Source organism: Phosphitispora fastidiosa, assembly GCF_019008365.1.
GTDB classification, from domain to species: Bacteria; Bacillota; Thermincolia; order Thermincolales; family UBA2595; genus Phosphitispora; species Phosphitispora fastidiosa.
This window is the reverse complement of record NZ_JAHHUL010000011.1, coordinates 57,672-115,342: the sequence shown is the minus strand read 5'-3', so window position 1 is coordinate 115,342 and position 57,671 is coordinate 57,672. Positions and strand designations below refer to the sequence as shown.

Annotated in this window: 58 protein-coding genes and 1 other annotated feature (2 of these 59 cut by a window edge); of the genes, 4 read left to right on the top strand and 54 right to left on the bottom strand. The window is 47.3% G+C overall.

What is annotated here, in order from left to right:
- From spoIID to Ga0451573_RS11165, 43 genes are all read right to left on the bottom strand, one after another.
- A protein-coding gene (gene spoIID / locus Ga0451573_RS11375) for a stage II sporulation protein D (RefSeq protein ID WP_231684243.1) crosses the window boundary here: on the bottom strand, window positions 1–120 show its 5' end (the start). It extends 864 nt beyond the left edge of the window; the window shows 120 of its 984 coding nt (coding positions 1–120); the start codon lies at window positions 118–120; its stop codon lies off the left edge, out of view.
- Window positions 121–297: 177 nt separating this feature from the next.
- Entirely contained in the window at window positions 298–753 is a 456-nt protein-coding gene (locus tag Ga0451573_RS11370) for a hypothetical protein (RefSeq protein ID WP_231684242.1), read from the bottom strand.
- Window positions 754–1,188: 435 nt separating this feature from the next.
- Window positions 1,189–2,451: a UDP-N-acetylglucosamine 1-carboxyvinyltransferase gene (murA, locus tag Ga0451573_RS11365; RefSeq protein ID WP_231684241.1), complete on the bottom strand. Its 1,263-nt coding sequence runs from the start codon at window positions 2,449–2,451 to the stop codon at window positions 1,189–1,191.
- A 46-nt stretch (window positions 2,452–2,497) separates the two neighbouring features.
- The gene (locus tag Ga0451573_RS11360; protein ID WP_231684240.1) at window positions 2,498–3,283 is read right to left on the bottom strand and encodes a YwmB family TATA-box binding protein; all 786 of its coding nucleotides are present in this window, start codon (window positions 3,281–3,283) and stop codon (window positions 2,498–2,500) included.
- Window positions 3,284–3,395: 112 nt separating this feature from the next.
- On the bottom strand, window positions 3,396–3,830 hold the full coding sequence (locus Ga0451573_RS11355; RefSeq protein WP_231684239.1) for a hypothetical protein: 435 nt from the start codon (window positions 3,828–3,830) through the stop codon (window positions 3,396–3,398).
- 472 nt (window positions 3,831–4,302) lie between these two features.
- On the bottom strand, window positions 4,303–4,710 hold the full coding sequence (locus Ga0451573_RS11350) for a F0F1 ATP synthase subunit epsilon (RefSeq protein ID WP_231684238.1): 408 nt from the start codon (window positions 4,708–4,710) through the stop codon (window positions 4,303–4,305).
- Window positions 4,711–4,712: 2 nt separating this feature from the next.
- The gene (gene atpD, locus Ga0451573_RS11345; RefSeq protein ID WP_231684237.1) at window positions 4,713–6,137 is read right to left on the bottom strand and encodes a F0F1 ATP synthase subunit beta; all 1,425 of its coding nucleotides are present in this window, start codon (window positions 6,135–6,137) and stop codon (window positions 4,713–4,715) included.
- A 24-nt stretch (window positions 6,138–6,161) separates the two neighbouring features.
- Window positions 6,162–7,019: an ATP synthase F1 subunit gamma gene (gene atpG / locus Ga0451573_RS11340; RefSeq protein WP_231684236.1), complete on the bottom strand. Its 858-nt coding sequence runs from the start codon at window positions 7,017–7,019 to the stop codon at window positions 6,162–6,164.
- Between the two features lie 51 nt (window positions 7,020–7,070).
- Window positions 7,071–8,576, bottom strand: a complete 1,506-nt coding sequence (gene atpA / locus Ga0451573_RS11335; RefSeq protein WP_231684235.1) for a F0F1 ATP synthase subunit alpha — start codon at window positions 8,574–8,576, stop codon at window positions 7,071–7,073.
- On the bottom strand, window positions 8,577–9,143 hold the full coding sequence (locus Ga0451573_RS11330) for a F0F1 ATP synthase subunit delta (protein WP_231684234.1): 567 nt from the start codon (window positions 9,141–9,143) through the stop codon (window positions 8,577–8,579).
- On the bottom strand, window positions 9,137–9,646 hold the full coding sequence (gene atpF / locus Ga0451573_RS11325) for a F0F1 ATP synthase subunit B (RefSeq protein WP_231684233.1): 510 nt from the start codon (window positions 9,644–9,646) through the stop codon (window positions 9,137–9,139). The genes Ga0451573_RS11330 and atpF overlap by 7 nt, the downstream gene beginning before the upstream one ends.
- A gap of 121 nt (window positions 9,647–9,767) precedes the next feature.
- Window positions 9,768–10,004 (bottom strand): ATP synthase F0 subunit C, encoded by a 237-nt coding sequence (gene atpE, locus Ga0451573_RS11320; RefSeq protein WP_231684232.1) that lies wholly within the window; start codon window positions 10,002–10,004, stop codon window positions 9,768–9,770.
- Window positions 10,005–10,041: 37 nt separating this feature from the next.
- Window positions 10,042–10,767, bottom strand: a complete 726-nt coding sequence (gene atpB, locus Ga0451573_RS11315) for a F0F1 ATP synthase subunit A (protein WP_231684231.1) — start codon at window positions 10,765–10,767, stop codon at window positions 10,042–10,044.
- A 118-nt stretch (window positions 10,768–10,885) separates the two neighbouring features.
- Window positions 10,886–11,416, bottom strand: a complete 531-nt coding sequence (locus Ga0451573_RS11310; protein ID WP_231684230.1) for a hypothetical protein — start codon at window positions 11,414–11,416, stop codon at window positions 10,886–10,888.
- Window positions 11,417–11,419: 3 nt separating this feature from the next.
- The gene (locus tag Ga0451573_RS11305) at window positions 11,420–11,644 is read right to left on the bottom strand and encodes an AtpZ/AtpI family protein (RefSeq protein WP_231684229.1); all 225 of its coding nucleotides are present in this window, start codon (window positions 11,642–11,644) and stop codon (window positions 11,420–11,422) included.
- 299 nt (window positions 11,645–11,943) lie between these two features.
- Window positions 11,944–13,110, bottom strand: a complete 1,167-nt coding sequence (gene wecB, locus Ga0451573_RS11300; RefSeq protein ID WP_231684262.1) for a non-hydrolyzing UDP-N-acetylglucosamine 2-epimerase — start codon at window positions 13,108–13,110, stop codon at window positions 11,944–11,946.
- 24 nt (window positions 13,111–13,134) lie between these two features.
- Window positions 13,135–14,382 carry a serine hydroxymethyltransferase gene (glyA, locus tag Ga0451573_RS11295; RefSeq protein ID WP_331459413.1) on the bottom strand — a complete coding sequence of 416 codons (1,248 nt, stop codon included), beginning with the start codon at window positions 14,380–14,382 and terminating at the stop codon, window positions 13,135–13,137.
- A 24-nt stretch (window positions 14,383–14,406) separates the two neighbouring features.
- The gene (gene rpiB, locus Ga0451573_RS11290) at window positions 14,407–14,877 is read right to left on the bottom strand and encodes a ribose 5-phosphate isomerase B (RefSeq protein WP_231684228.1); all 471 of its coding nucleotides are present in this window, start codon (window positions 14,875–14,877) and stop codon (window positions 14,407–14,409) included.
- Window positions 14,878–14,945: 68 nt separating this feature from the next.
- Window positions 14,946–15,416, bottom strand: coding sequence for a low molecular weight protein arginine phosphatase (locus Ga0451573_RS11285; protein WP_269438237.1), 471 nt, complete (start codon window positions 15,414–15,416; stop codon window positions 14,946–14,948).
- Window positions 15,417–15,431: 15 nt separating this feature from the next.
- Window positions 15,432–15,977 carry a manganese efflux pump MntP gene (locus tag Ga0451573_RS11280; RefSeq protein WP_231684226.1) on the bottom strand — a complete coding sequence of 182 codons (546 nt, stop codon included), beginning with the start codon at window positions 15,975–15,977 and terminating at the stop codon, window positions 15,432–15,434.
- Between the two features lie 12 nt (window positions 15,978–15,989).
- On the bottom strand, window positions 15,990–17,045 hold the full coding sequence (locus Ga0451573_RS11275; RefSeq protein ID WP_231684260.1) for an L-threonylcarbamoyladenylate synthase: 1,056 nt from the start codon (window positions 17,043–17,045) through the stop codon (window positions 15,990–15,992).
- Between the two features lie 92 nt (window positions 17,046–17,137).
- A complete protein-coding gene (locus tag Ga0451573_RS11270; RefSeq protein ID WP_231684225.1) occupies window positions 17,138–18,415 on the bottom strand; it encodes an ArsB/NhaD family transporter in 1,278 nt (425 codons plus the stop codon).
- A 109-nt stretch (window positions 18,416–18,524) separates the two neighbouring features.
- Entirely contained in the window at window positions 18,525–19,808 is a 1,284-nt protein-coding gene (locus Ga0451573_RS11265; RefSeq protein ID WP_231684224.1) for an ArsB/NhaD family transporter, read from the bottom strand.
- 16 nt (window positions 19,809–19,824) lie between these two features.
- The gene (prmC, locus tag Ga0451573_RS11260; protein ID WP_231684223.1) at window positions 19,825–20,682 is read right to left on the bottom strand and encodes a peptide chain release factor N(5)-glutamine methyltransferase; all 858 of its coding nucleotides are present in this window, start codon (window positions 20,680–20,682) and stop codon (window positions 19,825–19,827) included.
- A 3-nt stretch (window positions 20,683–20,685) separates the two neighbouring features.
- Window positions 20,686–21,753 carry a peptide chain release factor 1 gene (prfA, locus tag Ga0451573_RS11255; RefSeq protein ID WP_231684222.1) on the bottom strand — a complete coding sequence of 356 codons (1,068 nt, stop codon included), beginning with the start codon at window positions 21,751–21,753 and terminating at the stop codon, window positions 20,686–20,688.
- Between the two features lie 61 nt (window positions 21,754–21,814).
- Complete coding sequence (locus Ga0451573_RS11250) at window positions 21,815–22,729, bottom strand: DUF1385 domain-containing protein (RefSeq protein WP_331459412.1); 915 nt, start codon at window positions 22,727–22,729, stop codon at window positions 21,815–21,817.
- An 83-nt stretch (window positions 22,730–22,812) separates the two neighbouring features.
- Entirely contained in the window at window positions 22,813–23,010 is a 198-nt protein-coding gene (rpmE, locus tag Ga0451573_RS11245) for a 50S ribosomal protein L31 (protein WP_231684221.1), read from the bottom strand.
- An 89-nt stretch (window positions 23,011–23,099) separates the two neighbouring features.
- On the bottom strand, window positions 23,100–24,362 hold the full coding sequence (locus Ga0451573_RS11240) for a radical SAM family protein (protein WP_231684220.1): 1,263 nt from the start codon (window positions 24,360–24,362) through the stop codon (window positions 23,100–23,102).
- Between the two features lie 312 nt (window positions 24,363–24,674).
- Complete coding sequence (locus tag Ga0451573_RS11235; protein ID WP_231684219.1) at window positions 24,675–25,526, bottom strand: peptidoglycan DD-metalloendopeptidase family protein; 852 nt, start codon at window positions 25,524–25,526, stop codon at window positions 24,675–24,677.
- 659 nt (window positions 25,527–26,185) lie between these two features.
- Window positions 26,186–27,445, bottom strand: coding sequence for a transcription termination factor Rho (gene rho / locus Ga0451573_RS11230; RefSeq protein ID WP_231684218.1), 1,260 nt, complete (start codon window positions 27,443–27,445; stop codon window positions 26,186–26,188).
- A gap of 93 nt (window positions 27,446–27,538) precedes the next feature.
- Window positions 27,539–28,015, bottom strand: coding sequence for a DUF2062 domain-containing protein (locus Ga0451573_RS11225; RefSeq protein WP_231684217.1), 477 nt, complete (start codon window positions 28,013–28,015; stop codon window positions 27,539–27,541).
- Between the two features lie 89 nt (window positions 28,016–28,104).
- Window positions 28,105–29,070 carry a class II fructose-bisphosphatase gene (gene glpX / locus Ga0451573_RS11220; RefSeq protein WP_231684216.1) on the bottom strand — a complete coding sequence of 322 codons (966 nt, stop codon included), beginning with the start codon at window positions 29,068–29,070 and terminating at the stop codon, window positions 28,105–28,107.
- 268 nt (window positions 29,071–29,338) lie between these two features.
- Window positions 29,339–29,986, bottom strand: coding sequence for a fructose-6-phosphate aldolase (fsa, locus tag Ga0451573_RS11215; protein WP_231684215.1), 648 nt, complete (start codon window positions 29,984–29,986; stop codon window positions 29,339–29,341).
- 44 nt (window positions 29,987–30,030) lie between these two features.
- The gene (locus Ga0451573_RS11210) at window positions 30,031–30,885 is read right to left on the bottom strand and encodes a class II fructose-1,6-bisphosphate aldolase (RefSeq protein ID WP_231684214.1); all 855 of its coding nucleotides are present in this window, start codon (window positions 30,883–30,885) and stop codon (window positions 30,031–30,033) included.
- 138 nt (window positions 30,886–31,023) lie between these two features.
- Complete coding sequence (locus tag Ga0451573_RS11205) at window positions 31,024–31,707, bottom strand: hypothetical protein (RefSeq protein WP_231684213.1); 684 nt, start codon at window positions 31,705–31,707, stop codon at window positions 31,024–31,026.
- A 117-nt stretch (window positions 31,708–31,824) separates the two neighbouring features.
- Window positions 31,825–32,223: a response regulator gene (locus tag Ga0451573_RS11200; protein ID WP_331459411.1), complete on the bottom strand. Its 399-nt coding sequence runs from the start codon at window positions 32,221–32,223 to the stop codon at window positions 31,825–31,827.
- A 178-nt stretch (window positions 32,224–32,401) separates the two neighbouring features.
- Window positions 32,402–33,091: a Yip1 family protein gene (locus Ga0451573_RS11195; protein ID WP_231684212.1), complete on the bottom strand. Its 690-nt coding sequence runs from the start codon at window positions 33,089–33,091 to the stop codon at window positions 32,402–32,404.
- Window positions 33,092–33,132: 41 nt separating this feature from the next.
- Window positions 33,133–34,083 (bottom strand): signal peptide peptidase SppA, encoded by a 951-nt coding sequence (gene sppA / locus Ga0451573_RS11190; protein ID WP_231684211.1) that lies wholly within the window; start codon window positions 34,081–34,083, stop codon window positions 33,133–33,135.
- Window positions 34,084–34,328: 245 nt separating this feature from the next.
- Window positions 34,329–34,805, bottom strand: coding sequence for an IS200/IS605 family transposase (tnpA, locus tag Ga0451573_RS11185; protein ID WP_231684210.1), 477 nt, complete (start codon window positions 34,803–34,805; stop codon window positions 34,329–34,331).
- Between the two features lie 175 nt (window positions 34,806–34,980).
- The gene (pyrG, locus tag Ga0451573_RS11180; protein ID WP_231684209.1) at window positions 34,981–36,600 is read right to left on the bottom strand and encodes a CTP synthase; all 1,620 of its coding nucleotides are present in this window, start codon (window positions 36,598–36,600) and stop codon (window positions 34,981–34,983) included.
- Between the two features lie 133 nt (window positions 36,601–36,733).
- A complete protein-coding gene (gene rpoE / locus Ga0451573_RS11175) occupies window positions 36,734–37,027 on the bottom strand; it encodes a DNA-directed RNA polymerase subunit delta (RefSeq protein ID WP_231684208.1) in 294 nt (97 codons plus the stop codon).
- 145 nt (window positions 37,028–37,172) lie between these two features.
- A complete protein-coding gene (gene argS, locus Ga0451573_RS11170; RefSeq protein ID WP_231684207.1) occupies window positions 37,173–38,858 on the bottom strand; it encodes an arginine--tRNA ligase in 1,686 nt (561 codons plus the stop codon).
- Window position 38,859: 1 nt separating this feature from the next.
- Window positions 38,860–39,282 carry a YwiB family protein gene (locus Ga0451573_RS11165; RefSeq protein WP_231684206.1) on the bottom strand — a complete coding sequence of 141 codons (423 nt, stop codon included), beginning with the start codon at window positions 39,280–39,282 and terminating at the stop codon, window positions 38,860–38,862.
- Between the two features lie 578 nt (window positions 39,283–39,860).
- Between Ga0451573_RS11165 and Ga0451573_RS11160 the strand changes: the two genes are divergently transcribed.
- From Ga0451573_RS11160 to Ga0451573_RS11150, 3 genes are all read left to right on the top strand, one after another.
- On the top strand, window positions 39,861–41,129 hold the full coding sequence (locus Ga0451573_RS11160) for an L-lactate MFS transporter (RefSeq protein WP_231684205.1): 1,269 nt from the start codon (window positions 39,861–39,863) through the stop codon (window positions 41,127–41,129).
- 277 nt (window positions 41,130–41,406) lie between these two features.
- Window positions 41,407–41,655, top strand: coding sequence for a hypothetical protein (locus Ga0451573_RS11155; RefSeq protein WP_231684204.1), 249 nt, complete (start codon window positions 41,407–41,409; stop codon window positions 41,653–41,655).
- 6 nt (window positions 41,656–41,661) lie between these two features.
- Window positions 41,662–42,642 carry a hypothetical protein gene (locus Ga0451573_RS11150; protein ID WP_231684203.1) on the top strand — a complete coding sequence of 327 codons (981 nt, stop codon included), beginning with the start codon at window positions 41,662–41,664 and terminating at the stop codon, window positions 42,640–42,642.
- A 570-nt stretch (window positions 42,643–43,212) separates the two neighbouring features.
- Here the strand turns inward: Ga0451573_RS11150 and Ga0451573_RS11145 are convergent.
- The 9 genes from Ga0451573_RS11145 to Ga0451573_RS11105 all read right to left on the bottom strand — a co-directional run bounded on the left by Ga0451573_RS11145 (window position 43,213) and on the right by Ga0451573_RS11105 (window position 54,393).
- A complete protein-coding gene (locus tag Ga0451573_RS11145; RefSeq protein WP_231684202.1) occupies window positions 43,213–43,800 on the bottom strand; it encodes an indolepyruvate oxidoreductase subunit beta in 588 nt (195 codons plus the stop codon).
- Window positions 43,793–45,565 (bottom strand): indolepyruvate ferredoxin oxidoreductase subunit alpha, encoded by a 1,773-nt coding sequence (gene iorA, locus Ga0451573_RS11140; RefSeq protein WP_231684257.1) that lies wholly within the window; start codon window positions 45,563–45,565, stop codon window positions 43,793–43,795. Before iorA ends, Ga0451573_RS11145 begins: the two co-directional genes overlap by 8 nt.
- An 80-nt stretch (window positions 45,566–45,645) precedes the next feature.
- A complete protein-coding gene (locus tag Ga0451573_RS11135) occupies window positions 45,646–46,950 on the bottom strand; it encodes a phenylacetate--CoA ligase family protein (protein WP_231684201.1) in 1,305 nt (434 codons plus the stop codon).
- Between the two features lie 98 nt (window positions 46,951–47,048).
- Complete coding sequence (locus Ga0451573_RS11130) at window positions 47,049–48,620, bottom strand: L-lactate permease (protein WP_231684256.1); 1,572 nt, start codon at window positions 48,618–48,620, stop codon at window positions 47,049–47,051.
- A 240-nt stretch (window positions 48,621–48,860) separates the two neighbouring features.
- Window positions 48,861–50,060 carry an aminotransferase class I/II-fold pyridoxal phosphate-dependent enzyme gene (locus Ga0451573_RS11125; protein ID WP_231684200.1) on the bottom strand — a complete coding sequence of 400 codons (1,200 nt, stop codon included), beginning with the start codon at window positions 50,058–50,060 and terminating at the stop codon, window positions 48,861–48,863.
- Window positions 50,057–50,590, bottom strand: coding sequence for an Lrp/AsnC family transcriptional regulator (locus tag Ga0451573_RS11120; RefSeq protein WP_231684199.1), 534 nt, complete (start codon window positions 50,588–50,590; stop codon window positions 50,057–50,059). The genes Ga0451573_RS11125 and Ga0451573_RS11120 overlap by 4 nt, the downstream gene beginning before the upstream one ends.
- Window positions 50,591–50,593: 3 nt before the next feature.
- Window positions 50,594–50,809: a binding site (T-box leader), on the bottom strand.
- Window positions 50,810–50,921: 112 nt separating this feature from the next.
- Complete coding sequence (locus Ga0451573_RS11115; RefSeq protein ID WP_231684198.1) at window positions 50,922–52,529, bottom strand: ABC1 kinase family protein; 1,608 nt, start codon at window positions 52,527–52,529, stop codon at window positions 50,922–50,924.
- A gap of 17 nt (window positions 52,530–52,546) precedes the next feature.
- Window positions 52,547–52,753, bottom strand: a complete 207-nt coding sequence (locus Ga0451573_RS11110) for a heavy-metal-associated domain-containing protein (protein ID WP_231684192.1) — start codon at window positions 52,751–52,753, stop codon at window positions 52,547–52,549.
- A 122-nt stretch (window positions 52,754–52,875) separates the two neighbouring features.
- Window positions 52,876–54,393, bottom strand: coding sequence for a two-component system sensor histidine kinase NtrB (locus Ga0451573_RS11105; RefSeq protein WP_231684190.1), 1,518 nt, complete (start codon window positions 54,391–54,393; stop codon window positions 52,876–52,878).
- A 295-nt stretch (window positions 54,394–54,688) separates the two neighbouring features.
- Here Ga0451573_RS11105 and Ga0451573_RS11100 point away from each other — a divergent pair, with 295 nt between their 5' ends.
- Window positions 54,689–56,626: a penicillin-binding protein 1A gene (locus tag Ga0451573_RS11100; protein ID WP_231684188.1), complete on the top strand. Its 1,938-nt coding sequence runs from the start codon at window positions 54,689–54,691 to the stop codon at window positions 56,624–56,626.
- A gap of 25 nt (window positions 56,627–56,651) precedes the next feature.
- Here Ga0451573_RS11100 and Ga0451573_RS11095 read toward each other — a convergent pair whose 3' ends face one another.
- Complete coding sequence (locus tag Ga0451573_RS11095) at window positions 56,652–57,374, bottom strand: amino acid ABC transporter ATP-binding protein (RefSeq protein ID WP_231684255.1); 723 nt, start codon at window positions 57,372–57,374, stop codon at window positions 56,652–56,654.
- Between the two features lie 87 nt (window positions 57,375–57,461).
- Window positions 57,462–57,671, bottom strand: the final stretch of a protein-coding gene (locus Ga0451573_RS11090; RefSeq protein ID WP_231684187.1) for an amino acid ABC transporter permease. 450 nt of this gene lie beyond the right edge of the window; 210 of the gene's 660 nt are visible here — the last part of the coding sequence; its start codon lies off the right edge, out of view; its stop codon occupies window positions 57,462–57,464.

Here is a 57,671-nt window from a genome sequence, read left to right as displayed (position 1 = left end):
CTGGCTGCTGCCATCACCGGCCAATTCTTCATTATCCACAGACCTGACGACTACCCAGACGGGCACGCCCATTATAAGCAATACAACTGCAGCCATGAGCAGAATAAGCAGTTTTTTCATCAAACCCCTCCGATTTTCGGGCAAAAACCATTGGCCTTTACAACTATTAATATTTAAAAACAGCAAATCTAGACCATTTTTTTACTTTTTTCACCAGTAGATAACTAGAAATGATACCGTTTTTGTAAAAAAACAACCTCCCTTCCGGAAAAGAAGGGAGGATCGGTTAGGTCAGTCTTATTCAGCTTTTTTAAGTAAGTCCAGGCTGTCGTCAAATCCCTTGAGGACACCTGTAACTTTGGTAACATCCATTTTAAGGTTGTCCATCTCTGCTTTTTGTATTTCTTTGTTTTCAAGAATAGCTCGAAGCATTTGACCGTGTTCTTCTTTGATTCCCCCAACACCCGTTTCTAATATCTGTAATTTTTGCCCGTGTTTTCCCTTGATTACTCGCACATCTGCCTCTAGCATATTTAAGTTTTGCCCATGTTCTTCCTTGATGCCTCGCACATCTGCCTCTAGCATATTTAAGTTTTGACCATGTTCTTCCCTAATTCCCCGGACATCTGCTTCTAACACATTTAATTTTTGCCCGTGTTTTTCTTTAATTTCTCTAACATCAACTTCCAAATTGTTAATATGTGATTTCACTGTCTTTAATTCATTGAGAATTTCTTTCAGAACAATCTCCAAAGGGCTCACTCCTTGGCTGGATTTATTGTGATACCAAGTAAAGAATGTTATTCTACTTATAGATTCAAAAAACCTGCTAAATGGCAATAAATATTCGTATCTCCGTCGGCACACGGAACCTTGCTATTCGTGGATAACCGGCCCTCTTATTGAAGAATTTTTGGTGTGCGTCATCCAGTCTCCGGAAAACATCCTGCAGCACTTGAAAAACTAAGCCAGTTGCATAGTGTGCCCAACTTTGACAATCCTTTACTTTATTATATCATCGAACATGTGTTTGGTCAACCCATGCTCCATTTAAAGAAGAAGAGGACTTCTTGACTTTATTTAAAAGACGGGATGAGGGTATTCCCAAGGACGCTTCTATATCCGCCCGGGGAATACTCTAATCCCGTCAAAAAAAGAGCTTTATTAATTGTATATGTCAAACAGTATTTACCCTTCACTCACCCTTCTGATATCAGCGCCAAGCCGGCAAAACTTGTCCTCAAGCTTTTCATAACCCCTGTCAATATGGTGAATGAAATTTATTTCTGTTTCCCCCTTCGCCGCCAATCCGGCAAGTATCAGGGCTGCACCTCCCCTAAGGTCAGTTGCATGAACCCTGGCACCATTCAACTCCGATACACCCTTAACAACGGCAACACGACCATCCACCCTGATATCTGCCCCCATCCGGCTAAGTTCCTCTATATGCATAAAACGGTTCTCAAAAACCGTTTCAGTTATCATACTGGTTCCCTTTGCTCTGGTCAACAGCGCTGTAATTTGAGGCTGCATATCTGTAGGGAAACCCGGATAAGGCAGTGTTTGAATATTAACCGGGGCTATGTTTTCCGCACCGGAAACCTTGACCCCGGAACCGCCGTTCTGAACTTTTGCCCCAGTCTCTTCAAGCTTGGCAATCACAGGCTTGAGGTGTTCTGTAATGACATTCTCTATATATATTTCGCCACCTGTCAAGGCTGCAGCCACCATATAAGTCCCGGCTTCAACCCTGTCAGGGATAACCTGGTGCGCAGCCCCTTTAAGAGATGTCTGTCCCTCTATGACAACAACATTCGTACCCGCCCCGGTAACTCTGGCTCCCATCGCATTCAGAAAGTTTGCCAGATCAACAATTTCAGGCTCTTCAGCGGCATTTTGAATCTGAGTTATTCCATCAGCAAGAGCAGCAGCCATCATAATATTTTCCGTGGCGCCTACGCTGGGAAAATCAAGGTAAATCTTGCCTCCCTTTAACCTGTCTTTAACCTTGGCCACCACAAACCCGTTTTCTCTGTAAATCTCAGCGCCCAGGCCTACAAACCCTTTCAAATGAAGGTCAATTGGCCTTGTCCCTATTTTACAGCCTCCGGGGAGAAAGGTCTTAGCATGGCCGTACCTGGCGAGTAAAGGTCCCATAACAAGAAAAGAGGCCCTCATTTGGCTGACATAATCATAAGGGGCCTCCGTGTTAGTCAGTGTTTTAGCATTCACTGTCAGGTTTTCCTCTTCCAGGGCTGCTTCGGCGCCCATGAATCTCAGCAAGTCAATGAGAGTCTCTACATCAGCCAGGCAAGGGACACCGCTGATATGGCAGATTCCCTTTTCAGCAAGAAGCGCTGATGCGATAATAGGCAGAACCGCATTTTTAGCTCCGCTTACACGTACTTTTCCGGATAAAGGTTTTCCTCCCCTAACAACAAGTTTTTCCAAACTTTCTTCCCCCTGTTAATAAATTATAATCTTTGTAGGATTTCACTTAATATTCACTGGTTATTATCGGGGATCCAACGTACCAAATTGTCTTTTTTTCGACAGAATTATATCTGGCTGCCATATTAATATTAACTGACTCCCCGCCTGTTGTCAACCGTTCCGGCAGCTTTGAAGTATGTGCGGAAACACTTACCATTGAGCCGTTTTCCATGACATTAACTGTATGGGCCTGAGCCTCATTAATCATGTCCCGAATAACTTTCCTCCTCTGGTCATTACTTACTTTACCCGAAATCTCCCCTCTGATGACGGTGCTCCGGTGATAGCTGTTACCTTCCATAATATTGTCAAGGATAGTGTAGAGTAAGTCATAAGAACAATGTGGGTTAGTGGTACTTAAGGCCACGGTAAACAAAGCTTGCTCTCTCGGCTGCTTTTCCGGCTGACCGGCTGCGTTTATCGTAGCCAGCACGGTAATCCCCTGCTCTGTTTTGCCCAGAGCCTGGGTTATAAAACCTCCGTTATGGCCGACTGTCTTTATTTCCGGCAGGTTCTCTTCCTGAGAAAACAACCTTTGCAGCCGCCTGCTTAGATACAGTTCTGCATCTGCCTGAAGAGGTTTAATCTCACACTTCTCCCATCCATTGACGTCAAGCTGTGCAAACCGGGCTCCTGATGCCCTGAAGACCTGTACAACAGTTGCCCCTTCAGGCTCGTTATTAACAGAAAATGGCCTCCAAACTACATACCATAAACCAATTAACGTAATAATTATTCCTATTAATAATACGTAAAGCGCTCTTTTTTTTGTACCCATACTTGTAAACATTTTTTTACCACCAGCCAATTTTTTTGTGCCCAACTAAAAAGGGGCTATACTTAAAGTATTACCCCGACATTACCGTCTTAGACCGGTATTATGCTATAATTGCCTCTATGTACTACGAATTGATCCTATGCCTGGAATAATTGGCTATTGTATAGGATGCAATTAATCCAAATACCGTATAAGAAATCATATGCCCAATCAACGTCAGCGGATCAGTTCTCATTTGAGGCACTGCACGAATTAACGGAATTACAAATCCCATGCCAACTAAATATCCTAACCCCGTGACACCTAACCCTTTAAGCAAATAATAATCCTTTCCAAAATATTTAAACACCAGGGAAATTATAATTCCAACTACCGCGCCAATAAAAAGATGATTGACCCAGCCAATTATGCTTCCATACATTGTATTAACCTGTGACCAATTTAAAAACAGAGCTGCAGTAACCTGCAGGGATGTAATTTTCACTATTCCGAAAAACTGCAGCGCCATATTCGTAATATGCATCCCTACTGTACCCAACAAACCGCCGATAACCCCCAAAGTGATTGTATCCCGCATAGCTATCCTCTCCTCCCCAGATTTTTTGATAGGTTATGCAAACTGGTATGAATTTATACATCCTCCTGCTTTATTTAGCTCATCCGGTTTTTTGCCCAAAAGGAGGGCAAATGGTTCCATTGCGCTATTCCGCTGGGAGGGTGGGTTGTTCCTAAGCGAAGGCGTCGGGACGTCCTCCGGTCGGCCTGCCGCGCTGCGGCAGCCACTCCCCTCATTCCTGGTCAGCCCGTGAAAGAATCCCCCGAACTTCGGCATATCCGGGATTTTTTTTACCCTAGTTAAGGTGTGTGGTTGTTCCTAAGCGAAGGCGTCGGGACGTCCTCCGGTCGGCCTGCCGCGCTGCGGCAGCCGCTCCCGGAGGAGTTCCTGCCTGAGCGTGGAACAACCACACACCTTATTGAGGCATAAAAAAATTCCCGGATCTGTCACCAGACCCGGGGGATTCTTTCACAGCCTATTCTTTTCCCGAAGCCTTCAGCCTCGCAACAGACCTTCTCAAGGCCATTTCAGCCCTGGCAATATCAATGTCATAAGATTTGTTTGCCAGTCGTTGCTCAGCGCGTTCCCGCGCTGCCTTGGCCCTGTTTACATCAATTTCATCAGCACGTTCTGCTGTGTCGGCAAGGATAACAGCTCTGTTATCATTAACTTCCATGAACCCGCCGCTGATAGCAACCTTGGTTTCTTTACCCTCTTTAATTACCTTTAACACACCGATATTTAAACCGGACACAATCGGAGCGTGCATGGGCAGAATACCAAGGTAGCCCTCAATTCCGGGAATAACCAGAAAATCTGCCGGTTCGCTGTACACAATGCGTTCAGGTGTCACTATATCAACAACGACGTTCCTGTCAGCCATAATTACTCACTTCCCTCCAGCTCTTTGGCCCTGGCTACAACCTCATCGATTGTACCCTGCATGTAGAAGGCCTGCTCGGGGATTTCATCATGTTTTCCATCAACAATCTCTTTGAAGCCGCGGATGCTTTCCTTAAGGGATACATATTTTCCGGGGGTTCCGGTAAATGCCTCAGCCACAAAGAACGGCTGTGAGAGGAACCTCTGGATTTTCCGTGCTCTGGCAACAATTAGTTTGTCATCATCTGACAATTCATCCATACCGAGAATTGCGATAATGTCCTGGAGTTCTTTATACCTCTGGAGAACACCCTGTACTTCCCGGGCCACCTTATAGTGCTCTTCACCGACAACCCTTGGGTCAAGAACCCGGGATGAGGAGTCAAGCGGGTCAACAGCAGGGTAAATTCCCAACTCAACTATCTGACGGGAAAGCACCGTTGTTGCATCAAGGTGGGCAAACGCCGTTGCCGGCGCCGGGTCTGTCAGGTCGTCAGCAGGCACGTAAATAGCCTGAACTGATGTAATGGAACCCTTCTTGGTAGAAGTAATCCGCTCCTGAAGCTGACCCATCTCAGTTGCCAGGGTCGGCTGGTAACCAACCGCTGAAGGCATCCGGCCAAGCAGCGCGGAAACCTCAGAACCGGCCTGAGTGAAACGGAATATATTATCAACAAAGAGAAGCACGTCCTGACCTTCCTCATCACGGAAGTACTCAGCAACGGTAAGTCCTGACAGCCCCACCCGGAGACGGGCTCCCGGCGGCTCGTTCATTTGACCGAATACCATGGCTGTTTTATCAATAACCCCTGAGTCAATCATCTCATGATAGAGGTCATTACCTTCACGGGTCCGCTCACCAACACCGGCAAACACTGAAAACCCACCGTGCTCATAAGCGATGTTCCTGATAAGCTCCATGATAAGAACTGTTTTCCCAACACCGGCACCACCGAAGAGACCGATTTTACCACCCTTGGCATATGGGGCCAGCAGGTCAACAACCTTGATTCCGGTTTCAAGTACCTCAGTAGCGGTTTCCTGATCCTCAAAAGCGGGGGCAGGACGGTGAATCGGATAAAAGGTATCTGTTTCTACCGGACCCTTGTGGTCAATAGTTTCGCCGATAACGTTCAGAAGCCTGCCCAGAGTCTGGCGGCCAACCGGAATCGAAATAGGCGCTCCGGTATCTATAGCCTTCATACCCCTGACCATACCGTCTGTTGAACTCATGGCTACTGCGCGGACAAGGTTATTGCCGAGGTGCTGGGCCACTTCCAGGGTTACATTGAGTTCAACACTTGATTTTACAGTATCCTGATCTTCACTCTTTATTTTGATAGCATTGTATATTTCGGGCAATTGTCCCGGCTCAAACTCAATATCGATGGCCGGTCCAACTACCGAAACGACTTTACCTACGTTCATTTAAGCGTTTTCCCTCCTATCGCATTAATCTAACGCGTTTGCACCACCAACAATTTCCGAAATCTCCTTGGTAATTGCCGCCTGCCGCGCTCTGTTCAGGGAAAGGGTGAGTTTGTCAATCATTTCTGTAGCATTCTCTGTTGCCGAACTCATTGCAGTCATCCTAGCCCCATATTCACTGGCCTTGGACTCCAAAAGCGCTCTGTATACAGTTGTTTCAATATACTTAGGCAGCAGTTCGGCCAGGAGCTCTTCGGGCTCCGGTTCATAAATATAGTCAATTGTTCTTGTACCCTTATCTCCCTCTTTTTGGGCCGGCGGTTCAACAGGCAGCAGCTTCATGGTTGTCGGTATCTGTGTCATCGCAGACTTGAATTCGGTATACACAAGGTAAACCTCATCAAATACGCCTTTTACATAATAATTTACCAGAGTTTGCCCTATCTCCTTGGCAATACCGAATGGCATCTCATCACCAAGGCCCACAAACTCGGATTTTATATCATAACCCCTGCGGCGAAAGAAGTCACGCCCTTTACGACCGATAGCAACCATGGCTCCGGGTTTATCATACAGCAGCATGGCATTCCTCCGGATAATGTTGGAATTATAGCCGCCACATAAACCCCGGTCACCCGTTATCAGCACATAACAGACGTTGTTAGGCTCACGTACCTCCAGCAGTGGGTGGCTGACACCCGAATTAGCAGAGGTCAGGCGGGATAAAACATCTTTTATCTTCCCGGCAAAGGGGCGTGCTGCTATAACTCGCTCCTGTGACTTGCGTAAATTTGCCGCAGCCACCATTTTCATGGCTTTGGTAATCTGCTGAGTACTTTTGATACTCTTAATCCTGCGTCTCAGGTCGCGTGCACTTGCCATTTCGATTTCTCACCACCTTTATTTCTGTATCTGGAATAACAGACCAGTCAGTTAAGCGAACATCTTTTTAAATTCTAAAATGGCGCCCTTCAGTTTTTCAATAAGATCATCACTCATAACGCCTTTTTCTACGATTTCCTTGCCAATCTCCGGCTTACTGGAACGCATAAACTTAAGGAAATCTTCTTCGAATTTAGCCAGCCTGTCAACCGGCAGGTCGTCAAGATATCCGTTAACGGCGGTAAACAAAACCATAACCTGTTCCTGAACAGCCATTGGCCTATACTGGCCCTGTTTCAGAATTTCCATCATTCTCTCACCACGGGCCAATCGGGCCTGGGTGGCTTTGTCGAGGTCAGAACCGAATTGGGCAAATGCCTGCAGTTCCCGGTACTGGGCCAGGTCCAGACGAAGCCGCCCGGCAACCTGCCTGATAGCCTTAACCTGAGCCGAACCACCAACCCGGGATACTGACAGACCAACTGAGATAGCAGGCCTGAAACCGGAGTAGAACAGGTCTGACTCCAGGAATATCTGTCCATCGGTGATAGAAATAACGTTTGTCGGAATATAGGCAGAAACGTCTCCTGCCTGGGTCTCAATAACGGGCAGTGCGGTAATTGAGCCACCGCCCAGATCGTCATTCAGCTTGGATGCCCGCTCAAGAAGGCGGGAATGCAGATAGAAAACGTCTCCGGGATAAGCCTCACGGCCTGGCGGCCTGCGGAGCAGGAGGGAGAGTTCCCTGTAAGCTGCAGCCTGTTTGGTCAGGTCATCATAAATTATCAGCACATGTTTGCCCTGATACATAAATTCTTCAGCCATGGCACAGCCCCCATAAGGAGCGATAAACAGCATCGGAGCCGGCTCAGAAGCAGTCGCTGCAACTACAATAGTATAATCCATAGCGCCGTGCTCTTCCAGAGTCTTAACCACACCGGCAACAGTTGAAGCCTTTTGGCCGATAGCTACATATATACAAATGACATCTGTGTTTTTTTGGTTAATAATGGTATCAACAGCAATAGCAGTTTTTCCGGTCTGGCGGTCACCGATAATTAACTCCCGCTGTCCCCGGCCGATGGGAACCATGGAGTCAATAGCCTTCAAACCGGTCTGCATTGGCTGGTTAACTGACTTCCGTTCAATTACACCTTCAGCCCTCTTTTCAACAGGACGGAACTTATCGGTATTAATCGGTCCCTTTCCGTCAATAGGCTGGCCCAGTGCGTTAACAACCCGGCCCAGCATGGCATCTCCAACAGGAACCTCAACGATTCTGCCTGTCCTCTTGACTGTGTCACCTTCCCGGATATTGGCGAAGGGCCCCATGATAACACATCCGATGTTATCTTCTTCGAGGTTGAGGGCCATACCGTAAATGCCACCGGGGAATTCGAGCAATTCACCGGACATTGCCTCTTCCAGGCCGTAGATCCGAGCGATACCGTCCCCTACTTGGATAACTGTACCGACATCAGTAACTTCTATTTCGGTTCGATATTGCTCAATCTGTTGCTTAATTATCGAACTTATTTCTTCCGGCCGTAATTTCATTTAGTTCCTCACCCCTATCTCCTTGACTTCAATTTGCAGAAGATTCTCCTTAAGTTTCTCCAATCTGCCCACCAGACTGCTGTCAATAACCTTGTCCCCGATGCGCACCACAACCCCACCTATCAGGCTGGTGTCTACCTCTGAAGAGAGCCTTACTGTTTTTCCCGTTGCTTCGGACAATTTGGCCTTGATCAGAGCCATATCGGCTTCGGTCAGTTCTGCGGCAGACTTAAGCTGGGCATCAGCCATATTGCGTGCTTCATTGGCATACGAAACAAATTCCTCGTAAATAGCAGGGATATAAGAAGCACGATATTTCTCAATAACCACCTTCAAAAAGTTAATGGTTATTTCTGAAATCTCCTCGACAAAGACCTTTTCCATAATGGCCTTTTTTTCCTCCGGAGACACCAGTTGGTGTTCCATAACTTTTCTCAGATCCTCGTTACCGTAAATGGTATCAACAACATCCTTCAGTTCTGTTTCAAGCTGGTCCGTCAAGCCTTTTTCCTGCGCAATAGCAAAAAAAGCATTTGAATACCTGCGGGCAACGGCATTCTCTAGCATTTAAGATCCCCTACCTCTGAGACAAATTCTTTGACCAGTTTTTCATGATCTTCAACACTGATAGCCTTGCCAAGGACTTGCCCGGCAGCCATTACTGCCAGAACAGCAACCTCGTCTCGCAGAGCAGCAATAGCCTGGTCTTTTTCCCTGTTAATTTCCTCCTGGGCCTTTTGAATTGCTTTTGTTGCCTCGCTTTGCGCATTATCTACAATCTCACGTTTCATTTCTTCACCCAGCTTAGTGGCTTTAGCCATTATCTCCTGGGCATCCTGCTTGGCTTCAGCCAGACGGGTCTCATATTCCTTGCGCATTTTTTCAGCTTCATTTTTGGCAGTTTCAGCATTATTTATGGCATCCTCAATGGACTTTTTGCGTTCATCGAGCATATCGAGAATCGGTTTATACGCAAATTTCTTCAAAAGGAACAATAGAATAAGGAAGTTGACTACCTGCCACAGGAACTTGGGAAATTCAAAGCCCAAGCTCTCAAGAATTGCTCCCATCTATCCGAAAACCCCCTCTCTGCAATCATTCAAAACCCTGTTTTAGGCGAAAAGAGACCAAGGTTCTACCTTCCCTGATCTCTATCGCCTTAGTTGATATACACAACTGATCGAATAACACTTAACCAATCTTACCAACCAAAATAAATGCGATCAACAAACCGTAGATAGTTAAGGTTTCCATAAATGCTAAGGCAATGAAAAGAAGTGTTCTGATGGTACCACTAACCTCTGGTTGACGGGCTATACTTTCGAACGCTTTACCGGAAGCAATACCCTGACCAACACCAGCACCAACAGCAGCAATACCTACTGCAAAAGCAGCACCCAGTGCGATTAAACCGCTAACCAGTTCCATTTTTTTCCCCCCCTTCTCAAGACTAGCAAATATAATTTTAATGATGTTCTTCAGTAGCTCCAGCTATATAAGTTGAAGCTAATAGTGTAAACACGAGAGCCTGAATGGCCCCCGTCAGAAGACCCAAAACCATCATGGGCAAAGGCACAAGAAACGGTACCATTGCACCCAATTGGGCGATTATTGTTTCTTCACCATATACGTTCCCGTATAGACGAAGGGAGAGTGATATCGGTCTAACCAATTCCTCGATTACGTTCAAAATGAACAGGAACGCCATCGGTTGGAAGAAGTGCTTGAAAAAGCCGATTCCCTTTGCCTGGATGCCAAAATAAAATACAGAAAGAAATACCAAAACTGCTAAACCTGCGGTAATACTAACATTGTTTGTCGGCGGCACAAAACCTTTAATCATAGCTGCACCGGGGATTACCCCTGAGTAGTTGCTTAACAGTATATAAAGGAAACAAGTACTCAAAAACGCTCCATACTTCCTGGCTCTTTCTTCCCCCATAATGCCGCCAAAGAAACTGTATAATCCATCTACAGCATATTCCCACACGTTCTGAATGCCCTTTGGCATTCGATGCATATTTTTTGTGGCTAACCAGGCAGTAAATACTAATATGAACATAATAACCCAGGAGGTTATTACAAAATTATATATTGGCAGATGAAAATCCGTCCCTGGTATAGCAACGTTAAATAATGGGTCTACAGGCCCGTGATGTGCTGCGCCGCCTCCCTCTGCTGCTGCTGACAATGTTCCCACCTCCTTTGCTAAAACCTCTTAAAATCATATATATCATGTAATATATATCTTATAAAATGTCCCCTCAATAATCCCCTTAAAGGTTCTGACTGCTGTCCCCCTAAAGGTTCTAACTACTGTCCGGATCATTGAACCTGGGATCAGCCTGATATCTCTCGTCAAAGTCAAGACCTGGGAAACGGATTCCCTCCGGCAGGTCTTTGGGTTTCTCCACTTCTACCTCCGCGGAATCAGCCTGCGGAGCCTCAGCCTCATTATTCCACCACTCTTCTTCAGTATAACGCACCACATAAACTCCCATTATCATCTTGGGCAGCAGGAGACCCATAAAGGTTCCCAATGCAAAGAGGTAATGGGTCCTCGGTATAACTATGTATAGTATAATTACAATCAGCCAAAACCTTACATGATAGCTGGCAAAGCTTATAACCCTGGCCAAATCGGGTGAGGCCAGCTTAAAGGCAACATCAAGTATGACGCTAACAACCCTGTAGTTAATTATACACAGCCCGACTCCAAACACCAAACCGAAGGCTAACTGTTTTAGTCCGAAGAAATATGAAATTCCGCCTATCAGTATGGTTGCCAGCAAAGACCATTTTGCTATGCCTCGCTGAACCCGTGGAGTATCGACTGCCATGCTCTAGTCCCTCCCCTTTTTGGGAAAGGCCAAGTCGTACAAAGACTTAAGGCCTGCCGCTGTCCCCAGTATAAACATAATCAGTGTCAACCAGGGTTTTGTCCCAAAATACTTATCCAGCCAGCTCCCGGCAAAATAGCCGATTGTAACAGATACAGCCATAGTCATGCCAGCAGACATAATAATGCCAACAGCCTTATAGCTCTGGTTTTTCTCATCTTCTTTCATTTTCACACCCTCTTTTGGGGGGGCTTATGGGAAAGAGCTGTTTTCCGTAATACCGGTGCCGGCACTAACGTTGTTAATTATATTAAGTCAGACAAGAGAATATTTCTTAATTCTCAAAATTTTTTGATTTTGATGCGCTTATAAAAAGACATAAACATAATACCTTTTACCTCGGCAGAAGGTCTACATTGTATGTCTGGATAACCGCTGCAGAATTTATAACGTACTCTATATTCTCTCTTTCTTTACAAATTCCTTTTTTTTGACGGTAATTTTTAATATTTTTTTTCACAAGGTTTTTATACTGTAAATTCATCCGGTTTGACGTGGTTCAGGCCAAAAAAGTATTTTAGCCCTGAGACAATCCTCCCACACGCCTGACCGTCTCCGTAGGGGTTTACCGCACCTGCCATCCTGGCATACTCTGCACGGTTTTCCAGCAGCAATTTACACTGGCTGTAGATTGCCGCCGCATCTGTACCCACCATCCTGACCGTTCCAACGTCAACCGCTTCCGGCCTTTCGGTGGTATCTCTAAGCACCAGCACCGGTTTGCCCAGAGAAGGGGCTTCCTCCTGCAGTCCCCCGGAATCAGTCAGCACCAAATATGACTTGTTCATCAGATTAACAAAGGGAGCATAATCCAGCGGGTCAACCAAATGGACCCTCCGGACCCCCCCGAGTACCTCATTGACCATTTCCCTAACCCTGGGGTTTTTATGAACCGGGAAAACGATTTCTACGTCAGGGTAGTTTTCCACCACATCCCGTAATGCCCGGTAAACGTTTCTCAGAGGATCACCCAGGTTTTCCCGGCGGTGGGTTGTCACCACAAATACCTTGCGCCCGGTATAATCAATACTGTCCAGGGCGCTGTCTCCAAAGACAAACTCATCCTTTACCGTTGCCAACAGGGCATCGATAACAGTATTACCGGTTATCAGGATATCCTCTGCGCTAACACCCTCCCTGAGCAGATTTGCCTTTGCCGTACCGGTAGGCGCAAAGTGGTATTGGGCAATGGAACCCGTAAGCTTCCGGTTCATTTCTTCCGGGTATGGAGAGTACCTGTTCCCGGTACGCAGTCCTGCTTCAACATGTCCAACCTTGATCTGCCGGTAAAAGGCAGCAAGACTGGCAGCAAACGTAGTAGTAGTATCTCCATGTACCAGAACAATATCCGGTTTTTCATGTTCCAAAATCTCATTCAGGCCCGTCAGCGCTCTTGTGGTTATCTCATAAAGAGTCTGATTCGGAAGCATTATATTTAAATCATATGCAGGTTTAATGTGGAATAATTCTAAAACTTGGTCCAGCATTTCCCGGTGTTGTGCCGTAACCGCGACACTGCAGCTAATATCAGGGTCCTTTTCCATTTCTTTTACCAAAGGCGCCATTTTAATAGCTTCAGGGCGCGTCCCAAATACCGTGAGCACCTTTAGGGGGTTAACTGAATTCACCAGCATATTTGTTTTCACAAGTTCACCTCGCTAGTTATACAAAGGGTGTTGATTGCACAGGTCATGCACCATATTGCGGGCCTTGGTAAGTTTAGCATCATCTTCCCGTCCGGTAATCGCCATATCAATAATTTCAGCAACAGTTTCCATGGCTTTTTCCTCCATACCTCTGCTGGTAGCGGCTGGGGTGCCAATCCTGATCCCGCTGGTCACCAACGGGCTCTGGGGGTCAAATGGAATAGCGTTCTTGTTAACTGTTACCCCAACCTTATCCAGGACTGCTTCTGCTTCCTTCCCGGTGATATCCTTATTTCTAAGGTCAACAAGCATCAGGTGGTTATCGGTTCCACCCGACACAATTTCAAATCCGCGCTGCTCCAGAAAACCGGCCAGAGTCTTGGCATTTTTAACAACCTGCTCCTGGTACTTCTTGAATTCCGGCGTCAGGGCCTCTTTGAGGGCAACTGCTTTGGCAGCAATCACATGCATCAGGGGCCCGCCCTGAATTCCGGGGAACACTGATTTGTCGATAGCTGCGCCGTATTTCTCCCGGCACAGAATCATGCCGCCTCTGGGACCGCGCAGTGTTTTGTGTGTTGTTGTGGTCACAAAATCAGCATGGGGAACCGGAGATGGGTGCAGGTCTGCAGCCACCAGCCCGGCAATGTGAGCCATATCAACCATCAACATCGCCCCTACCTCTTCAGCTGCTTCCTTTAACTGCACAAAATCAATGATTCTGGGATAGGCGCTGGCCCCGGCCACAATCATTTTGGGCTTATGTTCAAAGGCCAGAGCAAATATTTTTTCATAATTGATTCTTCCGGTCTCCTTTTCAACCCCATAGGGGACGAAATTATAGTATTTCCCGGACATGTTCACCGGACTGCCGTGAGTCAGGTGTCCGCCATGACTTAGGTTCATCCCGAGAACTGTGTCTCCCGGCTTAAGCATAGCGAAATAAACGGCCATATTTGCCTGGGCGCCCGAATGTGACTGAACATTGGCATGTTCTGCCCCAAAAAGCTCTTTAGCCCTTTCTATGGCCAGCCTTTCCACAATGTCAACATACTCACAGCCGCCATAGTAACGTTTACCGGGATACCCTTCAGCATATTTATTGGTCAGGACCGCTCCCTGTGCAGCCATAACCGCCCTGCTCACAAAGTTTTCGGAGGCTATCAGCTCAATATTGTGCTGCTGCCTGTGTTTCTCCTTGGCAATGGCTTCGGCCACCTCAGGGTCTGTCTGTTTCACAAAATAGAGTTCATCATCCACAACAATTTCCTCCCCATGTTATAACTAGCTTTTTTCGAAATCGATAATTTTTTGCACTCGCCTGGCATGGCGGCCGCCCGCAAAATCAGTCTTCAGCCAAACGCCGGCAATATCTCTGGCCAGGCCCGGCCCTATAATGCGTTCACCCATTGTCAGGATATTAGCATCATTATGCTCCCGGGACGCCTTTGCAGAGAAGGTATCATGACACAATGCTGCCCGGATGCCTGCCATTTTATTGGCAGCTATCCCAATACCTATCCCGGTGCCACAGATGAGAATTCCCCTTTGGTACTCACCTGATTTTACCGCTTTAGCGACATCAAGGGCGATATCAGGGTAATCCACCGACTCTTCGGTAAAAGTGCCGAAATCCCTGAAGGCATATCCTTCTTCCTGAAGCAGGCTGATTATTTCTTCTTTGAGTCTGAAGCCGGCATGGTCTGAACCTATGGCCACTGTTACAGCTTCCTTTGTCATATTTGCCTCTGTCATATGTGCCTCCCGTGTCAAATTAACGAAATTCTACATAACTTTACAATTTCCACAGTTTACATTCTACATCAATTCTTGTTTCCCTGCTGCAATATTTTATGTATCACCTTTTCCACAAGTTCCCGGATTTCCAGAGCGCTTTCCCTGTATACCCCGACAGATTGTCCAAACGGGTCAGCCACATCGGCCCCTTGGGCGCCGGCGTATTCGGCAAGGGTAAACAGCTTTGCACCCAGCCAGGGATATTTCCCGGCCAAGGCCCTTTTATGGGCAGCGGTCATGGTAAGGATTAAGTCTGCTTCCCTGGCAAGCGCCTCTGTAAAGGGTCTCGCCATATGTGAAGAAATATCAATTCCCGAGCATGCCATTACTTCACGGGCCTGTTCCGATGCCGGACTGCCCGGGTATGCCATCAGTCCTGCAGAGGTGAGCAGAATGGCCTTCCCGCTTTCTCCTGTTTCGCCAAGAATCTGTCTGGCCAGTGCTTCTGCCATAATGCTGCGGCAAGTATTGCCGGTACACACAAAAGCAATTTTCAAGCAAACCACACTCCATTACACAAACAGCTTTATTCCTATTAGCACCAGGATAGACCCGCCTGCCGCCACAGCGCGCCGGCCCATCCATTCCCCGACCTTTTTGCCAAATTCCAGTCCAAAGAATGACATTATCCCGGAGACAACCCCAATAACTGCTGCTGCCAAGCCCACCGCCACCTGTTGGGTCCCCAGTGTAAAGCCCACACTGAGGGCATCAATACTGACGGTTACTCCCAATACTACAATACCATAAACACTGGTAAGGATGAACCGGGAAAAATTTTCTTCCTGGTTTTCCGAAAACCCTTCCCAAACCATCCTCAACCCAAGCAGAACCAGGACCGCAGCTCCGACATAACCTGCCCACCGGCCCAAAAAGCTGCCCACAAAACCACCGGCAAAGTAACCAGTCAGCGGCATGATTATGTGAAATGCCAGTACGGTCAGGCTGATCAAATAAACCTGCCTTTTGTTAACCCCTGTCATCCCCAGCCCCAGGGAAAAAGAAAACGCGTCAGCGCTCAGTGCCAAAGCCAGGGCAAAAATTGTTCCCAACCCCAAAATCTACTCCTCCTAAACTGTGATGATACTGCCGGCAGCTTTTCTCAGCCTGTTCATTACCGCTGCCCCGATTCCTGTTTCAGAATACCCCTCAGATATAATTATGTCAACACCCTGCATGTCCATGTGGCGCAGTCCGTAAAAAAGATTCCGGGCAATTTCCTCAGAACATCCCCGGCTGCCCAGGTCAAAAACGGCATCAGCCTTGTATTTGGCTGCGGTTTCCGCTGATGCCAGAACTCCGATCCGCTTTCCCCGGCAGCGGTATTTAGCAGTTAATTCACTGACTTTTCGAGTGATCTCATCAGGCTGTTCCCCGGTAACCAGAACCACTTCAGCCTTTGGCGAGTAGTGACGGTATTTCATTCCCGGTGATTTGGGCGCTTCCGCATTACCTGCTGCAAAAGAAGCGGCAGTTTCCACAGGCCCCAGAACCGCTTCCAGTTGTTCCCGGGTTACTCCCCCCGGACGCAAAATAACCGGAGGCTCCAGGGTCATATCAATAACCGTGGATTCCACCCCAACCCGGCACGGTCCGCCATCAACAACGGCATCTATTTTCCCCGATAGATCCTCAGCGACATGCCCTGCTGTTGTCGGACTCGGACTTCCGGAACTATTGGCCGAAGGGGCAGCGACAGGAATTCCGGCCTTGCTGATTAATCCCAGGGCTGCCGGATGGTCAGGCATCCGCACTGCCACTGTGTCAAGGCCGGCAGTAACTACATCCGGAACCCCGCTTTTTCTGGGCAAAACCACTGTCAGGGGACCCGGCCAGAAGACTTCCATAACCCTTCGGGCAGGAACAGTAATATCATCTGACAGGTCATATACCTGGCTGACATCTGAAATATGTACTATCAAAGGGTTATCACAGGGCCGCCCCTTGGCGGCAAAGATTCCAGATACCGCAGCTGGGTCAAGGGCATTGGCGCCAAGGCCGTATACCGTTTCCGTGGGAAAGGCGACCAGGCCGCCCCCCCGAAGCAACTGTGCCGCTTTTTCCAGATTTTCATCTGTTGAACTCAGTATTTCAGTCTTTTTCTGTGTCTCAGTCTTTTTCTGTATTATATCCACTCGGGGCACACCTCTCAACCGGCTGTCTTTCGCCGGTCATTCAAAGTTGAAACAGGGGGAATTCGGATGAATTCCCCCTGCCGCTAAACCAGAACAAAGTAACGCAGATACACATATCCAGTCGAGACAATAATGGACATTATCATCAAGGGAAAAGCAACTTTCATATATCCCAGGAAAGATATGGGGTATTTACGACCCTCAGCCATCCCGGCAACAATAACATTTGCTGAGGCCCCAATCAAGGTGCCATTGCCCCCCAGGCAAGCGCCCAGGGCCAGAGACCACCACAGGGGATCAATGTTCCCTAACCCCCCTAATTCACTCATAGTGTGCAGCAGGGGTATCATTGTAGCCACAAAAGGAATATTGTCCACAAAAGCTGAGGCAATCGCTGACAACCACAGGATAATCATCGATGTGGGCAGCAGCGCTCCCCCGGTAATATCCAGGGCCTTCTCCGCCAAGCCATGAATTATCCCCGTTTCCTCCAGACCGCCAACCAGAATAAACAGACCGATGAAAAAGAATATTACCGGCCATTCAACCTGGTGCAGCACCCGTTCCGGGTCAATCCGGGTCAGCAGCATCAGCAGCACCCCGCCGCCCAAAGCAATTGTTGCCGATTCCATATGAATAAACTGGTGGAGGATAAACCCCAGTATGGTTAAACCCAGTACAAACAAGCATTTTTTCAGTAACACCCAGTCTTTAATTGCAGAGAGTTCATCAAATCCCATAACCTTTTGCTTCAATTCTTCTTTTACATGAAGTCTCTTGCCATAAATAAATTTAAGGGCTATCATCGTCAAGAGATAGACTACTATGGCAACCGGTGCCAGATTGACCAGAAAATCCATAAAACCCAGGTGGGTCTGGCTGCCAATCATGATATTGGGCGGGTCTCCGATAAGTGTCGCTGTTCCCCCGATATTTGAAACCAGAATCTCGGTAACAAGAAACGGCATCGGGTTTATCTCCAGTTCCTCTGTTATAGAGAAGGTTACCGGTACTATCAGCAGCACAGTGGTCACATTGTCCAGTAAAGCCGACCCGACAGCAGTGATCAGGGCCAATGCCGTCATCAGTCTCCAGGGATCCCCTCCAGCCCACTTGGCTGACTTTATCGCCAGGTACTCAAAGACACCCGTCTTTTTGGTAATCCCGACAATTATCATCATTCCCGTCAGCAGTCCCAGAGTGTTGAAGTCAATCATTTCAATGGCCTTTTCCTGCTCCAAAATCCCCAGGAAAATTACCAGCATACCCCCCATGAGGGCAACAACCGTCCGGTTAAGTTTTTCAGAAATAATAAAAGCATAGGTTATCAGGAAGACTGCTCCTGCAATATACGCGTCCATATGCGCCTCCTTTCAGAATGAGAACACTAAATGTATTATTAATTTGGCCATCATTCGCCATAATATCAAATTTTGGATTAACCAGCTTCCGGTAATCCTGCTTATAGTTTTACATTAAATACCGCAAATATACATAGATGCTTGAGATGATTATTGACATGATCATTAGTGGAAAAGCGACTTTCATATATCCTACAAAAGAGATGGGGTATTTGCGGTGTTCGGCCATTCCGGCAACAATAACGTTTGCCGAGGCCCCGATCAGTGTCCCGTTACCACCCAGGCACGCGCCCAGGGCCAGAGACCACCAAAACGGATCTATATTTGACATCCCGCCCAGTTCACCCATTGTCTTCAGCAATGGAATCATGGTGGCCACAAACGGGATGTTATCTACAAAAGCAGATGCTATAGCTGACAGCCACAGAATTATTAGTGAGGTCGAGACCATTTCCCCGCCGGTTATTTCAAGGGATTTTACGGCCATGGCCTCAATAATCCCGGTTTCCTCAAGCCCTCCTACCAGGATGAACAGCCCGATAAAGAAGAAAATTACCGGCCACTCAACCTCGTGCAGCACATGTTCCGGGTTAATCTTTGACAGCAGCATCAAAAGGGTGCCGCCGCCCAGGGCAATTGTTGCTGATTCCATATGTACAAACTGGTGGAGAATAAACCCCAGGATAGTCAACCCCAGCACAAAGAGGCACTTTTTCAGCAGGGGCACATCCTTAATGGCTTCATTCTCGTCAAATTCCATGACCTTCTGTTTCAGTTCCTCGGCCACCTTGAGCCTTCTGCCGTAGATAAACTTAAGGCAGACCATTGTTAGTATGTAGACTACAATAACAGGAGGTGCCAGATTTATCACAAAATCCATAAAACCGAGGTGTGTCTGGCTGCCAATCATGATATTGGGCGGATCCCCGATAAGAGTCGCGGTCCCGCCTACGTTTGAAGCGATGATTTCTGTGATCAGAAAGGGAATGGGATTTATTTTCAGCTCTTCGGTAATGGAAAAGGTTACCGGAACTATCAGCAGAACTGTTGTCACATTGTCCAGAAAAGCAGACCCTACGGCAGTAATAGTGGCCAGTGCAAGCATAAGCCGCCACGGTTCCCCCTTGGCCCACTTGGCAGACTTGATGGCCAGGAACTCAAATAAGCCGGTGCGTTTGGTAATCCCGACAATAATCATCATCCCGGTCAACAGCCCCAGAGTATTGAAGTCAATCATTTCAATAGCCGTATGCTGTTCCAGGATCCCCAGAAAAATAACCAATAAACCACCCAATAAAGCTACAACCGTACGGTGAATCTTTTCCGAAATAATCAGGGCATAGGTTAACAAAAATACAGCAACTGCGATATAGGCCTGTACTTGGCTCTCCATAAACGACCCTCTTTTCTTAAGTTTTCTTACGGATCACTATAAATCGGTCAAGCCCAGCGTAATCCTGTAAAACCTGAATGCCTTCCCCCCATCGTTCTTCAGGCAGCAGTTTCGTCAGCCCTTCAGTCTGACCTGTACCCATCTCCAGGCAAAGCCATCCCCCTGTTGCCAGTACTTCATATGCCCGAATAACGAGCTCTCTGTACAAATATAGGCCATCACCCCCTCCATCCAGTGCAGTATGAGGCTCATACTGAGAAACCTCCGGCTGCAGCCAAGACACCTCTGCAGACGGAATATAAGGCAGGTTGGCAATTATCCAGTCAACTTTGCCATCAAGCCCTGCCGGAATACCATCAAGCAGGCTGCTGTTTAAAAATTGTATTCTTTCCCGTACGCCCAGCCTGGCAGCGTTTTCCCGGGCCACCTCTAAAGCGGCATCAGAAATATCAACCGCCCATATCCGGGCCTTGGGCAGATACGTGGCAAGGCTGACAGCGATTGCCCCGCTGCCTGTCCCTACATCGACTATAACCTGGCTGTCTCCGGCACGTTCGATAACCCATTCAACCAGAACTTCAGTTTCGGGTCTGGGAATAAGTACCTTCCGGTTAACCAGAAACGGCAGTGACATAAATTCCTTTTCCCCTGTTATATATGCGACCGGCTCCCGGCGCGAACGCCTGGCAACAGCCGCTAAAAACTCCCTTAGTTTATTATTCGGAATCACCCTGTCGTTTTTGACGTAAAGGTCGGTCCTTGATACCTTAAGCACAAATGCCAGCAGAACCTCGGCATCAAGTCGGGCCGTATCAATCCCGCTGCTGCGCAGGACCTGGGCCGCCTCGGCCAAAGCCTCCCTTACCGTAGGCATAATTTAATCCACCTGCTTTAATTTTTCCGCATGGTCAGTTGTAATCAAGGCTTCGATAATCTCATCCATATTTCCTTCCAGCACCTGGTCCAGCTTGTGCAGGGTCAGGCCTATCCTATGGTCGGTAACACGCCCCTGAGGATAATTGTAAGTCCTGATCCTCTCACTGCGGTCACCTGTACCCACCTGGCTTTTCCTGGCGCTGGCAAGCTGGGCATCCTGTTCCTCCCGCGCCCTGTCAAGCAGCCTGGCTCTAAGGACCCGCATTGCCTTATCCTTGTTCTTGTGCTGTGATTTCTCGTCCTGGCAGGAAACCACAATCCCGCTGGGAATATGGGTAACCCTTACTGCGGACTGGGTCGTGTTCACAGACTGGCCGCCGGGGCCGCTGGAACAGAACACATCAATCCTTAAGTCATTGGGGTCTATATCTATATCAACTTCTTCCGCTTCCGCAAGAACTGCAACTGTAACAGTTGAGGTATGGATCCGCCCTGATGACTCAGTAGTCGGGACCCGCTGAACCCGGTGGACTCCGCTTTCGAATTTAAGCCTGCTGTATGCGCCTTGGCCTTCTATAAGGAAGGAAACTTCCTTAAATCCCCCGATATCGGTAGCATTAGAGCCAAGGATTTCGGTTTTCCAGCCTCTCTCTTCAGCATACCTGCTGTACATCCGGAACAGCGCCCCGGCAAAAAGGGCAGCCTCCTCACCACCGGCGCCGCCTCTGATTTCCATGATGACGTTTTTGTCGTCATTGGGGTCTTTAGGCAGCAAAAGTATTTTAAGCTTGGTCTCCAGCTCTTCCTTTTTGCCTTTTAGCTCTTCCAGCTCCAGTTCGACCATTTCCCTGAACTCTTCTTCCAGTTTATCCTCAAGCATTTCCCCGGCTTCACTGATTCCCCGGAGGACCTCCTTATATTCCCGGTAAGCTGTCACCACATCTGTCATCGAAGCATGTGCCTTGGCATGCTTCTGCCATTCAGCCTGATTTGCAATGACATCGGGATTACTCAACAGGCCTGCGAGTTCCTCATATTTATCTTCAAGCGCCTGTAATTTATCGAACATTTCCCACACCTCTGAATTGAATTATATTAAGTACTATTACAGTGAACTACCTTAACTAAAATTACTGCAGAGCTTCCTGCAATTCTTCCGGAGACAATTCTTCCGAAGATACCTCTTCCTTTGCCAGTACTGATTTGAGTGAGGCAATGGCTACCTCAAGCTGGCTGTCGTCCGGCTCCCTGGTAGTAAGTTTCTGCAGCCACAGCCCCGGAGTAATGAGAACTTTCATCAATGGGGAGTTACAGTATTTGCCCGACAGCTTAAGAATCTCAAATGAAATACCGGCTACTACAGGTAACAGGGCAATCCTGGAAGCTATCCGCATCACCAGATCCTGTTTACCCAAAAAGCTGAAAACAAATACCATGATAACCATCACAATCAGCAGAAAGCTGGTGCCACACCTCGGGTGCAGCTGGGAATATTTTCGTGCGTTTGCAACGGTCAGCTTTTCATTAGCTTCAAAGGTGCTGATAACTTTGTGTTCCGCGCCATGATACTGAAATACCCGCTGAATATCCTTCATGCGCGATATAGCCAGGACATAAACCAGAAAAATCCCTATCCGCAAAAGCCCTTCAAGGAAATTAATCAGAACAACGCTCTCCAGTGAGTACAGGAGCCTGGCTGCGCTTGTTGGCGTAACTATGAAAAGAAGTATCCCTAAGATTACCGCCACACCTATGGTCAGGGTCATTTCCCAGGGGCTGAGCTGTTCTTCTTCATCCGCGGCTGCCTGGCTGGCGGAAAAGGTCAGGGCCTGGATGCCTATAATCAAGGACTCAAACAGCGATACTGTCCCCCTGAGAAAAGGGAGTTTGAGAAACGGCAGCTTTTTGGTTATAGAATTCACGGGACGCTCTTCCACTATAATTTCATTATCCGGTTTCCTGACCGCTATAGCCACATTGTCACGACCGCGCATCATCACACCCTCGATAACCGCCTGGCCTCCATATGTCACCTTATCACTCAACTAATTCAACTCCCTACGTTTTTAAATGGCGCCATCGTCATCTTTTACCATATTAAAAGAGCAGAGCCGGTGCTCTGCTGTGATTACATCCCGTATTTTTTCTTGAATTTATCCACACGGCCACTGGTATCAACAAATTTTTGCTTTCCTGTAAAGAAAGGATGGCACTTGGAGCAAATCTCTACTCTTAGCTCCTTTTTCGTTGATCCTGACTCAAAAGTTTCACCACAAGCACAGGTTACTACGGCTGAACCGTACTTCGGATGAATGTCCTTTTTCATGGCCCTTCACCTCTTTTCTGGAAATATCACCAATTGTCAACTTTTAATATTATAACATACGGCTTATAGGGATGCAACCGTTTTCATTCTTAAATCTCATTATTTCGTACAGGTCGGGAATAATTGCCAATTTCGAGCCCGGGCAGCTCCCCTTTAAGAAAATCTATAAAATTATTAATACCCATTCCCTCCTCAGCGGCCAATGGCACCCGGGAAGACAAAAAATCAGGATCAATATTGAGGTTGCGTATCTGAACCATATTTATGTCAAGCTGCTCAATCAGAGCGGCTAGCGCCTCAGCTTCTTCCGGGATATCGGTAAGCCCCGGAAAGGTCAGCAGGTTAAGGGATACATAGATACCCTTATCCCTGGCAAAAGCAATGGATTCGCAGACATCCTGCCATTTGTAATTCGCGGGAGCATAATAAGCGGTGTAGGTCTCTTTCCTAGCGCTGATAGTGCTAACACGCAGGGAGTCGATTCCGGCAGAACAGATTTCCCGGATACCCGGGGTATTGCCTGCATTTGTATTCATATTGATGGTCCCTGTCCCCGTTTGACTGCGAATGGTTTTTATCGCCTCAGATATCAGGGATGCCTGCAAAGAAGGTTCTCCTTCACAACCCTGCCCGAAGCTAATGATGGCATCATCTGCCCCAGTAAGATGCCGGACTGCTATATCAGTCACTTCCCACGGCTCGGGAACAAAATCTATTCTGCTCTGAGGCGACGGACAGCACTCCGCAGGCTGCAGTGATATACACCCCAAGCACCTGGCATTACATACCGGTGATACCGGGATACCCCCTTCCCACCTCCTGTAAAAAATGTTCTGAGCGGTAAAGCAGTGGTACTCCAAGGCACACCTTGCCAATTGAGTGATAATCCTGTTCTTTCCCTGCCGGTCAAGCATATCATAAACCAACCCGGGCAGCTCAGGGGTTCCATAATGGATGGGGTTCCATTTCTCCGGGGCATCTGTCTGTACCGCAGCAACGTGGACCCGGCCGTCCTTCCAGCCCACTGCGGCATAACCAAACAGTGGCAGCGGCTGCTGCTCCTTACGCCGGTAAGCCGGAAGCAGGGTCCTGGCAAAACCCTGGGGCAGCAAAGCCCCAACAGCAAAACAGGAGTCCCCTGCAGGTCCTGAGTCTACCTGAGTAAAACTCCCTTCTGCTCCTATGGCCACCGGAACTCCTCCGGGCACCATAACCAGCGAAGCCCCTGCAGGCAGAGGGATCATCTCATCTTCCTCCAGCCCCACAAACAAGCCCCCGGTACGTCCCACAGCCAGCGCCTCCGGGTTTTCATACATCCTGCCTTTACTATCTGCATACAGTAACTGAAACATCGCCATTCTCCTCAGTTTTGGCCTGACATAACTTAAACTACATTATATTACTTTTATACAAAAATGCCAACACATCTTATAGCAACAGTTAACACTTGTGCATCATGCCTCGTGAAATATATTTTAGATGTTGATTTTTTGTGTAATTTGGTTAAAATATAAAAAGACCTACACAAATAATTATTCGTATAGGTCTGGGCGCTGGGGTTTTGACTTTCACATTTTTGAACGTTTCTCAAATAGAAGGACTAGGGTTGCTTCCTAGTCCTTCTTCTTTTTGGGAAAGAACTCCCTGGTCAACGTAACCACATTTTAATCAGGCAGATAACGTTCCGGGTTCTGGGGCGTACCCCGGTACAACAGCTCCAGGTGCAGGTGCGGTCCCGTAGAACGGCCGGTACTGCCAACCCGGGCAATGACATCTCCCTGGCTGACCCGGTCACCGGCACTTACTTCCAGGATGGCGGCATGTCCATACAGACTCCGGAAGCCATTCCCGTGGTCAATAATTACAGCCTTCCCATAGTCTCCCCGGTTTCCCGAAAAGACAACTTTACCGCCGGCCACCGCCTTTATCGGGCTTCCCAATTCTGCAGCAATATCTGTGCCCTCATGCATCCTGCCATTTCTCATCCCAAAAGGTGAGGAAACAACCCCATTAACAGGCCAATCATCCAACAAAGGTATTTTTATCCCTACATTTTCTCCAATAACATCAATTACCGGGCCAACAGCCGGAAGGACCAGCTTCTGTCCAGCCAGCAGAAGTTCAGCAGTCCCGGTCCCGTTTCTATCTGCCAGTTCTGCCATGGATACACCGAATTTGCGGGAAATTCCCCACAATGTATCTCCGGGATTAACCGTATAGGTAATGTCATCACCTTCAGGAATAGTTATCCGGTCACCCTCGTAAAGAAAACTTTCCGGGTCAAGCCCGTTGGCATATGCGAGCAGGCTGACCGGCACACGGTACTCCTGGGCCAGGTCCCAGAGACAGTCGCCCTTTTTAACCGTATAGGATACCGCTTCCAGGCTCCTGTTATCCCGGCCCTTCTTTTCCAGCGTGCTCCCTTCCCCAGCCAGTGAGCCGTATCCGGCTGTGCAGGTCAGTATTGCTGCCAGCAATACCGCCATCACTGCTTTATGTTTCTTTGTAAAATTCACTTTTTCTTCCTCCCCAAAAAACAATTTCCCCTCTATTTTTGCCTTCCTTAATAATTTTTAAACATAAAGCTCTATGAAATGGCTATGTCATTATGGTGAGCCATTGTACCGGTTTTCCGCACTACCACCGGAGAAATCTAACCTTGTTCCTGGCGAAGCCACGGACTAAACCGCCAATTCGGCTCCTGCCTCAGTGGCGGCTCCGCCATCCATGGCTCCGGTCCGTGACTTCGCTTAGCGGAACTTCGGTAAGATTTCTCACGGCGACAGTGCCAGGAAAATCTTGCACAACATCTCACCATAATGACGTTCATTTCAATAACTATAGATAAAAAAAGAACTGACCGTTGTGTCAGTCCTCCATGCTGATGCTTTCAGTAGCGCTTTTTTCAACTATGATGAATGGTGGAGATGTGTTCTGTAAGGCGGAGTCTGTCGTCCGTCGGCCCGTGACCCGCGAAGCGGGAGCGGCTGCCGACGGAGATGTCGGGGGTCCCCCCAATCCGTCGAAACGGCGGCTTTCTGAAAGCCGGGGTTTCGGTAACGGATTGGGGGCCCCGCCGGAAGAATACATCTCCACCATTTACAAAAAGGTAAAAAAAGCGCGCCTACTGACCATACATACCAAAAAGACTGACCCCACGGTCAGTCCTTTTTCTTTACATCGCCCTGCAAAAATCCAGGGTCTTCATCATCAACTCTCTGTTTGATTTTGTCTTTTTCAATAGTTCCATAAGGGATTCTATGGCCTCTGTGGTGGTTGACTGGCTGAAGGTTTTTCGCAGATTCCACATCAGTTCCATTTCTTCCTTGCTTAACAACAAATCTTCTTTACGAGTGCCGGAACGTTTGATGTCGATTGCTGGGAACAGCCTGCGATCAGCGAGTTTCCTGTCGAGAATCAGCTCCATATTTCCAGTACCCTTGAATTCTTCAAAAATAACATCATCCATCCGACTGCCTGTTTCCACAAGGGCGGTCGCCAGAATTGTCAGGCTGCCACCCTCTTCAATATTACGGGCAGCGCCAAAAAACCGTTTCGGCTTATGCAGCGCACTAGGATCGACACCGCCTGACAGTGTCCTGCCACTGGAAGGCTCCACCAGGTTATAAGCCCTGGCCAGCCTGGTGATACTGTCAAGTAGAATCACCACATCTTTTTTGTGTTCTACCAGCCTCTTAGCACGTTCCAATACCATTTCAGCAACTTTGACATGGCTTTCGGCCGGTTCGTCAAAAGTTGAACTGATAACCTCTCCTTTAACCGACCTCTGCATATCGGTAACCTCTTCAGGCCGTTCATCAATCAGCAGCACAATAAGGTTAATTTCGGGATAATTGGTTGTAATACTGTTGGCAATCTGTTTGAGAAGAACTGTTTTGCCGGCTTTAGGCGGGGATACGATAAGGCCCCTCTGGCCTTTTCCAATCGGTGATACCAGATCAATGACCCTGGTAACCGCCATTTCAGGTCCTACTTCAAGGTTAATCCGTTGGTTGGGGTATATGGGTGTTAACCCGTCAAAGTGTATCCTTCTTGCAGCATCATTGATACTTATTTTGTTTATGTACTCTACCCGAAGCAAGGCGAAATACCGTTCATTGTCCCTTGGCGGCCTGACCTGTCCCCCAACAAGATCCCCTGTCCTTAAGTCAAATCTCCTGATCTGGGACGGGGAAACATAGATATCATCCTGGCTGGGAACATAACTGAAAGGTCGCAGGAACCCATAGCCATCCGGAAGAATTTCCAACACCCCTTCAGCAAATAGGGTGGATTGCTCTTTGCTGGTCATTACCTTGACAATTTCAAAAATCAGTTCTTTTTTTCGGAGCTTGTAATAACCCTGAATCTCCAGATTTTTCGCCGTTTCATATAGTTCTACCATTGTTTTTGATTCCAAGTCGGAAGCATTCAATAATAACCCTCCTAAAAAATCATTCATATTGGTATTGTACCCTAATGGTAGAAAGCTTATTCATGCGGTCAGCCGAAAAGTCCCTTAAACCCCTCATTTTCTGGTTCGGAATTTGAGTTTTTCCAGTCTCAGGTTTAATATATAGTGTAGAAACATATATGAAACTGCAAAAACCACCAAACCATTAATAAGCCCCGCCAGTAGATAAGGTACACCCCTGGAAAGGATGCCGTTAATCATATTCCCCAATAAATTCGTGGCCTCAGACCGGGGAAGTACCAGTCTGCCTAAAACGGGAAAAAGGGATACCAAGATAGACTGGACATATACATTTATCAAAACAATTCCGGGGAAAAACGGTTTTATCACAGTTGCTGACATCACAGCAGCGAAGCTGTTTACCTTGAGGATCCGGGCAGCCAGAAAAGCTAAAAAAATACTTACCAGGGGTATGGGTATGGCAAAATCCATAGCCAGTCCCAGTCCCGCACCCCAGGCAACCTTTGCCGGGGTATCCCTGAGTCGGATCATTTTAAAATAGTGGTATCTTAAGTACCTTTTCAGGCGCAAAACCGGTTCCTCCTGTTTCTGTGTGTAAGCCGTCGTCGCTGGACAATGAAGGGCTTAAAAAACACAAAAAATCGTCCCAACCTGCTTAATTATCTTCTGTAGGTAAAGGGTTTTTTGTCCAGCCTGTGAATTGCATCAATAAATCTAACCGTACCGGTAACTGCCCTCATTACAACAGTATGAGTTCTGGCGCCATTTCCAAAGAACCTTACCCCCTGGACCAGATCTCCGTCGGTAATCCCGGTAGCGGCATAAACAACATCATCGGTCTTTACCAGATCATCCATGGTAAGCAAACGGTTAATATTTCCGATCCCCAGTTTCCTCGCTCTTTCAACATCTTCATCATCTTCAGGCCAGAGGCGTCCCTGCATTTCCCCCCCGAGACACTTAAGGGCAGCGGCTGCCAATACCCCCTCAGGAGCGCCGCCTACACCCATCAACATATCCACACCTGTGCCTCCCATGGCAGCAGCCACAGCCGGGGCCACATCACCATCCTGAATCAGTTGTATCCGCGCACCTGCAGAGCGGACCTCTTTAATAAGCTTTTCATGCCTGGGCCTGTAGAGTATCACAACTGTAAGGTCCTCAATAGCTTTATCATTGGCATCGGCAACCGCCCTTAAATTATCAATAACCGGTGCGTCCAGGTGAATCTTCCCCTTAGCCTTGGGTCCGACTGCAATTTTATCCATATACATGTCCGGGGCATGGAGAAAGCCTCCCGTCTCCGCAGCCGCCAAAACAGCGATAGCATTGTTAAGACCCCTGGCAACATTGTTGGTGCCTTCCACCGGATCAACTGCAATATCAACCTTTGGGTCCACCCCGGTACCCACTCTTTCCCCTATGTACAGCATCGGAGCCTCATCCATCTCGCCTTCCCCAATAACAACCGTCCCGTCAATCTGTACTGTACTGAAAACCGACCTCATAGCTACAACTGCCGCGTCATCAGCTTCTTCTTTATCCCCCCGGCCCATCCATCTTGCAGATGCAATAGCGGCCGCTTCTGTTACCCGGGCAAATTCCATTGCCAGTTCCCGAATCACATAAACCCCTCCTGAAATAATAATTAGTATAACATTATAAAATCATTGTGTTATACTATCTTCTACCTTATATGTAGCTGTTCCTGCCCCCAGACCAATAAATTTACTAGAAAAGCGTGCATATTTCAGTTCCCAATGTGCACGCTTTCACCCGCAAGGGGTGGGCCGCATCCCTAAGAAGCAAAGCTTCAAGGGCTGCGCACTCTGTAGTACATGCAAAAGCCACTTTTCAGTGGCTTAGGTTAATAACTGCCCTTAATATCCGGCACTACTTGTTTTTCACAGTTTCCCAGTCTGCCAGGAATTTATCAATACCCAAATCGGTAAGTGCGTGTTTTGTCATCTGCATAATCACTTTTAATGGTATAGTAGCAATATGAGCCCCTGCTTTGGCCGCCTCAGTTACATGTATTGGATGCCTGATGCTGGCTGCGATAATCTGTGTATCATAATCGTAATTCTCATAAATCTGTACGATATCCCGAATCAGGTCCATGCCATCCTGGCCAATGTCATCAAGCCTTCCAACAAAAGGACTGACAAAGGTGGCTCCTGCCAAAGCAGCCAGCAGAGCCTGGTTAGCGGAAAATACCAGGGTGACATTTGTCTTTATTTTTTTCCCGGAAAGGATTTTCACTGCGGTCAGGCCTTCTGCTGTCATCGGAATTTTGATTACTATATTATTATGGATTTTAGCCAGTTCTTCGGCCTCAGATACCATTCCGTCCGCATCAAGGCTGATAACTTCAGCGCTGATGGGTCCATCAACAATGCCGCAGATTTCCTGAACCACTTCCACAAAATTTCTTCCTTCTTTAGCAATAAGTGAAGGGTTTGTAGTCACTCCACTGATTACTCCCAGCCGTTCGGCTTTTCTTATTTCTTCAATGTTAGCAGTATCAATAAAAATTTTCACGATTCTGTTTGCCTCCTTGGATAAAAGCGGCTCACGCCGCTATGTCATGCCTTTCCCGAGCTGCCAAACAACCTGATTTTTTCCCTGATAATTTGAGTTGCCGCTTCTCTGGCCGCTCCTAATACTTTCCTGGGGTCTATTTCCCGGGCATCCTTGTTGAGTACATCTCTACAGGCCTGTACAAAGGCTTCCCGAATGTTTGTATCAATATTTACTTTTCTTACGCCCAGTTTAATTGCCTTGACAATATCCTGATCAGCAACACCGGAACTACCATGCAACACTATAGGAATATTAACCAGGGACTTTATTTTTTCCAACCTGGGAAAATCCAGTTCGGGGATACCCTTATACTGTCCATGAGCAGTACCTATGGCGACTGCAAGAGCATCTACCCCGGTCCGTTCCACAAATTCCCGGGCTTCCTCAGGATTGGTAAACAGAGCATCCCTATCATCAACATGAATATCATCTTCAGTGCCGCCTATTTTACCAAGTTCGGCCTCAACAGATACACCTACAGCCCGAGCCACGGCAAGAACCCTGTTGGTAAGTTCGATGTTTTCTTCAAAACCATGCTTGGAGCCGTCAATCATCACAGAACTAAAGCCCTTCCGGATACACAGCATTACCTGTTCAAAACTCGTCCCGTGGTCAAGATGAAGGGCTACCGGTACAGATGCATTTTCTGCAGCAATCCTCGCCATGGCAGTTATGTAATCAATACCGGCATATTTTATTGCTCCCTGGCTGGCCTGCATAATCACCGGAGAATTTTCCGCCTCGGCAGCAGCAATAATTGCCTGAACTATTTCCATATTGTTGCAGTTAAAAGCTCCCACAGCATAACTGCCTTGTTCTGCCTTGCTTAATAACACACTAATAGGGACTAAAGACATGGTATTATCGTTCCTCCTTATTTTATTTTTTTATATCAATTTCTATTTCAATTGAAATGAGGTTGCTCTATCCAACCTCAACCAGCTCGTTTCCTTTTTAGTTTGTGCCGGATCCCCTGATTTGATTCTGCTAACAGGCTAGTGCTTAGTACGTTTCGAGTTTTTCCGTTTTCCTTTTTTGCCCTTATTAAGATCTTTCACTGACTTTAGCCCGCTGCTTGCCAATTCAATTTTTTTGGTGTCCCTGATTTTGTTTAAGTCTTCATCATTTTCGGCATATATTACACTGTTACTTTTACAGTCCTTACAATTCAATTCAATCCTGTCAGGGAATATGTCAATCTCAATCTGGTAACTGCCGCATTCACAGTAAAGATAACCCTCTTCAGCCACATCGTGAAGACAGTTTAATACTTCAAACATAATCTCGGGGTTATAAAAGTAATCATCATAACCAAGCCCGTCGACAAGAGACTCAAGACTATATTCATATTTCTCAGCCAGTGCGTGAACCTTTTCCTCAGGCCCAAAAAACCCCAGCTCTACATTAGTATCATTACAGTAAAAAAATTCAACCTTATTAGCCCAAAGCTGTTTAGCCTTATAATAGACCAGGTGGTTAGTCTCACAAAGCACACATGGCACCTGCAGCCAGAACTGCCGACGGTTTTTAGTGCCAACAATTAACTTGGGGGCTCCACAGGAACATGTTATTTTAAGATTTTTGGCACCCGCGAAGGCAAAACGGGAAATCGAATGAAAATCCAATTTCCCACATAGCGGGCAACGCATGGCAACCACAAGCTCAGTAGCAACAATCATGGCAACCCCTCCTCTAATATTTTTACTTCGCCGCCAATAATAAAATTCCTCTTTTTCCCGGGAGGCAGTTGCTTTTAAGCTCCAATTATTACATTATTTAGTGTCTTTCGACTTTCTCTAACGTTTCCCTAATGCCGGTGTAAAATCAACCTCTTGTTTTATGACCAGCTTTTTGACAATCTCCCTTAATTCATTTATATCAAAAGGTTTTGTAACATATTCCTTTATCCCAAGTTTCACGGCATCAGCAACAATTTCCAGTTCCCCGTAAGCAGTCATCATAATTACCACAACGGCATCATTGATTTTTTTAATTTCTTGCAGTGTCTGCAAGCCGTTCATCCCCGGCATCTTCATATCCATTAAAATTAGGTCAGGCATTGCAAGTTTGACTTTTTCGAGGGCCTCATGCCCACTGGCAGCCATTTCCACCTCATAACCCTCTATACTGAAAGCTTCATACAGTAATCTCCGGACTCCCATCTGGTCATCCACGACTAAAAGCTTTGCCTTCACTATAATGTCTCCTCTCTCTATAACTAATCTTTATAATTATCTGCTCAGCTTCCCACGTCTGTGCTCAGCTCGTCTTCCACATTTAAGAATATTTCTAGATAAAACAAAATATTCCTTCTTTTGCACAAATAAACATATCGCAATTTCCTGTTATTATTCTACAAAATACCCTTATTTGCTAGAGGCTGTTAATTAGTGGGATGAAAAAGCCGGCTAGAGAAAGCACAATAATCAGGAATGCCAAACCCAGCGCTGCGAGAGGGAGAACAAAAACTGCAGCCGCCCTCCCGGTGGAAAAGCCTTGGACCTCGCGAAGACCTATAACCATAAGAACCAAGAACCAGGTAATTACCAACAGGGAAACAGCCACACTCAGAAAAGTACTCACCATGGAGCCGCTAATAAAGAGGCCCAACACCTGAAACGGTATCGCAAAGGCTTTTGGGATACCCGCCAGGGCAAGCACTGTCAGTACTTGAAGGGCACGCCCCTCACCCCCCAGAAGTTCCGCAAAAACCTGGAGGATCCCGGCCTGAACAAACCAGCCAATAAATGCAAAAACTACGGCTAAAATACCCATGTACGGGCCAGCCTCTGTAAAAGCGCCGGCAAGCTCCGGGGGCAAATCAGAAAAGTTCCTGGCCCCGAGGTAATTTACCACAGAACTGACCAGAGTTATGGTAAGAAAAATAACAAACCCGTTAAATAAGTGGTTTTCCCGTGAAACCTTTGCAAAAGTGGCTGTCGGAGAAAATAACACCCCATATATCAGTTCAACAAAGCCCAGGCGGTCTTTGCTGTCATCAAGCGGCAGATCACTCATATCACTCATATCGTTCATATCGTTCATATCGTTCGTATCGTTCATAAAATACATCCCCCGTCACCGTTTTGAACATGCTAACTTCGCTAAAATAACGGCTGGCTTTTTAGCAATTCCCGTAATGCCTCAATCTCCCCGGCAGACAATCCTAAGAAATCACTCCCCGGACTCTTTGGAATACTAACGCCGCTCAGAAACTTTTCAAAGGGACTCGTGGAGCCAAATTCGTGAATAACCGGTTCTCCTTTTATTCCAGCCAGTTCACCGGTAAGCTTTATGGCATCATAGTAATTCCCCAGCTCATCCACCAAGCCCTGTTCCTTTGCCTGGCGGCCGGTAAATATCCGTCCGTCAGCAAGTTCCAGCACCTTTTCCCGTTTCATTTTCCTTCCCTCTGCCACTACATCCACAAACTGCTGGTAAATATCGTCAACCATTTGCTGCATGATAGCTCGTTCTTCAGGTGTCAGAGGACGGTTGGGGGAACCCATATCCTTGTGAGGGCCGCTCTTTATGGTTTCAGGTGTGATTCCTATTTTATCAAATAGCTCCTGCATATTCTGGGTTTCCATGATTACCCCGATGCTTCCCGTCATAGTCGCCGGGTCAGCAATTATTTTATCAGCCTTGGCAGCAATCCAGTACCCTCCTGATGCCGCAACATCACCCATGGATGCAACAATAATTTTACCCTGCTGGCGCAGTTTATCTATTTCATTGCCGACCTCCTGTGAAGCTGCAGCGCTGCCGCCGGGGCTGTTAATCCTCAGCAGCACGGCTTTGATGCCGTCATCCTCTCCGGCTTCACGCAACTGCTCCATCAGAGAAGGACCCGAAGCCACACCTGCACCGAAAATAGAGCCTTCTCCCCTGGCGCCTGTGATGACCCCCTCAACATAGATAACCCCGATAGCATCTCCCCGGGAAGGCTTTTCCTTTCCTGCCTGCCCGGATAACGCAGCTACAGCCAGGGACAGAACAATTATACCTGCAATCAGCCCCACTACAATTCTCTTATTGATATTAAACACCCCCATTTTTTCTACCACTATAGTTATTTCCAAAGGTTATTTCTAATACCATTATTGTTTCAAATAATACACAGTTATTGTTTCAAATAATACAGTGATTAAGCAGCCGGTTTCCTGTAAAAAAATCATGACCACCCGCTCAGCGGGTGGTTTGCTCTAGCCCTATAAGGGCATGTTACTAGGCTGAGCCTAAAGGCTCACTGAACGGTCCGCCAACCGCGCACCTTTTCATAACCACCCCTAAAGGGGTTCTATTTTTTCTTGCTCTTTTGTACTGGCTCACCCGTAAACGGGTCCATATACTCCTTTAGAGTCATTTGGTCGGCAGCAATATCCTCCTGCAATTGTTTTTTGATATACTGTTCTATCGCCTTCTTATTCCGACCAACTGTATCCACATAATACCCCCGACACCAAAAATGCCTGTTGCCGTATTTGTATTTCAGGTTAGCGTGCCTATCGAATATCATCAACGAACTCTTGCCTTTCAAATATCCCATGAAGCTTGATACACTTAGTTTTGGTGGTATCGATACAAGCATGTGTATGTGGTCTGGGCAAGCGTTCGCCTCAAGTATTTCTACCTTCTTGTAGTTACACAATGTCCTTAATATTTTTCCGATATCGCTCTTGATTTTGTCGTATATCTCCCGTCTTCTATATTTCGGAGCAAATACTATGTGATATTTGCAATTCCATTGGGTGTGTGCTAGACTTTCAGTATCCATTTGGATATCTACCTCCTTTGCTACAGTGCGGTTGGCGAACCTGCACCATTCTATCAAACGGAGGTAGATTTTTCTACTCATAGCTAAAGCTTTTTGGAACCACCTGCAAAGCAGGTGGTTTTCGTTTATACAACAAAGAGGCTGTGGTAATATTTACAACAGCCTTGTGTACATATCAGTCATTCGTTTTCTGTTTTCCGTATCTGTGCGCCATGCCGACAAAATCTCTAAAGAGCGGGTGGGGGCGGTTGGGACGGGACTTAAACTCAGGATGGAACTGTGTCCCTACGAACCATGGATGGTCAGACATTTCTATGATTTCCACCAGCCGGTCATTGGGCGATGTTCCGGAAACCTTCATGCCTCTGGCTGTTAATTGTTCACGGTATTCATTATTAAACTCAAACCGGTGCCGGTGCCGTTCATAGACCAAATCTTCCTTATATGCATCATTCGCCAGGGTCCCTTCAGGCAGTTTGCACGGGTAAAGACCCAGCCTCATGGTGCCTCCCTTATCTTCAATATCCTTTTGCTCCGGGAGCAGGTCAATTACAGGATATGGGGTCTGCGGATCAAACTCAGAACTGTTGGCCTTTTTAAGACCAATATGCCGGGCAAACTCTATAACCGCACACTGCATTCCCAGACAGATGCCCAGATAAGGAATCTTATTTTCCCTGGCATAAGTTGTTGCCTTAATTTTACCCTCGATTCCTCTGTCTCCAAAACCGCCCGGTACCAGGATACCATCTACACCATCCAGGCGTTCCCGGACAATATCGTCACCTTTTTCAAGCTCAACAGCATTTACCCACCTGATTTCAATGGCTGATTCATGAAACAGCCCCGCATGGCGCAAAGACTCCGCCACACTCATGTAGGCATCAGGAAGTTCGACATATTTGCCTACAATAGCAATGGTGGTTTTATATTTAGGGTTTTTAATCTTGTCCACTATCTCAACCCACTCTGTCATATCCACATCCTGGCACTTAAGACCGAGGCGCTCAATTACAATATCATCAAGACCCTCTTCCTTCATCATAAGTGGAACTTCGTATATTGTGGGCGCATCCACTGCCTGGATAACTGCATCCTTGTCAATATCACAAAAAAGGCCAATTTTCTCTTCCATTTCTTTTGAAAGGGGTTTTTCGGAACGGGTGACGATAACATCAGGCTGGATACCGATGCTCCTGAGTTCCTTGACACTGTGCTGTGTAGGCTTGGTTTTCAGTTCTTCAGAAACTTTAAGGTAAGGAACCAGAGTAACATGGATATACATTACATTTTCGCGGCCAATATCGCTTTTCATCTGCCTGATGGCTTCAAGGAAGGGAAGGGACTCAATATCCCCCACAGTACCTCCGATTTCAGTGATTACAACATCCGGTTTGCTCTCTTTGCTCACCCTGAGGATTCTATCCTTGATTTCATTGGTGACATGCGGAATTACCTGAACGGTGCCTCCAAGGAAATCTCCTTTACGTTCCTTTGAGATAATTGACCAGTATATCTTGCCTGTAGTGACATTACTGCTCTTGCTGAGGTTAATATCTATAAACCTTTCATAATGACCCAGGTCCAGGTCAGTCTCAGCGCCGTCATCGGTGACAAAAACTTCTCCATGCTGATAAGGGCTCATAGTTCCGGGGTCTACATTAATATACGGGTCGAATTTTTGAATGGCAACTTTAAGACCCCTGTTTTTCAGGATGCAGCCCAAAGAAGCAGCGGTAATGCCTTTTCCCAGTGATGAGACAACACCTCCGGTCACAAAAATAAACTTGGCCATAATGCTCCTCCTGTCTATAAAATAAATTTGATAACGATTTCGACATAAAAGTACCTACAACATTCTATCCCCTGTCAGGGTATGCTGTCAAGGCTGTAAGGCTACTAAAAAATTGCGTGGTCTGACCACGCAATTAATTGTCCAGTTCCTCATCATGCTCATATTGAAATGCTTTCCTGTCATGCATCCATTCCCTTAAACCCCATACCCCTTTGCCGACATGAATAAATCTCCCGTCAAGGTTTAAATCAGTATGGATGCCGGCCATAATATGTTCCCTGTCCCTGCCGGAAACAGGTTTGATGGCCATCACTTGTTCCAATAAGTCCCTGAAATACAAAGGGGCCCCCGCAGCCTTAAGAATTGCATGAGCCAAATCAGCTTCTGACATATAGGGGCTGTACTGCTCCATGTTGAACCCAGGCATTGACTTCACCTTCCCCAAAGGATATTTGGCAGACAAATACCTAATGTAGCTCAACATGACTATTCGACTTTATGGGATAACTTTCCTGCAATAAACTGAAAAAATTTGTCTTATTTTGTCTAATCTTCTACCCGGCTTGGGCAATCTACATAGATTCCGGAGCGGTCACCCCTATCAAACCCAGAGCTCTTCTGACAACCGTCTGTACTGATTTTACCAATACCAGACGCGCTTTTTGCAGTTCCACGTCTTCTACCATCACCCTGTGGCTGTTGTAAAAACTATGGAACAGACCGGCCAGCTCATGGGCATATCTGGCGATCCGATGAGGTTCAAGGTTTACCGCAGCTTCCGAAATCTCCATGGGGAAATCAGCCAGCTTTCTCATCAGGTCAAGCTCAGCCTGCTCCTGAAGAAGTCTGAAATTACATTCCTCTGCCAGCGGCACAGTCTCACCCCGGTCTTCCAACTGGCGCAGAATACTGCATATTCTGGCATGGGCATATTGGATATAATATACCGGGTTTTCCGTTGACTGGGATTTAGCCAGGTCCATATCAAAATCCAGATGGCTGTCCGAACTTCTCATTACAAAAAAGTACCGCGCAGCATCTATGCCTACATCTGACATCAGGTCATCAAGGGTGATAAATTCTCCGGAACGCTTTGACATCCTGATTATATCCCCACCCTTAAACAGGCGGACCAACTGCATCAGAACAATGTCAAGGCTGTCCGGATTGTATCCCAGGGCTTGCATTGCGCCTTTCAGCCTCTTTACGTGCCCATGATGGTCTGCCCCCCAGATATTTATGACCCACTCAAAACCCCTGTCAAATTTGTTTTTGTGATAAGCGATATCTGCGGCGAAATATGTGGGTATACCATTACTCCTCACCAGAACCTCATCTTTTTCATCACCAAACTCGGTGGTTTTCAGCCAGAGGGCGCCTTCGCTCTCATACAGAAAGCCCTTTTCCCGGAGTTGGTCCAGGATGCCGTCAATAGCGCCGGATTCATGGAGCGACTGTTCACTGAACCAGACATCGTATTCCACCCCAAATTGACTAAGGGTCTTTTTTATGGCCCTGATCTTTTCGTCAAGGGCATATTTGATAAAAAACTCTTTTCTCAGGGTAGACTCCATATCAAGATACCGGTCACCATGTTTTTCAATAATTCCCTTCACCGTATCAATTATATCAGCCCCATGGTAGCCGTCTTTAGGGAAAGGCACATCCCTTTCAAGAAGCTGCAGATACCTTGCCTCAAGGGATTTCCCAAAGTTCTCTATCTGGTTTCCGGCATCATTAATATAGAACTCCCTGGATACCTCAAATCCAGCTGCCTGCATAAGGGCTGCCATCGTATCCCCAAGGGCGGCCCCCCGGGCATTTCCCATATGTAATAAACCGGTGGGATTGGCGCTGACGAATTCTACCTGGACCTTTTTCCCCTGCCCTGTCGCGCTGTCGCCATAAAGCTCCCCTTCTTTTTCAACCTGTGGCAGAACATCATAAACCCAGGTGCTTTCCAGGAAAAAGTTAATAAACCCGGGACCGGCAATTTCAATCCGGGCAATCCGGGCGCTTTCTGTATTTATGCCCTCTGCAATAGTCTCAGCTATCTGCCTCGGCGCCATCCTTGCCTGACGGGTCAGCAGCATGGCTATATTTGTGGCAAAATCCCCGTGCTCCTTCTCCCGCGGGACCTCCAAAACAAAAGCAGGCAGGGCATCGAAACCAAGCTTTCCCTCATCCTTGGCCTTTTGAGCCGCCTGTTCAATTGCTTTAACAATATTATTTTTAACGTTTTCCAGGACAGATTGCATTTTATGCCTCCCTCACAGTCAGTGACAACTTGTTATCACTAATCTTTTGATTTTCAACTTCCAGTTCATATTCCAGATTAATACTGCCTCCGCTATCTGTCAAGATAACATCTACCTTTGAAGGGATAACAGCCATATACATCATTCCATAAGGGGTAATGTAATTGCCCCGGTTGCGCATGCCTGTCTCAAAAACCTGTTTGTGCTGAGATTCTCCCATCCTATTTAAAGTTACCCGCTGGGGTTCGGCCTTAACAGATGTAGTCGTGCCAGGCATTCCCGTAATTTCAGACTCACTGTAAATGATGAAGTAGGTGCCCTTCTTTTCATAATAGACCCCTGTTGTCACCAGTTCCTGAACGTCAACCTCACCGAACTCATTAGTCTGCGTACCGGTTACGGATATTATCACAGATTTGCTCATGGTTCACAGCCTTTCATGGGCTTATTTCAATATTATACCAGAAAAAACCTGATACTACACACCATTTTTGCTTAAGAAAACGCCACCCTCCCATTTATCCGCCATTCGCCCTGTGAAATCCTCCACTAATTTGCAGTTAACCGTTCGTTCCATAAGGATTTTGACCCCCAACACCGCTAAGACACCCCTATTGACCATTGACAATGAAAATGCAGCTATTAACGTTGAAACCAGTGCAAAGTCAGGCAAAATAAACTAAAATGGAATCAAGTCCAGAGGCCTAGAGCCCCGAGACCGGCAGGTACTGCCGGTCTTCTGCTTTTGGCCTTATTTTAGTAAATATAATTAGAAAATATAACGGAAATAACCTTAAGTCCGGAGGCTGTCAGCCCGGAGGCTGTTACAAATGTAACAGCCTCCTTTTATTTTACCGTAAATTCTTTGGGGAACGGAGGGGATTCCAATGATTTGAGTATTGCCGTATGCTTGTTGCATTACTTCATAATTACTTCATAATTACTTCATAATTACTGCATTATCACGGCATTATTATAAAATTTATTTGGAGGTGTTTTTTTGTGAGTAGCCAGAGTTCTCTTAGAGGATGGATTGTCACCTTCGCCGGAACAGGCATTAACCTTGGACTTGGAGTTCTTTATTCGTGGAGTGTCATCGCCAAGGCCCTTACCAAAGACTGGGGCTGGACGGCTTCTAAGGCATCACTCCCTTACGCTGTCGCCTGCGGCGTGTTCGCAATAGTAATGGTATTGGCCGGCAGGGCCCAGGATAAAGTGGGCCCCCGGATAGTAGCCACCCTCGGCGGTATCTGTGCAGGCGCCGGGCTTATCATCTCAAGTTTTGCTTCTGAATTAAGTATTCTCCCGATGGTTATCGGTTTCGGACTGCTGGTAGGCTCAGGGATGGGGCTGGGATATGCATCAGCCACCCCTCCGGCAGTCAAATGGTTCCCGCCTCATAAAAAAGGAATGATCACCGGTTTGGTTGTTGCAGGTTTCGGCCTGGCTTCAGTTTACATCTCACCATTGACTAACCATTTACTGAAATCAATGGGCATTAGCAAGACCTTTATGACACTAGGGATAGCGTTCTTTATCGGCATTGTGCTGCTGTCCCAGTTTCTGAAAAATCCCCCGGCAGGGTATGTTCCCGCTAATATGCCCAAACCGGCGGCATCCGGAAAAAGTGCCTCAGATAAATATGAATACGAATGGCATGAAATGCTTAGAACCCCTCAGTTTTATCTCCTTTGGCTGATGTATGCATTCGCTTCTTTTGCCGGTCTGATGATTATCGGTCACATGGCCAAGATTTCGACAATGCAGCTGCCCGGAGTCGAATTAGGCTTCATTTTGGTCGCAATCTTGGCCATAGGCAATGCCGGCGGTCGGATAATTGCAGGCCTGGTATCAGATAAACTGGGCCGTACCAAGACCATGCTGCTGGTGTTTATTTCACAGGCGATAGTACTGATGCTGTTCTCCCGGTTCTCCACAGCGGCTCTGCTGATTGCCGGTGCAGCCGCAGTAGGATTTAATTATGGCGCCAACTTATCCCTGTTCCCTTCAGCAACAGCCGACTATTTCGGCACCAAAAACATGGGAGTTAACTACGGCCTGGTATTTACCGCCTGGGGAGTCGGCGGAGTCTTCGGCGGCATGGTCGCAGGCAAAATAGTTGACCTTACCGCCAGCTATAGTATGGCTTTTGGAGTGGCCGCCATCCTCTGCCTGTTTGCATCCGGGCTGACCTTTGTCACCAAGGCGCCGAAAACAATAGTTGTCAAACAGGCTATCCCGTCTACAGTAAACCCGTTAAACAAGGAATAAACTCCTTTGATGCCGCGTCATGACCATTCATGGCGCGGCCCTTTTAAACTCAACGCGGTCCAGCATACCGCTTAATCCTGTATATTGCCATTCACCCTCAGTTTTGACTGTTCACCCTCAAAAATCACCCATTTAACAAAAAGTGAGTGCTTTTTATAATTACAACGATAATAATAGAGTTGGGTATATATCAGTTCTACCTATGTAAAGTGTTATTATTTGGGGGTGAAATTACCAGTTTGTATAATATTCCTTAGTTTTCTTGGGGGGAGAAACAATGGAACAAAAACGTGAAATATCTGAACACGCCTTACTGTCACTGGAAAGGCAGACTGCCAGGTTAATTGAGATTATCAAGGTGGCTATTATAATTCTCTTCACCATTTTACTGTCAATACCTGTGATCGGCGCACTGCTCGGAATCGGAAACGGCGGACACTTTACCGGTCTCTCCTGGAGCAGCGCGTGGTTTTATGGCTTATTGGCAGTTTACGGGGTCAATTACTGGTGGAGCAATACGGACTGATAAGCTATGAATAATCGTATCCTAAACACAGCCACCGCCATTCTGGTCTCACTGATACTGGCAGCCGCAAACCTGGCAGGTTTGTATTACCTTGACACTTCAATTGGCCCTGGAAATGTCCAGGTCATCGAAACATTCAAGGACAGTGACGGTATAGACCACACCAAGTGGTCTATGGGTATCATACCCGAACTTAATATTGTTAAGGATTCCGTGGCCCAGCAGGAAAACATGCGCATCTGGGCCAGACCCGGAGATTATTCCGGACATAGGGTCATGGGGATAACGTTTGCCCTGGCAGCGCTGATGTGGTTTATCTGGATTGGTTTGTATCTTGGGTTCCCGGGAAATATGACCTTGGTACGGCAACGCCTGATGGGCCTTGGCATAGCTCTGGTGCTGTCTGTGCTGACAAACCTGGCCTTTGTACGCATGACCGCCCAGTTTTCAAGCACAGACCTTATCCTGGGCTCGGCATTCGGCTACCTTTCCATAGGGCTTAATGCAGGCGGTCTCTGGTACATTACCCTGCTCAGCCGCCTGGGTGTTGGCCGGCATGAATCAAGACCCATTATACCGGCAAGTCATATGAGAGATGAAAAAATATCCGCTCTTTTAATGAGCCTGGTAATTGCCTTTGTCATCGAAACCGTTTTTAGGCGTCTCAACCTCACTCTACCAGGGCTGACCTTCGATTTTGTAATCTGGGCTGTCACCCTGATTGCGTTTTTCAATTACTATGGCTATATACCTGCCAAATGGCTCAGAGGGGAGCGCCCCTTTGGTTTGATGATGGTTGCTTTTGGAACTGTTCTGACTATTCTGGTATGGTTTGGAATTCAGCGCTTCACCAGTGGGGTTTTTGGTTCTGCTCTGATGACCCCGGCGGGCAGCCAGGGACTCTCATTGATGCTCTCGTTCTGGCTGCTGTTCTGGCTAACAGCCTCAAACCTGTCAGGCAAAACGACTCCGATTAAGATAAGGTAAGTTGGTTTAACATTTTAGGCCCCATAATTAAATGGGGCCTTTTTCTTTTAGCCACAAAGCAAGGAAGTGATAGATAGATTCCTCCGGATGGCTACAACTCAGCCGGCTAGCCACTCCCGCTTCGCGGGTCGTGGGCCGGCTGACGTCAGTCTCATCCTTCCGGAACATATCTACCACTTCCTGTTTTACCTCTAAATCAAAGGAAGGCCCCATGTAATGACGGGAGCCAAAAACAAAACCGCACCGGCGGTTTTAGCGTAGAAAGTGATTATTAAATATAGGGGTAGGGGTAGATGTGTTCCGCAAGGCGGTGTCTGTCGTTAACCGATACATATATAGTGACCTTTTTTTACAATAGGCATATGAAGGGGCAGATATGTTCCGGAAGAACGAGTCTCCAAAACGCCATGTGCAGGTCTATGATGTAATTAGCGGAGATAGTGGTAGGGGTGTTCCGGAAGGCGGAGTCTGTCGTCAACCGGTCCAAAGCCGCTTTAGCGGGTTTGGGTAACCGGTTGAGATGTAGCCCGCCGGAGGAACACCTCTACCACTATCATAAGAATAATTACATCATACCTGCACACTCCAGCCTTTTTCAAAGGCATTCTTATTGAGCTCCAGGAACTTGGCCGGAACCTTGGCCTCCAGCGCCCGGATGCACTTCTCTTTGTCAAATCCCATTTTCCGGGCCAGCACCCCCATCAAAACAACATTAGATGCCTTGGCATTACCACATTCCTCAGCAATCTGATGCGCATTAACTGCAATAGTATCAGGCACCTTGCTCTTTATCCGGTCAATAATACCGGCAGGATACTCCTGAACTCCCATAATAACAGGCACAGGGTCTATAGCCTGATCATTAATAATGATTGTGCCGTCTTTCTTCAAGTAGTGTACCCAGCGAAGGGCTTCCAGCCTTTCAAAGGCCAGAATTATATCAGCCTGACCTTCCGATATCAAAGGTGAATACACCTTTTCACCCATTCTTACCTGGGTAACCACACTGCCGCCGCGCTGGGCCATGCCGTGAATCTCAGAAACCTTGACATCATGTCCGTCCTCCAGGGCCAGATAAGATAATATCCGGCTGGCCAGGATAGTACCCTGTCCCCCTACCCCTACAATAAGGATGTTGGTTACTTTACCGTTACTCATTGCCTGCACCCTCTTTCTTCAAAGCTCCTGACGGGCAGAGCTGTGCGCACAATCCGCACCCGGTACACAGGGCTGTATTTACTACAACAGCATCCCCCTGGGCGCTGAGAGCCGGGCACCCCAACTTCATGCACTTTTTACAATTAATGCAGTTTTCATCAATGACATATGGTACAGTCCTCTCCTTGATAAGCAGTGCACAGGGCCGCTTCACTATGATTACAGAGGGCTCATCGGCTGCCGCCTCTTCACTTAATATACTCTTCAGGTTCTTCAGGTCAAAGGCATCAACTACCTGAACCCTTTTAATTCCAAGGGCCTTCACCAGACCTACCAGATCAACCTGGTTTGTTATCTCTTTGCTCAGGGTCCTGCCCGTTGCTGCATGGTCCTGATGTCCTGTCATGGCAGTGGTACTGTTATCCAGGATCAGAGTGGTGGTTGCCCCCCTGTTATAAGCAACATCGAGCAAACCTGTGACTCCGGAATGCAGAAAAGTAGAATCACCGATAACGGCTACCACCTTCCCGTGCATTTCGGGGTGCGCCTTTTCCATACCCAGAGCAGTACCCACACTGGCCCCCATACAGATACACGTATCCATGGCCTCAAGAGGCGGCAGGGAACCAAGGGTGTAACATCCGATGTCTCCGGCAACAGTCATTTTCAACTGGCTGATAGTATAAAAAACCCCCCTGTGCGGGCAGCCCGGGCACATTACCGGGGGCCGGACAGGTATCTGAACATCTTTTTCCTCGGCTACACCGAGTGCCAAAATCGACTCATTGACCAACTCCTTGTGGGCGGTAACCGCAAGAAGCTTTTCGGCAATTATTCTCTGAGAAACCTCACCTATCCTGGGGAATAGCTGTTTACCGGTCACCTCAATACCCATCAGGCGCACCTGATCTTCCAGGAATGGCTCAAGTTCTTCAATTATATACAGTTCCTCAACCTGTGCCGCGAATTCCCTGATAAGCTTTTCCGGCAGCGGGAAGGTCATCCCCAGCTTCAGGACAGATGCTTCCGGCAGCACTTCTTTAACATATTCATATATGATACCACTGGCAATGATCCCCATTTTACGGTCTGCCCATTCTATCCGATTGGCCGGACAGCTTTCCGCATACTCCGCCAGTTTGCCCCGTCTCTCTTCAACAACGACGTGGCGGCCTCTGGCATGAGCGGGAACCATTACATACTTCCGCGAGTTTTTAACATATGGTTTGACTGTGTCATCAATGCGCTCACCAATATCCACAAAGCTCTGGGAATGATTAACCCTGGTAGTGGTCCTGAGCATAACCGGGGTGTCAAACTGTTCGCTCATTTCCAGTCCGAGCCCCACCATTTCCTTCGCTTCCTGACTGTTGCTGGGCTCCAGGACCGGAATCTTGGCAAATTTCGCATAGTTCCTGTTATCCTGTTCATTCTGCGAACTGTGCATCCCCGGATCATCAGCGCTCACCAGCACAAGGCCGGCATTTACACCTGTGTAGGCCAGGGTAAACAGCGGGTCTGCAGCCACATTTACTCCTACATGCTTCATGGTCACCAGGGTACGGGCTCCGCTGATAGCAGCGCCCGCTCCAACCTCAAGGGCTACTTTCTCATTCGGGGACCACTGGGCATAAACCCCCGGGTAATTGACCAAATTCTCCAGTATCTCAGTACTGGGAGTCCCGGGATATGCTGCCGCCACCCTGACTCCGAATTCGTAGGCCCCCCTGGCAATCGCCTCATTTCCTGTCAGAAGTTCCTTCATCATTCTACCTCCGTTATATTTAATCCGTAATTCCAGGTTTTTTAGAATCATCCTACAATTTACGGTTTTACCTTACTCCATTAATCCTTTGGACGCAGGTCCACTATTCTTTTAGCTTTGCCCATAGTCCGCTCAAGGGACTTGGGTTCCAGCAGTTTAACCCTGGCGCCTATAGAAAGGGCTTTTTGCAGCCTGCCCCGGAGTTTCTTTTCCAGATCCTCAAGCTCCCTGAACTTCCCGGAGAACTTGTCTCCCGATAGTTCTACCTGTACTTCCAGGTCATCCAGGTATCCCTTCTTGGTGACCACCAGTTGGTAATGAGGTCCTATCCCATCTGTTTCCATGATAACTCCCTCAATCTGTGCCGGATAAACATTTACGCCCCTGATTATCAGCATGTCATCCGCCCGCTGAGTAACCTTCTTCATTCTGACCGTAGTGCGCCCACACTTGCAGGGTTCGTCAACAAGCATCGTCAGGTCCCGGGTGCGGTAACGGATAATCGGAAAGGCTTCCTTGGTCAGGGCAGTAAGAACCAGTTCCCCCACCTCTCCATATCCCAGGGATTCACCTGTCTCTGGGTTAATAATTTCGGGATAGAAGTGGTCCTCATTGATATGCATCATCCCTTCACCACACTCACACTCACCGGCCACTCCCGGGCCGCCTACCTCACTGAGGCCGTAATTGTCAGTAGCCCTCATCTGCCAGCGCTGCTCAATTTCCTTTTTCATGTTTTCTGTGCACGGTTCGCCGCCAAACAAGCCAACCCTAACATTAAGCCGGGAAGGGTCAATACCCATCTCTTCGAAGACCTCCGCCATATAAAGTGCATAAGAGGGAGTCGCAACCAATGCCGTTGTCCCAAAGTCCTGCATCATGGCAATCTGTCGTTCGGTATTTCCTGTAGAGGCAGGTATGATAGTCGCCCCTACTTTTTCAATACCATAATGCAGTCCAAAACCTCCGGTGAATAACCCATACCCAAAGCATATCTGAACAACATCTTCATCAGTAACCCCTGCCATACTGACAATTCGGGCAATCAGGGTTGACCAGGTGCGGATGTCCCTTTTTGTATATCCAATGACCTTTTGCTTTCCGGTGGTCCCAGATGAAGCATGAAGGCGAACCACCTGTTTCATGGGGACTGCAAAAAGCCCGAAGGGGTAGCTGTCTATTAACGCCTCTTTGCCGGTAAAGGGCAGCCTTGGGACATCTTCCAGTTTGGTAATATCCTGGGGTCTGATGCCATGTTCGTCAAAAGTCTTTTTGTAATAAGGCACCTTTTCATAAACAGAGTTTACCACTGTCTGAATACGGTCAAGCTGAATCGCCTGCAAATCCTCCCTGACCATGCATTCATAATGAGGTTCCCAAATCATTCTCTATCATCTCCCTATCCTTCCTAAACAGCAAAAACACCAAAAACTTAAATCACCAAAAACATAAAAACATTGCACGACATCAAAAAACCTAATCATCAGGCCCAGATGAATGTCATCACTGCCGCCACAGATGTGATGAAGATAGAAATTCCGAATGTTGTCCTGATTACCTTTGCCTCTATCCCAAAGGCATCAATAGTCGCTGCCGCATTTTGAAGCTTTGCCGGTGAAATTACACTGGCCAGCCCTCCCCCGATAGCCGTTCCTGCAATTACCACCAGCGCATTGGCCCCAATAATACCTGAGGTTATCTTATTATATTTGGCAAACATGGCTATTGTGGATGATTCACTACCGCTGACAAACCCTCCAAACAAACCGAGAAACGCAGCTGTAAGCGGATAAAGGCTCCCAAAAACTCCAGCGGTTGTATTTGCCAGTATTGAGATCATATTATTTCCGGGATCTGGAAGCCGCCACTGTCCGCCACCGGCCTCAACAAAACCCGAATAATTCAAAACATAGGCTATGGCGAAGAAAATAGCTGCTGAAAAAGTAGGCCTTGGCGCTCTTTTGAGCCATTTTCTCACAGAAGCGGTCACCTGCTGCCTTGAAGGACGCAAGATAGGAAAAGACAGCACCGTGCTCACAAAAATCCACCAGTAGGCATTCCAGAAAAAACGTAATTTGGTGGGACTTCCGGGAATGATGGTAACAACGCCCGGGTGTTCAGTGAAGAGGTAATTAAAAACCGGTTTATAAAAATTCACAGCCAGACTGGCTATAATAAGGATTATCCATGGTGACAACGCCTTTAGGAGTGAATACTGACCGGCATACTCCAGTTCCTCTTGACTCAGGACACTTTTGTCAATCACCGGTTTGCCCAATACCTTAAGATAAGCCAGCATTACCAGGATCGTGGCCATTCCGGCAAAGACACCGGTCAGGACAGTTCCTCCCAGCTTGTTAACAACCACTGCAGTTAACCCTATAACAATACCTGATATCAGTGTTGGAACAAATCCCTGGCGCACCAGTTTAAATCCACCGATAATCCAAAGCATCGCAAAGCCAATCAGAGTTGATATCACGGGCAGGAACCTGGCAAAAATAACTCCAGCCTCGGCCAGCCCGATGCCGGTCATATCTGCAAATATTACCAGGGGCGCCCCCAAAAGCGCATATGTACACAGGGCATCATAACCAATTGCCGGCAAAGCTACAGCAACAAACGTTGAATACCCGAGAGCTATCATTATGGGAGGCAGTATGGAGACAGGTGTCGCCCCAACTGATGCCAGCAGTGTCCCGAACCCGATGTTTATTATCATTACCTGGACAGCCCGGTCACTGTTAGCAATAGTCTTAATGAAAATCACTATCCGTTTAAGGGCTCCGGAGCTTTCCATATAATTAATTTGTAATATTGAAGCCGCCACCATCAGGGATACGGGAAACGAAGCCACGATACCGGCCAGACTGGATTTAACCGCCACTGAAAACGAGGTTTGAAAAAAACTAATGGCCACCGCTACAGTCAACATCCATCCTACCAAGCCACTCGTATCGGCGGGCCATTCTTTGTAAGCAAGCAGAAATACCACTGCCAAAATTGGCAGAATCGTAAGCGCTAACTCCCCCAAGACCAATAAAAACACCACCATGTGCATATACTTCCAGGCTAATAACTGATAGACTTTCCTAATCAACATCCTATCGATAACCATAAAGAATTCTACATTTTAATTTTTTTTCCTTCTCTATTTGGCCACATTTTTCTGATAATTTTTAACATTTTGTTTATGTGGAGCCAAACAAAAAACAGGAGCAGCCCGGGAATTACCCAGGGCGCTCCTGTTTTCTAGACGCCTCAATTTCTTTCCAAACAATTTCTGTCCAAGCAATTATCCGCTGGCTGCTATGTCATCTGACCGGAGGCCGGATTTGCTGATAAATTTGCCCATGCGTTCAATAGCCTCTGTAAGGTTTTCGACTGAAGCTGCATAAGACAGCCTGATATGGCCTTCTCCATTAGCGCCGAATACATTACCGGGAACAATGGCAACCTTGCCATCCACCAGCAGCTTTTCAGCAAATTCTTCAGAACTCATTCCCGTGTTCCTGATAGATGGGAAAGCATAAAATGCACCCCGGGGTTCGAAACATGAAAGGCCGATTTCACCAAGTCCTTTGAGAACCAGTCTGCGGCGTCTGTCATATTCAGCCACCATCTTCTTCATTTCATCAGTCCCGTTTTGCAGGGCCTCCAGGGCTGCCATCTGGGCCATGATCGGGGCACACATAATGGTGTACTGGTGAATCTTCGTCATGTGGGCAATCACTTCCGGATGACCACAGGCATAGCCCAACCGCCACCCGGTCATCGCATAGGCCTTGGAAAACCCGTTAAGCAGTATTGTCCTGCTCTTCATTGCCGGAAGTGAGGCAAAACAGGTATGTGTCCCTTCATATGTCAGCTCATCATAGATTTCATCAGAAATAACCAGCAGATCGTGTTTTTTGACCACTTTGGCAATTTCCATTAATTCCTCCCTGGAAATAGTGGCTCCAGTCGGGTTATTGGGGTAACTAAGAATCAGCGCTTTGGTGTTTGGCGTAATTTTTTCTTCAATCTGGGCCGCTGTAACTCTGAAGCCATTATCCTCTGTGGTCGGAATAGAAACAGGGACCCCTCCTGCCAATGAAGTGCATGGAGCATAAGACACAAAACAAGGTTCGGGTATCAGGACCTCGTCACCAAAGGAAACCACAGACCTTAAAGCCAGGTCCATCGCCTCACTGACCCCAACGGTCACCAACACCTCATTTGACGGCTCATACTTAACTTTATAATTGTTGTAGAGGCTGCGCGCGATTTCCTCCCGGAGTTCCAGCATTCCCCAGTTGGAGGTATACATTGTGTACCCCTTTTCCAGGGAATATATACAAGCCTCTCGAACATGCCAGGGGGTAACAAAGTCTGGTTCGCCCACTCCCAGAGAAATTACTCCTTTGGTCTCAGTAACCAGGTCAAAGAAGCGCCTGATCCCTGAAGGGGGAATATTCTTAACAGTTGCCGACAGTTTATCTGACCATTTTATCATGGCGAAATCACCAACCTTCTGTCTTCTTCTTTATCATCCAGAATTACGCCTTCCTGCTTGAACTTCTTCAGCACAAAATGTGTTGCCGTACTGAGGACATTGTCTATGGTAGCCAGTTTTGTTCCTACAAAAAAGGCCACATCCTTCATATTAGTCCCTTCGACCAATACTGAGAAGTCGTAACTCCCGGACATCAGATAAACCGCCTTGACCTCTGGAAATCGGTAAATCCTTTCCGCCAGTTTATCAAAGCCTGCTCCCCTCTGAGGAGAGACCTTGACCTCAATAATAGCGGAAACCACGTCTTCACCCGCCTTTTCCCAGTTAATCAGGGAATTGTATTTGACAATAATTCGTTTTTCTTCCAGCTCTTTAATCCTATTTTCCACATCCTGCCGATCCGTCCCCAGCATGGCAGCTATCTGCTCAAAACCCAGGCGGCTGTTATTCTGAAGCATCTCCAGTATTTCACGGTCCTTATGATCCAAATCAACCAACTCCCCCTTATGTGAAATTAAATAAGCCCTCATCCCACAAGGGACGAGAGCTTTCTCACGCGGTACCACCCTAATTGGCTGTTATGTACAGCCCAGCTTAGTTCCCGTTAACGCCCGAGATACGACCAGGCTTACTTGAGTTCAGCCCGGTAACTCCAGGATGGCATTCGGTGCATGTTTCCGCCGGTTTTCACCATTTCCGGCTCTCTGCTGGGTAAACAATACACTTACTATTCCCTTCACAGTCTTTTAAAGGTAAATTTCTTAAAATTATATCATCCACAGGTGTACCTGTCAATAATATTTATATGCGAAAAACTGCAACTGTGTTAATTATAATTTTTTGCTTTTATCCCGAACCGTGTCACCTCAGCCGTCCTGATCTCAGCATTGATACCAGCACCATGATACCCAAGAGTCCTGAAAAAACAAAGCCCAATGTACCCAGGACAGGATATCCCCACAGCAGCGGGCCTTTCCCGGTATGCATTATCAGCGCTGAACCGACCATCAAAGCCGCCAGGATAAGACCAAAGGCAATCCTGGATGACGATATATCCAGCATATCATATAACCAGTTGAGGTTCCTGTGGTAAAACGTTATCCGGGTATCATTATTGGCAAAATTCTTAACCGCTTTACAGACATCCCCCGGGAAGGTCATCATCCCCTCAGCGGCATTGGATAACTGCCTATATACGCTCCCGTTATCCAGCCCCGGACGCAGGGTTTCTTTTAAGTAATCGGCAGCTATTGGTCTGATTACCTCAATTATGTCCAGTTCAGGACATATTCGCCTGGCCATATCTTCACTTATCATCACCGTCTTGCCTAAAATAAAGAGATTATCCGGCATTTTAATTCCGTGCTCAATAGAAATCGCTAACATGCCATTAATCAACTGGCCCAGCGCTATTCCGCCGCGGGTCACCCCATTAGCCTTTTCGACTATCTCGGAAACATCTTCAAAAAAATGCTGCTGGTGAATTCTCTTCGTGGTTCTCCCTGTTTCCATGATAATGTTCATTACTGCCGGCACATCCCGGTCACCCAGAGCTATCAAAAGCTCTGCAACCAGCCTGCGGTAACAACGGTCAAACCTTCCCACAATCCCGAAATCAATGAGGACAATGCGAAAATTATCCTGAAACAAAACATTGCCCGGATGCGGGTCACCGTGAAAAATACCTCGTTCAAACAGGGGACGGTAAATTGAGAGCAGCATGTTTCCTGAATACCGGCTGCTTTCATCGTAACTGTAGTTATGTTCCTCGAACTCCTCTACCCTGATGCCCCTGACAAATTCCATTGTCAGGATCTCCCGGGTGGTATAGTCCGAAAATATTCGGGGCACAATTACGTTTTCCTCGTCACTGAACTCCCTGTAAAAGGCTTCAGTGTTAACAGCCTCAGTAAGGTAATCCAGTTCCTTGTGTATCTGTCTCTCAAAGACATCGATAATCTCATAAATGTCACAGACCTGTCCCAGAACAGTTCGTTTCTGAAGGATACCGGCAAACCGTTTAAGTATTTTGATATCACCGCCGATAAGCTGTTTCAAATGAGGCCTCTGGACCTTTACCACTACCTCCGCCCCATCTGGAAGGACGGCCTCATGGACCTGTCCGATAGAAGCGCTGGCAAGGGGTCTGTAATTAAAATCAAGAAATATCTCCTCAGGGGCCTTGCCCATCTCCCCGATGAATTGAGCTCTTATTTCAGGTTCAGACACCTCTTCAACTTTATCCTGAAGCCGGCTGAACTCTTCAACATAGTCCCGCGGAACCAGGTCAGGCCTAGCGCTCAATAACTGACCCATTTTAACAAAGGTCGGCCCAAGGTCTTCAAAAACCATTCTCACCCGCTGGGGAAGTGACCTTTTTTGCGGCTTTATCAGGTATCCGAACCCATGCCTGACCAAAATCCCGGTAATTTCACGGTATCGTGAAACCTTACGGTATTTACGGGTCAAAGCCTTCCCTCCCGGCTTTAATAAACATCATACCCGGCATCTGAAATGGCTTTTTTCAGTCCTGCCTCATCAACTCCAGCCGGGTCATACTCAATAGACACTTTTTTTGCATTCAGATCAACACTGGCATCCTGAACCCCATCCAAGGTTTTCAGGGCCTTTTCTACTGCCATCTTGCAATGATTACAGGTCATCCCTCCAACATTAATAATAGCTGTAGCCATAAACAATCCTCCTTTTGTAATTCCGGTCTGGTTTTATTTTGCCCATTTTACCGCCGCCAATCCGAAAAAAAAGCCAAATTAATCCCCTATGCCGGGAAATAATCTGACTCTGTTATTCCTTCTTAGCAAGGCAGATATAAGCGTGTTTTGGTTCCTTCACCCAGTTTGCTGATAACCTCCAGCCTTCCGCCGTGGCTTTCAACAATTGCCTGGGAAACAGCAAGCCCCAGACCCGTACCGGAATCCTTGGTGGTAAAAAACGGCATAAACATTTGTCTAATGGTTTCTTCTGTCATTCCCTCTCCGGTATCCGATATTTCCAGGCAGACCTGTCTTTCTTTCTCTCTCTCAGTACCCCTTATGACAATATTTCCTCCCTCAGGCATGGCCTCAAAGGAATTCCTCACAATATTGATAATAACCTGCTTTATCTGTTCACAGTCAATTTGAACCGGGGGCAGGGAATCCGGGAAGTTTTCTGTGATAGTAATGTTTTTAAGAAAAGCCTCACTCTCCATAAGCACCCTAATGTCCGAAAACAAATTACTGATATTGGCCTCTATTTTATTAAGAACAGCGGGCTTCGTCAATTTCAGCAGCTTGCTGATTATGGTATTAACCCTGTCTATTTCCGAAATTATTATGCTTATATATTCTTCTTTGGGAGTACCCTCCAACTCCTTTTTCAGGAGCTGAATAAATCCCCTGACAGAAGTGAGTGGATTCCTTATTTCATGTGCGGCCCCGGCAGCCAACTGCCCCGCAACAACCAGGCGCTCAGACCGGGCAATAGCTTTCTCCAATTTTCTGAAGTCCCTGATATCTGCTGCCGAAATACACATCCCGATGTATTCCCCTTTCGGGCTAAATACGCGGTGTGCTGCCACTTCATAAGGCACAGGTTCATCCGCAGCGGTATTGTTAAAGATTTCGGCACACACTGTCGCCCTGCCGGAAGCAATTTCCTGGATCAAGCCATAAACCGCCTCCTGTTCCGGGGCTTCCCGCTTCCCTATAACCTCTGCAAAGTTTTTTCCGATAACCAGGCCGGCCTCAATTTTAAGCAAACTGCATATTGAGCTGTTTGCGAGAAGGATTTCACCTGATGTGTCTAAAAGCAGGATTCCTGTTTTTATGTGATCAAAAGCGGTCTGATATATCAAAGGCTTAACCTGCGGAAATACCAGCGCCCTTTTAATATGGCTGAGGGCCGACTTTTGCCGGTTCAACTGGTTAACCTGCTCCAGTTCTGCGGCAACAGCCGCGCTTAGCTGGGGATAATCCACCGGAAACCCGGCGACTTTGCGAACATTCAGGGAATAAAGGGCTTTATCAATATGAAGGCCTTTAGCCACTGGAACGGCGACTATTCCCAGACCGTCCCTGGTTTTTTTTATATTTTCTACAAACGTACTGTCATCTTCCCCTGAAATGCCAGCCAGAACTACCCGAATGTCTTCTTTGCTCAAGATATTCTCTATTTCAGACAGCTGCCTGGCATAATAAACGCTGTAGCCATCACTCATTAATCTCCATTTCGCGAGCTTAAGTTTTCCGCTGAAATCAGCGATAAGGACTCCCGAAGGCTTTTCCGAACTCATCCCAGCAGATTTGGGTTTAATGTCATTCTTCAGAAGCAAGGCTTTCACCCCTCCCTACTGCAAATGGTAAATATTTCCCATGTAGCAGATTCCTTTCGCCACGTTTTCATGAAATCCTTCCTGGTTTTGAAATATTCTCGAAAGTTTGTATTCTATATTTTAAAAATTTGTCTTGTATAATCGAAACCTACATAGCAGCATTGGTTTTTGATATAATAAACTTAGATTTGCTTTCAGGCTGGTGAAAATTGAAATGAATTGCAAAAAAAATATTTGGCCGCTAATTGCTCTATTATTTCTTACACTTAGTGCAGCGTTTACAGGCGGCTGTAGCTTGCTTACGCTCCCCACTCCAAAAGTACCGGTAGCCTCAAAGGTCTATGATGTAAATAATCAGGTCATTGCTACCCTTTACCGGGAAAACAGGGTGGAAGTCCCGGTGGAAAAAATCCCCCAAATGACCCGAAATGCCTTTATAGCTGTTGAAGATACGCGTTTTTATAAACACTTTGGCCTGGACCCTGTCCGCATCATCGGAGCGGCTTGGCGTAACCTTAGATCGGGTGAACTTGTGGAGGGCGGCAGTACCATAACCCAGCAGACAGTCAAAAACCTCTACCTGTCCAGAGAAAAAACCTTTGGCCGCAAATTCAGGGAAGCGCTGCTGGCTGTCCAGATGGAGCGAAAATACTCCAAAGACGAAATTCTCGAACTCTACTTAAACCAGATTTATTTTGGTCATGGGGCATACGGCGTGGAAATCGCTGCCCAGACGTATTTTGATAAGCCTGCCTCAGAACTTGACCTCGCTGAAAGCGCTATGCTGGCCGGACTTCCCAAGGCGCCGAATACCTATTCCCCTTTTAAGGACTGGGACAAAGCCAGGGATCGGCAGAAAACTGTCCTGAAACGCATGACTGCTGCAGGGTTTATTACCGACGAGCAAGCTGATGAAGCCTTCCGGGAAAAGCTTATCTTAAAATCCGGCAGGACAGAGACAGAAACCGCCCCCTATTTTATCAGTGAAGTAATCCAATACCTCACAGATAAATATGAGGATGGGGCTGACATGCTTTATGCAGAGGGCATCTCTGTTTATACAACCCTTGACCTGAATATGCAGAAGGCAGCTGAAAGCTCCTTTGACAGTGTCCTTCAAGATAATGATGCACAGCTGGACGGCGCTCTTGCTGCCATTGAACCAGGCACCGGGCATATCAGGGCTATGGTTGGCGGGCGGGACTTTTCCCGATCAAAATTCAACAGGGCTGTCCAGGCGAAAAGGCAGCCGGGTTCAGCCTTTAAACCGTTTTTATACACTGCAGCCATTGACCGCGGCTATACCCAGGGAAGCACCCTTACCTGTGAATATGTGGAGTTCCCTCAGGACAACGGCAAACCATATAAGCCTACTGATTACGGGGCAGCCCCCTATCACAACCGACCGCTGACTTTAAAAGAGGCCCTGAAAATTTCCGATAACATTGTGGCTGTCAGGCTTGCCGGTGAAATCACTCCCCGCACAATGACCGAATATGCCCATAAAATGGGTATAGAAAGTGACCTTAGGCCGTACCTGTCCCTGGCATTGGGCACTTCCGAGGTAACTCCCCTTGAAATGGCCGCCGCGTATAGCACTTTAGCCTCCGGCGGCATCAAAAGCAAACCCCTGTTCATACTTAAAATTACCGATAAAAAGGGCCGGGTAATCGAAGAAAATGCCCCGGTCACAGAACGGGTAATTTCAGATTCCACGGCCTATCTGGTGACTGATATGCTGTCTGCGGTTTTTGATCCCGGAGGTACCGCCGCTTCACTTTCCGGAATTATCTCACGCCCGGCTGCAGGTAAAACAGGCACAACCCAAAATTACCGTGATGCCTGGTTTGTTGGCTACACACCACACCTGGCTGCAAGTGTGTATATCGGTTACGACAATCCGGAAAAAGCCGTGGGTATCCCAGGCGGCAAAATCGCCGGTCCCATTTGGGCCAGGTTCATGTCACAGGCACTGGAAAATGTCCCCCCTGAACAATTCAGTGTACCACCCGACATCGTCACCGCAAACATCTGTACAGATACAGGGCTGCTGGCGACACCCCTTTCCCCGGACACTATCAGAGCAAGTTTTCTCAAAGGGACAGAACCCCGGGAATACTGTACCCTGCATTTCTTCTCAGGTTTCGAAAACGGAGTCGGGCTTTGGGGCAGCTGGCCGGAATCGCGGAAAAATCTTCCGGGGAAACGCCGCGGACAGCAGCAGCTGGATTAGCCAGCACATAAAACTACATCCGCAATTATAATATCTGGCCTAAAAACGCCTGAGTACGTTCATTCCTGGGATTATCAAAAACGTCCTCAGGTATTCCCTGTTCCACAATTGCGGCATCATCCATAAATATCACCCGGTCGGCCACCTCACGGGCAAAGCCCATTTCATGGGTGACCACCAGCATCGTCATACCCTCCCTGGCCAGTTGCTTCATAACAGCCAGAACTTCTCCGACCAGTTCAGGGTCCAGCGCCGAAGTCGGCTCATCAAACAACATCACCTTTGGCTGCATTGCCAGAGCCCTGGCAATGGCAACTCTCTGCTTTTGGCCTCCGGACAGCATGGCTGGGTATACATTTTTCTTGTCTGCCAGGCCAACCTTATCCAGAAGTTCTTCCGACATCGTGATAGCATCCTGTTTGCTCATTTTCCGCACCTGAATAGGCCCTTCAATAACATTTTGCAACACAGTCATGTGTGGGAAAAGGTTAAAGTGCTGAAATACCATTCCGACATTCTGCCGCATTTTGTTTATATGGCCATCCCTGTGTTTAATCAACTGGCCGTCAATATATATCTCTCCCGACTGGTTTTCTTCCAGGAAATTAATACAGCGCAGAAGCGTACTCTTCCCGGAACCACTGGGCCCGATAATAACCACTACTTCCCCCTCAGACACAGATAGGTCTATACCTTTGAGAACTTCCAGTTTTCCGAAGCTCTTATGAAGTCCTTTAACCTTGACCATTTTTCGGTCACTTCTTTTATTCAAATCATCACACCTCGTCACTCATCTTATTCATCGGCCACACTCCGTTCATACCACTGCACCGGTTTACAGACGGTCACTTACAGCCAGCCTGCGTTCCAGCCTGTGTACCAGATACCCCAGTATAGTTGTGATAATGAGATAATAAATTCCGGCAATAATAAAATACTCCATAAACCGATAGGTAGACGAGCCTAGCTGCTGAGATTTAAGCAGCAGCTCCCTGACCGAAATGGCGCTGGCCAGTGAAGAGTCCTTGGTAGCAATAATAAACTG

Coding starts and splice junctions, on each gene's coding strand:
- Ga0451573_RS11130 (WP_231684256.1), bottom strand. CDS start 48,620: ATGGTGGTGTTTTTATTGGTCTTGGGGGAGTTAGCGCTTACGATTCTG.
- rpmE (WP_231684221.1), bottom strand. CDS start 23,010: ATGAAAAAGGACATTCATCCGAAGTACGGTTCAGCCGTAGTAACCTGT.
- Ga0451573_RS11125 (WP_231684200.1), bottom strand. CDS start 50,060: ATGATAAAATGGTCAGATAAACTGTCGGCAACTGTTAAGAATATTCCC.
- Ga0451573_RS11350 (WP_231684238.1), bottom strand. CDS start 4,710: ATGGCTGACAGGAACGTCGTTGTTGATATAGTGACACCTGAACGCATT.
- tnpA (WP_231684210.1), bottom strand. CDS start 34,805: ATGGATACTGAAAGTCTAGCACACACCCAATGGAATTGCAAATATCAC.
- Ga0451573_RS11165 (WP_231684206.1), bottom strand. CDS start 39,282: ATGAGCAAATCTGTGATAATATCCGTAACCGGTACGCAGACTAATGAG.
- sppA (WP_231684211.1), bottom strand. CDS start 34,083: ATGGGGGTGTTTAATATCAATAAGAGAATTGTAGTGGGGCTGATTGCA.
- atpG (WP_231684236.1), bottom strand. CDS start 7,019: ATGGCAAGTGCACGCGACCTGAGACGCAGGATTAAGAGTATCAAAAGT.
- Ga0451573_RS11135 (WP_231684201.1), bottom strand. CDS start 46,950: ATGATTTGGGAACCTCATTATGAATGCATGGTCAGGGAGGATTTGCAG.
- Ga0451573_RS11305 (WP_231684229.1), bottom strand. CDS start 11,644: ATGAAAGAAGATGAGAAAAACCAGAGCTATAAGGCTGTTGGCATTATT.
- Ga0451573_RS11110 (WP_231684192.1), bottom strand. CDS start 52,753: ATGGCTACAGCTATTATTAATGTTGGAGGGATGACCTGTAATCATTGC.
- Ga0451573_RS11360 (WP_231684240.1), bottom strand. CDS start 3,283: ATGTTTACAAGTATGGGTACAAAAAAAAGAGCGCTTTACGTATTATTA.
- Ga0451573_RS11265 (WP_231684224.1), bottom strand. CDS start 19,808: ATGGAGAGCCAAGTACAGGCCTATATCGCAGTTGCTGTATTTTTGTTA.
- Ga0451573_RS11195 (WP_231684212.1), bottom strand. CDS start 33,091: ATGAACGATACGAACGATATGAACGATATGAACGATATGAGTGATATG.
- argS (WP_231684207.1), bottom strand. CDS start 38,858: ATGCAATCTGTCCTGGAAAACGTTAAAAATAATATTGTTAAAGCAATT.
- rpiB (WP_231684228.1), bottom strand. CDS start 14,877: ATGACAGAGGCAAATATGACAAAGGAAGCTGTAACAGTGGCCATAGGT.
- Ga0451573_RS11330 (WP_231684234.1), bottom strand. CDS start 9,143: ATGCTAGAGAATGCCGTTGCCCGCAGGTATTCAAATGCTTTTTTTGCT.
- wecB (WP_231684262.1), bottom strand. CDS start 13,110: ATGCTGGTGAATTCAGTTAACCCCCTAAAGGTGCTCACGGTATTTGGG.
- Ga0451573_RS11145 (WP_231684202.1), bottom strand. CDS start 43,800: ATGAGTAACGGTAAAGTAACCAACATCCTTATTGTAGGGGTAGGGGGA.
- Ga0451573_RS11310 (WP_231684230.1), bottom strand. CDS start 11,416: ATGGCAGTCGATACTCCACGGGTTCAGCGAGGCATAGCAAAATGGTCT.
- Ga0451573_RS11155 (WP_231684204.1), top strand. CDS start 41,407: ATGGAACAAAAACGTGAAATATCTGAACACGCCTTACTGTCACTGGAA.
- atpD (WP_231684237.1), bottom strand. CDS start 6,137: ATGAACGTAGGTAAAGTCGTTTCGGTAGTTGGACCGGCCATCGATATT.
- atpA (WP_231684235.1), bottom strand. CDS start 8,576: ATGAAATTACGGCCGGAAGAAATAAGTTCGATAATTAAGCAACAGATT.
- pyrG (WP_231684209.1), bottom strand. CDS start 36,600: ATGGCCAAGTTTATTTTTGTGACCGGAGGTGTTGTCTCATCACTGGGA.
- Ga0451573_RS11205 (WP_231684213.1), bottom strand. CDS start 31,707: ATGATTGTTGCTACTGAGCTTGTGGTTGCCATGCGTTGCCCGCTATGT.
- prmC (WP_231684223.1), bottom strand. CDS start 20,682: ATGCCTACGGTAAGGGAGGCTTTGGCCGAGGCGGCCCAGGTCCTGCGC.
- Ga0451573_RS11270 (WP_231684225.1), bottom strand. CDS start 18,415: ATGGACGCGTATATTGCAGGAGCAGTCTTCCTGATAACCTATGCTTTT.
- Ga0451573_RS11150 (WP_231684203.1), top strand. CDS start 41,662: ATGAATAATCGTATCCTAAACACAGCCACCGCCATTCTGGTCTCACTG.
- iorA (WP_231684257.1), bottom strand. CDS start 45,565: ATGAAGGAACTTCTGACAGGAAATGAGGCGATTGCCAGGGGGGCCTAC.
- Ga0451573_RS11210 (WP_231684214.1), bottom strand. CDS start 30,885: ATGTCTTTAGTCCCTATTAGTGTGTTATTAAGCAAGGCAGAACAAGGC.
- rpoE (WP_231684208.1), bottom strand. CDS start 37,027: ATGCCTGGGTTCAACATGGAGCAGTACAGCCCCTATATGTCAGAAGCT.
- Ga0451573_RS11095 (WP_231684255.1), bottom strand. CDS start 57,374: ATGGTCAAGGTTAAAGGACTTCATAAGAGCTTCGGAAAACTGGAAGTT.
- atpF (WP_231684233.1), bottom strand. CDS start 9,646: ATGGGAGCAATTCTTGAGAGCTTGGGCTTTGAATTTCCCAAGTTCCTG.
- atpE (WP_231684232.1), bottom strand. CDS start 10,004: ATGGAACTGGTTAGCGGTTTAATCGCACTGGGTGCTGCTTTTGCAGTA.
- Ga0451573_RS11120 (WP_231684199.1), bottom strand. CDS start 50,590: ATGAGGGCTTATTTAATTTCACATAAGGGGGAGTTGGTTGATTTGGAT.
- prfA (WP_231684222.1), bottom strand. CDS start 21,753: ATGTTCGATAAATTACAGGCGCTTGAAGATAAATATGAGGAACTCGCA.
- Ga0451573_RS11240 (WP_231684220.1), bottom strand. CDS start 24,362: ATGTTTCAGTTACTGTATGCAGATAGTAAAGGCAGGATGTATGAAAAC.